General features: G+C 71.5%; 42 protein-coding genes (2 of these 42 cut by a window edge). 14 read left to right on the top strand and 28 right to left on the bottom strand.

The window, feature by feature from the left end:
- The 5 genes from ACGFJ7_RS08060 to ACGFJ7_RS08040 all read right to left on the bottom strand — a co-directional run.
- Nucleotides 1-1,501 carry the 5' portion of a glycosyltransferase family 2 protein gene (locus ACGFJ7_RS08060; protein ID WP_392641511.1) on the bottom strand. The gene continues 194 nt to the left of window position 1, outside the view, so 1,501 of the gene's 1,695 nt are visible here — the first part of the coding sequence; it begins with the start codon at nt 1,499-1,501; its stop codon lies beyond the left edge, outside the window.
- Between the two features lie 456 nt (nt 1,502-1,957).
- Nucleotides 1,958-2,998: a hypothetical protein gene (locus ACGFJ7_RS08055; protein WP_360244236.1), complete on the bottom strand. Its 1,041-nt coding sequence runs from the start codon at nt 2,996-2,998 to the stop codon at nt 1,958-1,960.
- 2 nt (nt 2,999-3,000) lie between these two features.
- Nucleotides 3,001-3,570: an RNA polymerase sigma factor gene (locus ACGFJ7_RS08050; protein WP_360244233.1), complete on the bottom strand. Its 570-nt coding sequence runs from the start codon at nt 3,568-3,570 to the stop codon at nt 3,001-3,003.
- Nucleotides 3,571-3,589: 19 nt separating this feature from the next.
- The gene (locus ACGFJ7_RS08045) at nt 3,590-3,859 is read right to left on the bottom strand and encodes a hypothetical protein (RefSeq protein WP_360244230.1); all 270 of its coding nucleotides are present in this window, start codon (nt 3,857-3,859) and stop codon (nt 3,590-3,592) included.
- 3 nt (nt 3,860-3,862) lie between these two features.
- Entirely contained in the window at nt 3,863-4,714 is an 852-nt protein-coding gene (locus ACGFJ7_RS08040; RefSeq protein ID WP_360244227.1) for a S1 family peptidase, read from the bottom strand.
- Nucleotides 4,715-4,801: 87 nt separating this feature from the next.
- On the opposite strand from ACGFJ7_RS08040, the gene ACGFJ7_RS08035 reads away from it, so the two are divergent.
- The 3 genes from ACGFJ7_RS08035 to ACGFJ7_RS08025 all read left to right on the top strand — a co-directional run bounded on the left by ACGFJ7_RS08035 (nt 4,802) and on the right by ACGFJ7_RS08025 (nt 9,972).
- Nucleotides 4,802-5,461 carry a response regulator transcription factor gene (locus ACGFJ7_RS08035; RefSeq protein ID WP_360244224.1) on the top strand — a complete coding sequence of 220 codons (660 nt, stop codon included), beginning with the start codon at nt 4,802-4,804 and terminating at the stop codon, nt 5,459-5,461.
- Nucleotides 5,458-6,522, top strand: a complete 1,065-nt coding sequence (locus ACGFJ7_RS08030) for an ATP-binding protein (RefSeq protein WP_360244221.1) — start codon at nt 5,458-5,460, stop codon at nt 6,520-6,522. The genes ACGFJ7_RS08035 and ACGFJ7_RS08030 overlap by 4 nt, the downstream gene beginning before the upstream one ends.
- A gap of 123 nt (nt 6,523-6,645) precedes the next feature.
- Nucleotides 6,646-9,972: a CARDB domain-containing protein gene (locus tag ACGFJ7_RS08025; protein ID WP_392641508.1), complete on the top strand. Its 3,327-nt coding sequence runs from the start codon at nt 6,646-6,648 to the stop codon at nt 9,970-9,972.
- A 42-nt stretch (nt 9,973-10,014) separates the two neighbouring features.
- Here ACGFJ7_RS08025 and ACGFJ7_RS08020 read toward each other — a convergent pair whose 3' ends face one another.
- Nucleotides 10,015-11,031, bottom strand: coding sequence for an alpha/beta fold hydrolase (locus tag ACGFJ7_RS08020; protein ID WP_392641506.1), 1,017 nt, complete (start codon nt 11,029-11,031; stop codon nt 10,015-10,017).
- Here ACGFJ7_RS08020 and ACGFJ7_RS08015 point away from each other — a divergent pair.
- The 3 genes from ACGFJ7_RS08015 (at nt 11,005) to ACGFJ7_RS08005 (ending at nt 13,711) form a co-directional block, all read left to right on the top strand.
- Nucleotides 11,005-11,967, top strand: a complete 963-nt coding sequence (locus ACGFJ7_RS08015) for a helix-turn-helix transcriptional regulator (RefSeq protein WP_392641504.1) — start codon at nt 11,005-11,007, stop codon at nt 11,965-11,967. The genes ACGFJ7_RS08020 and ACGFJ7_RS08015 overlap by 27 nt on opposite strands.
- A gap of 43 nt (nt 11,968-12,010) precedes the next feature.
- Nucleotides 12,011-12,553 (top strand): RICIN domain-containing protein, encoded by a 543-nt coding sequence (locus ACGFJ7_RS08010; protein ID WP_360244209.1) that lies wholly within the window; start codon nt 12,011-12,013, stop codon nt 12,551-12,553.
- An 87-nt stretch (nt 12,554-12,640) separates the two neighbouring features.
- Complete coding sequence (locus ACGFJ7_RS08005) at nt 12,641-13,711, top strand: CE1758 family FMN-dependent luciferase-like monooxygenase (protein WP_392641502.1); 1,071 nt, start codon at nt 12,641-12,643, stop codon at nt 13,709-13,711.
- On the opposite strand, the gene ACGFJ7_RS08000 is transcribed toward ACGFJ7_RS08005, so the two are convergent.
- Entirely contained in the window at nt 13,699-13,920 is a 222-nt protein-coding gene (locus tag ACGFJ7_RS08000; RefSeq protein WP_360244203.1) for a hypothetical protein, read from the bottom strand. The two genes, ACGFJ7_RS08005 and ACGFJ7_RS08000, sit on opposite strands and share 13 nt — an antisense overlap.
- A 121-nt stretch (nt 13,921-14,041) precedes the next feature.
- Here ACGFJ7_RS08000 and ACGFJ7_RS07995 point away from each other — a divergent pair, with 121 nt between their 5' ends.
- The gene (locus ACGFJ7_RS07995) at nt 14,042-14,929 is read left to right on the top strand and encodes an aldo/keto reductase (protein ID WP_392641500.1); all 888 of its coding nucleotides are present in this window, start codon (nt 14,042-14,044) and stop codon (nt 14,927-14,929) included.
- 47 nt (nt 14,930-14,976) lie between these two features.
- Here ACGFJ7_RS07995 and ACGFJ7_RS07990 read toward each other — a convergent pair whose 3' ends face one another.
- Nucleotides 14,977-18,150 carry a ThuA domain-containing protein gene (locus ACGFJ7_RS07990; protein WP_392641498.1) on the bottom strand — a complete coding sequence of 1,058 codons (3,174 nt, stop codon included), beginning with the start codon at nt 18,148-18,150 and terminating at the stop codon, nt 14,977-14,979.
- Nucleotides 18,147-19,232, bottom strand: coding sequence for a sugar phosphate isomerase/epimerase (locus ACGFJ7_RS07985; RefSeq protein ID WP_360244195.1), 1,086 nt, complete (start codon nt 19,230-19,232; stop codon nt 18,147-18,149). The genes ACGFJ7_RS07990 and ACGFJ7_RS07985 overlap by 4 nt, the downstream gene beginning before the upstream one ends.
- Nucleotides 19,233-19,484: 252 nt before the next feature.
- Here ACGFJ7_RS07985 and ACGFJ7_RS07980 point away from each other — a divergent pair, with 252 nt between their 5' ends.
- Nucleotides 19,485-20,351 (top strand): glycoside hydrolase family protein, encoded by an 867-nt coding sequence (locus ACGFJ7_RS07980; protein WP_392641496.1) that lies wholly within the window; start codon nt 19,485-19,487, stop codon nt 20,349-20,351.
- A gap of 4 nt (nt 20,352-20,355) precedes the next feature.
- Here ACGFJ7_RS07980 and ACGFJ7_RS07975 read toward each other — a convergent pair whose 3' ends face one another.
- From ACGFJ7_RS07975 to ACGFJ7_RS07955, 5 genes are all read right to left on the bottom strand, one after another.
- Nucleotides 20,356-21,648 (bottom strand): LuxR C-terminal-related transcriptional regulator, encoded by a 1,293-nt coding sequence (locus ACGFJ7_RS07975; RefSeq protein ID WP_392641494.1) that lies wholly within the window; start codon nt 21,646-21,648, stop codon nt 20,356-20,358.
- A gap of 10 nt (nt 21,649-21,658) precedes the next feature.
- Nucleotides 21,659-24,484: a stealth conserved region 3 domain-containing protein gene (locus ACGFJ7_RS07970; RefSeq protein ID WP_392641493.1), complete on the bottom strand. Its 2,826-nt coding sequence runs from the start codon at nt 24,482-24,484 to the stop codon at nt 21,659-21,661.
- Nucleotides 24,481-25,431 (bottom strand): hypothetical protein, encoded by a 951-nt coding sequence (locus tag ACGFJ7_RS07965; protein WP_360244183.1) that lies wholly within the window; start codon nt 25,429-25,431, stop codon nt 24,481-24,483. Before ACGFJ7_RS07965 ends, ACGFJ7_RS07970 begins: the two co-directional genes overlap by 4 nt.
- Complete coding sequence (locus tag ACGFJ7_RS07960; protein ID WP_392641491.1) at nt 25,424-27,379, bottom strand: PIG-L family deacetylase; 1,956 nt, start codon at nt 27,377-27,379, stop codon at nt 25,424-25,426. The genes ACGFJ7_RS07965 and ACGFJ7_RS07960 overlap by 8 nt, the downstream gene beginning before the upstream one ends.
- Nucleotides 27,380-27,475: 96 nt before the next feature.
- Nucleotides 27,476-29,260 carry a stealth family protein gene (locus tag ACGFJ7_RS07955; RefSeq protein WP_360244177.1) on the bottom strand — a complete coding sequence of 595 codons (1,785 nt, stop codon included), beginning with the start codon at nt 29,258-29,260 and terminating at the stop codon, nt 27,476-27,478.
- A gap of 178 nt (nt 29,261-29,438) precedes the next feature.
- On the opposite strand from ACGFJ7_RS07955, the gene ACGFJ7_RS07950 reads away from it, so the two are divergent.
- From ACGFJ7_RS07950 to ACGFJ7_RS07940, 3 genes are all read left to right on the top strand, one after another.
- The gene (locus ACGFJ7_RS07950; RefSeq protein WP_392641488.1) at nt 29,439-30,359 is read left to right on the top strand and encodes an endonuclease/exonuclease/phosphatase family protein; all 921 of its coding nucleotides are present in this window, start codon (nt 29,439-29,441) and stop codon (nt 30,357-30,359) included.
- Nucleotides 30,360-30,519: 160 nt separating this feature from the next.
- A complete protein-coding gene (locus tag ACGFJ7_RS07945) occupies nt 30,520-33,618 on the top strand; it encodes a YqgE/AlgH family protein (RefSeq protein WP_360244171.1) in 3,099 nt (1,032 codons plus the stop codon).
- A gap of 43 nt (nt 33,619-33,661) precedes the next feature.
- A complete protein-coding gene (locus tag ACGFJ7_RS07940) occupies nt 33,662-34,615 on the top strand; it encodes a beta-ketoacyl-ACP synthase 3 (protein WP_360244168.1) in 954 nt (317 codons plus the stop codon).
- Here the strand turns inward: ACGFJ7_RS07940 and ACGFJ7_RS07935 are convergent.
- Nucleotides 34,532-35,176, bottom strand: a complete 645-nt coding sequence (locus ACGFJ7_RS07935; protein ID WP_392641486.1) for a hypothetical protein — start codon at nt 35,174-35,176, stop codon at nt 34,532-34,534. The two genes, ACGFJ7_RS07940 and ACGFJ7_RS07935, sit on opposite strands and share 84 nt — an antisense overlap.
- Nucleotides 35,177-35,282: 106 nt before the next feature.
- Between ACGFJ7_RS07935 and ACGFJ7_RS07930 the strand changes: the two genes are divergently transcribed.
- Nucleotides 35,283-35,639: a DUF6086 family protein gene (locus ACGFJ7_RS07930; protein ID WP_392641484.1), complete on the top strand. Its 357-nt coding sequence runs from the start codon at nt 35,283-35,285 to the stop codon at nt 35,637-35,639.
- Between the two features lie 43 nt (nt 35,640-35,682).
- Here ACGFJ7_RS07930 and ACGFJ7_RS07925 read toward each other — a convergent pair whose 3' ends face one another.
- The 13 genes from ACGFJ7_RS07925 to ACGFJ7_RS07865 all read right to left on the bottom strand — a co-directional run bounded on the left by ACGFJ7_RS07925 (nt 35,683) and on the right by ACGFJ7_RS07865 (nt 56,816).
- Nucleotides 35,683-36,255, bottom strand: a complete 573-nt coding sequence (locus ACGFJ7_RS07925; RefSeq protein WP_360244159.1) for a thiamine pyrophosphate-dependent enzyme — start codon at nt 36,253-36,255, stop codon at nt 35,683-35,685.
- Nucleotides 36,252-36,764, bottom strand: a complete 513-nt coding sequence (locus ACGFJ7_RS07920) for a thiamine pyrophosphate-binding protein (protein WP_360244156.1) — start codon at nt 36,762-36,764, stop codon at nt 36,252-36,254. Before ACGFJ7_RS07920 ends, ACGFJ7_RS07925 begins: the two co-directional genes overlap by 4 nt.
- A 36-nt stretch (nt 36,765-36,800) precedes the next feature.
- Nucleotides 36,801-38,543 (bottom strand): amino acid adenylation domain-containing protein, encoded by a 1,743-nt coding sequence (locus ACGFJ7_RS07915; protein ID WP_392641481.1) that lies wholly within the window; start codon nt 38,541-38,543, stop codon nt 36,801-36,803.
- Nucleotides 38,543-39,589: a TauD/TfdA family dioxygenase gene (locus tag ACGFJ7_RS07910; RefSeq protein WP_392641479.1), complete on the bottom strand. Its 1,047-nt coding sequence runs from the start codon at nt 39,587-39,589 to the stop codon at nt 38,543-38,545. The genes ACGFJ7_RS07915 and ACGFJ7_RS07910 overlap by 1 nt, the downstream gene beginning before the upstream one ends.
- A gap of 10 nt (nt 39,590-39,599) precedes the next feature.
- Nucleotides 39,600-39,806, bottom strand: a complete 207-nt coding sequence (locus ACGFJ7_RS07905) for an MbtH family NRPS accessory protein (RefSeq protein ID WP_360244147.1) — start codon at nt 39,804-39,806, stop codon at nt 39,600-39,602.
- Nucleotides 39,799-41,454 (bottom strand): DUF885 family protein, encoded by a 1,656-nt coding sequence (locus ACGFJ7_RS07900; protein WP_360244144.1) that lies wholly within the window; start codon nt 41,452-41,454, stop codon nt 39,799-39,801. Before ACGFJ7_RS07900 ends, ACGFJ7_RS07905 begins: the two co-directional genes overlap by 8 nt.
- A gap of 7 nt (nt 41,455-41,461) precedes the next feature.
- A complete protein-coding gene (locus ACGFJ7_RS07895) occupies nt 41,462-47,677 on the bottom strand; it encodes an amino acid adenylation domain-containing protein (protein WP_392641476.1) in 6,216 nt (2,071 codons plus the stop codon).
- A gap of 22 nt (nt 47,678-47,699) precedes the next feature.
- A complete protein-coding gene (asnB, locus tag ACGFJ7_RS07890) occupies nt 47,700-49,532 on the bottom strand; it encodes an asparagine synthase (glutamine-hydrolyzing) (RefSeq protein WP_392641474.1) in 1,833 nt (610 codons plus the stop codon).
- A 24-nt stretch (nt 49,533-49,556) separates the two neighbouring features.
- The gene (locus tag ACGFJ7_RS07885; protein ID WP_360246494.1) at nt 49,557-50,462 is read right to left on the bottom strand and encodes an LLM class flavin-dependent oxidoreductase; all 906 of its coding nucleotides are present in this window, start codon (nt 50,460-50,462) and stop codon (nt 49,557-49,559) included.
- Nucleotides 50,447-51,580, bottom strand: a complete 1,134-nt coding sequence (locus ACGFJ7_RS07880; RefSeq protein ID WP_360244135.1) for a GNAT family N-acetyltransferase — start codon at nt 51,578-51,580, stop codon at nt 50,447-50,449. The genes ACGFJ7_RS07885 and ACGFJ7_RS07880 overlap by 16 nt, the downstream gene beginning before the upstream one ends.
- A 10-nt stretch (nt 51,581-51,590) precedes the next feature.
- The gene (locus tag ACGFJ7_RS07875) at nt 51,591-52,982 is read right to left on the bottom strand and encodes a DUF6002 family protein (RefSeq protein WP_392641472.1); all 1,392 of its coding nucleotides are present in this window, start codon (nt 52,980-52,982) and stop codon (nt 51,591-51,593) included.
- An 83-nt stretch (nt 52,983-53,065) separates the two neighbouring features.
- On the bottom strand, nt 53,066-55,906 hold the full coding sequence (locus tag ACGFJ7_RS07870; RefSeq protein ID WP_392641470.1) for a BTAD domain-containing putative transcriptional regulator: 2,841 nt from the start codon (nt 55,904-55,906) through the stop codon (nt 53,066-53,068).
- 163 nt (nt 55,907-56,069) lie between these two features.
- On the bottom strand, nt 56,070-56,816 hold the full coding sequence (locus ACGFJ7_RS07865; protein ID WP_360244126.1) for an alpha/beta fold hydrolase: 747 nt from the start codon (nt 56,814-56,816) through the stop codon (nt 56,070-56,072).
- Between the two features lie 162 nt (nt 56,817-56,978).
- Between ACGFJ7_RS07865 and ACGFJ7_RS07860 the strand changes: the two genes are divergently transcribed.
- Complete coding sequence (locus ACGFJ7_RS07860; protein ID WP_360244123.1) at nt 56,979-57,590, top strand: hypothetical protein; 612 nt, start codon at nt 56,979-56,981, stop codon at nt 57,588-57,590.
- Nucleotides 57,591-57,625: 35 nt separating this feature from the next.
- Nucleotides 57,626-57,671, top strand: the 5' end (the start) of a protein-coding gene (locus ACGFJ7_RS07855) for an amino acid adenylation domain-containing protein (protein ID WP_392641467.1). 2,354 nt of this gene lie beyond the right edge of the window; 46 of the gene's 2,400 nt are visible here — the first part of the coding sequence; it begins with the start codon at nt 57,626-57,628; the stop codon falls past the right edge of the window.

The raw sequence follows: 57,671 nt of genomic DNA, 5'->3' as shown, positions 1-57,671 counted from the left end.
TGGGAGTAACGACGAACCCGGCCCGGCGGCGCAGCACGGCGCCCACATACGAGCTCACATAGACCGGTGCGCACAGCGTCGACGCGATCATGCCGGTCAGCCCCGACGACCCGGCCACCTCGTGCGGCGAGACGTTGTGCCGCCGGTTGAAGACGTAAAGCCCCACCTGGAAGAGGGCGGCGTCCGCGTACAGCATCAGCCACACCTCGTGCGGCACCTGCACGCCCTTGGCCCCGAGAATCAGATAGCAGGTGGCGTTCACCGCGCCGAGCACCCAGGCCAGCGCGGTCAGCGGGTAGTACGACATCAGCAGCCCGTAGTGCACGCTGCGCTTGAACCCGAGCCGCCACACGAGCCGCCCGAACTTCGTCACCACCACTTCGTCGGTGCCGCGCGACCACCGGTGCTGCTGGCTGAAATAGTCGGTCCAGGACGACGGCCCCTCACCGACCGCCAGCACATCGGGCGTGTACACCGACCGCCACCGCTTGCCGGTCTTCTCATTCTTGGCGGCGTGCACGGCCAGACTGGTCGCCATGTCCTCGGTGATCGAGTCCTGCAGACCGCCGATTGCTTTCAGGGCCTTGATGCGTACGGCGTTGTTGGTGCCCACGAGCATCGCGATGCCGTGCTTGTTGCCGGCCCGCTGGAGCAGCGAATGGAAAAGGTACTGCTGCGACTCGGCCCAGCGGGTGACCACGTTGTCGTAGTTGCCGTAGATCTGCGGCCCGACGACGAAGGCCACATCCTCGTCGTGGAAGTAGCCGAGCAGCCGCTCACAGAAATTGGGCAGCGGCACATGGTCCGGATCGACCGAGACGAAGACGTCGTACGCGTCCCCGTGCCGATCCACCCAGGCGTTGTAGTTGCCGTGCTTGGTGCGCGCCTTGAACGGACCCGATTCGGTGTTGTACGCCGCGACGCCCTTCCGCGAGAAATGGCGCACCCCGATCCGCGCGCACATTCCCCGCACGTCGTCGTCATCGCCCTCGTCGAGCAGCCACACCTCGTACGGCCCCGGGTGCCGAACCTGCCGCGCCGCCCAGAGCGTCCGCTCGACCATCTCGATCGGTTCCTTGCCCGGCACGATCGTGGTCAGAAAGGCCACCTTGAGACCGGCCGGCGGCACCACCGGCTGCGGATCACGGGCCCATAACGTCGCCAAACACAGCGTGACCACATTGACCAGCCGAAACAGCTCGATCAGGGCGGTCGCCACGATCATCACAAGGGTGGCCCCGAACAGCCACGGCCGCATACCCCGATCAGGCAGCTCGATGGACGACACAAGCCAGAAGAAGAAAGTCGTCTCAAACGCGAACGCCAGCACGGTGATGGCCAGCGTCGTCAGCGGCCGCCGCCGGGCGAGCCGCCGCATCCGAATCCGCCCACCGGCCTCCGCCGCCGACACCGGCGCTCCCGCCAGCAGGCTGTACGCCGGATAGTCATACCGCCCGGCGAGCGTGACCGTCTCACCGGAGAGCGCGGGATGTACGGGCACCTTGACGCGACCCTGCAAAACCCACAGCCTCCCCCGAGCGCCCAACAACGTCCGGGGAGTCTTAGGGAGATTTCGGGCAGATCAGCACACAATTTGTCCGTTATAGCCAAACATCGACGTCTTGCACCAGAAACCGCAGTTCAGGCGCCCACCCACCCGCCGTCCGTCCCGTGGGTGGACCGGCACTCGAACACCGACCGCCACAGCACGATCGCCGGACGCCCGTCCGGCCGACAGTGCCGACGACGGCGATGCGTCGATGTCTTCCCATTGGCAGTTCGAGCGGGCCAGGGCCGTGCTGCGGCTCCGTGGAAGGCGTCCCGTGGACGGGGATGTCGCCGGTCGGCGGGTACCAGTTTCCGGGCTAGCCGAAGAACAGGGCCGGAGGCGACACCGCGGCGGCGACGATGTCGCCGCCGCGGCGATGCGCCCCCGGCCCTGGTCAGGGGTTGGGGATCAGGAGCAGCCGAGGCCCTGGTCGACCTCCTGCTCGGTCGGGGGGTCGCCGGCCACGGTGCGGTCGGCGTACTCCCAGACGGCCTCGGGGTAGTCGCCCTCGGCGTTCATGTCGTGGAGGGTCTTCCACTTGTGGCTGCCGCGCAGCGCGTCGGTGGCCTTCTTCTCGGCCGCCGTGTCGCCGGCCAGGCTGGCGCGTTTCCACTCGGCGATCCAGGCGCAGGTGATGTGGCCGGTCACCCTGGCGCCGAACTGGTAGCGGTCGTTGGCGCCGAAGCCGGCCAGCGTCGCCGTGTCGAAGCCGGGCGGGAGCGGGATGTCGGCCAGCATCGTCCTGGCCACCTCGTCCTCCTTGCCGGGCGTGACGATCTCGGGCGGGAGGGCCTTCAGCCAGGTTTCCACGTCGGCGCGCTTGATGGCGGCGACCACCTTGTTGAAGCCGGCCAGGTCCCAGTCGCCCTCGGCCGTGCCCAGTTCGACGAAGACGCCCGCGCGCGGTTCGAGCATGATGGCGAAGCGGTTCTTGCTGTACGTGAACCGGGCACCCTTCCAGCTGTCGACCACCGCCGGCACGGGCGGGCTGACGGCGAGCCGGTCTTTGTAGAAGCCGCTGTACTCCTCGGCGGGGTACCAGTTCATCTCGAACCCGCGGCCGTCGCCGTCCTTGAAGGCGATGGTGCCGTCCGGGCCGGCGAAGCCGTAGACGTTCGTGGCCCTCCAGCCGGGCTGGTCGATCAGCAGGCGGGGGAAGTTCTCGGCGGATGCCGCCTGGAACGGCACCGCGGCCGACTGGGTCACGGCGGGAGCGGCCTGTCCGCTCTCCGGCCGGTCGCGGATCACGGCGGATGCCACCAGGACACCCGTGACGGCGGCCGCGGTGGCCATCGCGGTGGCCAGGCCGCGCCAGCGTGGCGCCTTGCGGACGGGCTCGGACATGATCTCCTCCAGGAGCGCGTGCTCGGCCCCGTCGAAGGTGCCGGTCGTGTCGCGCCGGTACGGGTCGGCGTCGCGAACCAGCCGGTCGAGCTGTTCGTCGGACATTCTCAGGCCTCCTCGGGGGTCGATGCGGTCAGGACGTCGAGCACATGTCCGGCGGCGCGCCGGTCGTTACCGAGAAGGTCGCGCATTCTCGCCCGCGCCCTCGAGAGTCGCGTGCGGACGGTCTCGGGGCTCACCTGCAGCACGGTGGCCGCCTCGCGCGGCTGCAGCCCCTCCCAGATGGTCAGGGTCAGCACCTCACGGTCGAGCGTGCTGAGCCGGGCCAGGGCGGCCCGCACCGCGAGCCGTTCCGGCACCTCGGTGCCCGGGTCGGCCGCGGCGGCCGGGGTGAGCCGCTGCCGCAGCAGGTCGCCGAGGCGGGCTCGGCGGACGCCGCCCCGGTGGTGGTTGGACAGGACGCGGCGGGCCACGCCGTACAACCAAAGCCTCGTCTCTTCGCCGGTGGGCATCTCGTCCTGGCGGCGCCAGGCGACCAGGAAGGTCTCGGCGACCACGTCGGCGGCGTCCGACGGCTGCTCGACGCGCCGCACGGCGTACGCCAGGAGCGCCTCGAAGTTCGCGCTGTAGACGCGCCGGAAACGTTCCTCGTGTTCGATACCGGGGCTCACGCTCATCCCATGTCCGGGCGGGCCCTCATCGTGACATGAATTTTCGGCGCAGCCAGGACGGCGGAACCTCGGCGAAGGGCTTGCGGCCGACCAGCGGTTCGAGGAAGGCGTTGAGGTCGGTGACGGCCCGCCCCGCCGTCAGCTCGTCCTGGACGGTTCCCAGCGCCTCGGCGAGACCGTCGCCGTCCTCGTAGTGGGCGCGATAGCGATGGGTGCCGACGTGAAGGTCGACAACGCCGAGGCCGACGACCAGCTTGAGGTCGTCACCGGGACCGAGTGAGATGACGGGCTCCACAAGTCACGAACGTAGACGACGGCGCAAAGCCCAGAGGATGACGGCGCCGGCGGCGGCCAGGGCGCCCGCGATCGTCCAGCCGAGCGGGAAACCCGCCGGGTCCGTGGTGATCGTGGTGGTGATCCAGCTGGTGATGTTGTCGATGCGGGCGCTGTAGTCAGGGCCGTTGTGCGGGCAGCCGGGGCCGGAGCTGACGACCGCGACCAGTACGGGGTCCTCGCCCTTGCGTTCGCGGAAGTACGGGCCGCCGGAGTCGTGCGGGCACGGGCTCGTCTCGTCGTGCGGGGCGATCCCGGTCGTCTCGAGCAGGGAGTCGCCGACGTGGTCGACGCGGAAGCGGCCCGTCTGCAGGCGCGACACCGGCACGTACTCACCGTCTCGGGCCGTCAGGCCGAAACCGGTGAGGCGGACCGTCTCGCCCGCGGCCGGCGGTGTCGTCGCCAGGCGCAGCGGGGTGATGCCGGTGACCGGGGCGGCCAGCTCGGCCAGGGCCACGTCGTGGGTGCCGGACTGGCGGACCGCGACGACCTCGACCTCGTGGCCGCCGCGCCCGTTGACCTGGACGCGGCCGATCGTCGCGACGGTCTTCTCGGCGACCGGGCGGCCGACCCGCTTGCCGTCGGCGTCGTGGAAGCAGTGCCCGGCGGTGATCACCCAGCGTTCCGCGACGAGCGCGCCCGAGCAGGAGCTGTCCCGGCTGCCGCCGTCGGTGGTGGGCAGGCCCTTCATGGTCAGCAGCACCGCGAAGGGGTAGGCGCCGTCCCGCGCGTTTTCGCCGTACGCGATCGCCGCCGCCGGCGAAGCCGGACAGATGATCATCAAAGCGGCGAAGACCACGGAAAGAAATCTCAACACAGGAGACGATGGTGGTGACCGGGCGGTTCGGCGGGCGTCAGCAGCGCCCTTATGGATCCTTTATACGAGTTATGCGAGCGTGACGCGGTGCGAGTGCTGGTGGCGGAGGACGAACGGGTGTTGGCCGACACCGTGGCCGAGGGGTTGCGCCGGCTGGCGATGGCCGTCGACGTGGTCTACGACGGCGAGGCGGCGATCGAGCGGCTGGGCGTCAACCGCTACGACGTGGCCGTGCTCGACCGGGACATGCCGGGGCGTACGGGCGACGAGGTGTGCCGCTGGATCGGGCAGCAGGAGCAGCCGACCCGGGTTCTGCTGCTGACCGCCGCGGCCGGCATCCGCGACCGGGTCGAGGGGCTGGGCCTGGGCGCCGACGACTACCTGACCAAGCCGTTCGCGTTCGCCGAGCTGGTCGCTCGGCTGCAGGCGCTGTCGAGGCGTACGGGACCCGCCCTTCCGCCTGTCCTGGAACAGGACGGCGTGGTGCTGGACGTCGCCCGGCACACGGCCGGCCGCGACGGGCGGATCCTGTCGCTCTCGCCCAAGGAGTTCGCCGTGCTGCACGTCCTGCTGCGCGCCGGCGGGCGGGTGGTCAGCGCCGAGGACCTGCTGGAGCAGGCCTGGGACGAGCACGCCGACCCGTTCACCAACACCGTGCGGATGACCGTGATGACGCTGCGGCGCAAGCTGGGCGATCCGCCGGTGATCCACACCGTGCCGCGCGCGGGATACCGACTCGGTTCATGATCCGCCGTAGAGTGCTCGCGCTCTGCGCGCTCGTCCTCGTCGCCTCCCTGTTCACCCGCGCGCTGGCCGAGCAGCTGCTGCGGTTGTGGTACGACTTCGGGCCGTCCTGGTGTGTCGCGCCCAGCCCGGACAGCCCGTCGGAGGTCTGCCGGCAGCTGTTCCATCACCCCAGCGCCCCGCTGATTCTCAGCGAGGGCGTCGTGCTGGTCGCGCTTCTGGGTGCCTGCTTTCCGGTCGTACGGTGGTGTCTGGCCCCGCTCAAAGACCTCGTGCCCGTGATCGCGAACGTGGGCCCGCAGAACCTCGGCTACCGGCTGCGCCCCGAGGCGAAGGACGAGGTGGGCCGGCTCGGCCGGGCGATCGACGAGATGATGGACCGGATCGCCGTCGGCTACGAGGCGCAGCGGCGCTTCGCCGCGGACGCCTCCCATGAGCTGCGCACCCCGCTCGCCGTGCAGCGGACGCTGATCGAGGTCGGTATGGCCCGCACCCTCAGCGAGGACCAGTTGTCGCTGATCACGGCCCAGCTGCTGGAGACCAACGAGCGCAACGAGCGCCTGATCGAGGGCCTGCTGGTGCTCAGCGAGAGCGACCGGGGCCTGCTGGCCCGCACCCCACTGCGGCTCGACGAGATCACCGCCGAGGTGCTCGAATCCCACCGGTCGCGGGCGGCCGAGGCGGGCCTGACGATCACCAGCGAGCTGAGCCCGCGGGTGGTCGAGGGTGAGCGGGTTCTGCTGGAGCGCCTGATCACCAACCTCGTCCAGAACGCGATCAAGTACAACCGCGAGGGCGGGACGATTGACGTACGGGTGGGGGACGATCCCGCCCTGGTCGTCGCGAACACGGGCGACGACGTGCCGCCGAGCGAGGTCTCGGCGCTGTTCGAGCCGTTCCGCCGGCTGCACGGCGCCCGCATCGACCACAGCGGCGGCGCCGGGCTCGGGCTGTCCATCGCCCGCTCGATCACCCGCGCCCACGACGGCGTCATCGCCGCCTCCTCGACCGGCCACGACGGCCTCCGGGTTCAGGTGTCGTTCCCGCACCCGTTGACGAACTAGTCACATATCTGAAACCTTGAATGCCTGCTCACGAAAAAACTCGGCAGGCTCCACGAAATTTCCCCATGTTCGGCCGAATCTTCGGAGCAGACCCCCATCCCCCGGTCTGGAACAGAGGGCAGCATGAGACTGTTCGCCAGCATTGCGGTGGCCTGCCTGGTCGCCGCCGGACTCTCCCCTGGAACGGCCCACGCCGCCGGCGGGGCCAACCTGGCCGCCGGCAAGTCCGCGTCGGCCAGCGCGGTCAACGGGCCGTACGCGGCCTCGAACGTCAACGACGGCAACGCCGACACCTACTGGGAGGGGCCGAACAACGCCTTCCCGCACTGGGTGCAGGTCGACCTGGGCGCCGCCACCGCCATCGACCAGGTCAAGCTCAAGCTGCCACCGGCCGCGGCCTGGGCCACGCGCACGCAGACCCTCAGCGTGCAGGGCAGCGCCAACAGCGGCACCTGGTCCGATTTATCAGCCTCGACCGGCCGTACCTTCAACCCCGCTTCGGGCAATGCCGTCACCATCGACTTCACGGCGGCCACCGTCCGGTACGTCCGGGTCACCATCACCGCCAACACCGGCTGGCCCGCGGCCCAACTGTCCGAACTGGAGATCTACGGCGTCACGGGCACCACTCCGGATCCCGACCCGCCGGCCGGCGTCAACCTCGCCGCCGGCAAGGCCATGGAGGCCTCGAGCTCGGTGTTCTCGTTCACCGCGCCCAACGCCAACGACAACAACCTCGCCACGTACTGGGAGTCCAACGGCTTCCCGGCCACGCTGACCACGCGGCTCGGCGCCAACGCCGACGTCACCGGCGTCGTCGTGAAGCTCAACCCGGACTCGGCCTGGGGGCCGCGCACCCAGGGCATCCAGGTCCTCGGCCGCGCGCAGGGCGCCTCCGGCTACACGTCGCTCAAGGCCCGCGCCGACTACGCGTTCGCCAGCGGAAACACCGTGACCATCCCGGTCACCGGCCGCGTCGCCGACCTTCAGCTCCAGTTCTTCACCAACAGCGGCGCGCCCGGCGGCCAGGTCGCCGAGCTGCAGGTCCTCGGGTCCTGGGCGCCCAACCCGGACCTGACGGTCACCTCCGTGACCTGGTCGCCCGCGTCGCCGGACGAGGCCACCGCGGTCACCGTCTCGGCCACGGTCCGCAACGCGGGATCCGCGGCCTCGGGAGCGACCTCACTCGACGTACGGCTCAATGGAAATGTCGTGGGAAGCGCGACCGTGGGAGCGCTCGCGGCCGGCGCGACGGCGACCGTCCAGGTCGGCGCGGGACGCTGGGCCCAGGGCAGCTACCAGGTGTCGGCGGTCGTCGACCCGGCCGACACGGTGGCCGAGCTGAGCAACGACAACAACACCCTGACCGCGTCGGCGCCGCTCGTCGTGGCCCAGGCGCCGGGTCCCGACCTGCAGGTCACCGGCGTGACGCCGACACCGGCCAACCCCGCGGTGGGCGCGCCGGTGAGCTTCTCGGTCGCGGTCAACAACAGGGGTACGAGTTCGGCGGCGGCCTCCGTCACCCGCGTGGCGGTGGGCAGCACGACGCTGAACGTGAACACCGGCGCGATCGCGGCCGGGGCGACCGTCACGGTGACGGCCGGCCCGTGGACGGCGACCAGCGGCGGGGCCACGATCACGGCCACGGCCGACGCGACGAACGTGGTCGCCGAGACGAACGAGAACAACAACACGCGTACCCAATCGATTGTCGTGGGCCGCGGAGCGGCTGTGCCCTACGTCTCGTACGAGGCGGAAAGCGGAACCTACTCGGGAACGCTGGTCGAGGCGGACGCGAAGCGGACGTTCGGTCACACCAACTTCGGCACCGAATCGTCCGGGCGCAAATCGGTGCGGCTCACCGCGACCGGCCAGTACGTGCAGGTCACCTCGGCCATCCAGGCCAACTCGATAGTCGTGCGCAACTCCATTCCGGACGCGCCGGGCGGCGGCGGGCAGTCGGCGACGATCAGCCTCTACGCGAACGACCAGTTCGTGCAGAAACTGACCCTGTCGTCGCGCAACAGCTGGCTGTACGGCACGTCGGACGACACGGAATCGCTGTCGAACACGCCGTCGGCGGACGCGCGCCGGCTCTTCGACGAGTCGCACGCGCTGCTGTCGCAGTCGTACCCGGCCGGCACCCGCTTCAAATTGCAGCGCGACGCCGGTGACACGGCCGCGTTCTACGTGATCGACCTGATCGACCTCGAGCAGGTCGCGCCGGCCCTGTCCCAGCCCGCCGGCTGCACGTCGATCACCTCGTACGGCGCCGTGCCGAACGACGGGCTCGACGACACCGCGGCGATCCAGCGCGCGGTCACCGACGACGAGAACGGCGTCATCGGCTGCGTGTGGATCCCGGCCGGCCAGTGGCGCCAGGAGCAGAAGATCCTCTCGCCGGACCCGGCCCGTGGCCAGTGGAACCAGAAGGGCCTGCGCAACGTGGTCATCCGCGGGGCGGGCATGTGGCACACCCAGCTGTACACGAACACGGAACCGCAGAACGTGGTCGGCAACATCAACCACCCGCACGAGGGCAACGTCGGCTTCGACATCGACGACAACACGCAGATCTCCGACCTGGCCATCTTCGGCATGACCACGAACCGGGCCAACCGCGGCCACGGCATCAACGGCCGCCTCGGCAAGAACACGAAGATCAGCAACGTCTGGATCGAGCACACGAACGTCGGCGCCTGGGTGGGCCGCGACTACTCGGACACGCCGGCCTACTGGAACCCGGGCGACAACGTCGAATTCACCGGCATGCGCATCCGCGACACGTACGCCGACGGCATCAACTTCAGCAACGGCACCCGAAACTCGCGGGTCTACAACTCGTCGTTCCGCACCAACGGCGACGACGCGCTGGCCGTGTGGGCCAACCCGAGGGTCAAGGACACGTCGGTCGACGTGGCCTCGAACAACCACTTCGTGAACAACACGATCCAGTTGCCGTGGCGGGCGAACGGCGCCGCCATCTACGGCGGCTTCGGCAACTCCATCGAGAACAACATCATCGCCGACACGATGAACTACCCCGGCATCATGCTGGCCACCGACCACGACCCGCTGCCGTTCAGCGGCACCACGCTGATCGCCAACAACAGCCTGCAGCGCGCCGGCGGCGTCTTCTGGAACGAGGACCAGGAATTCGGCGCCATCACCCTGTTCCCGGCGTCGAAGGACATCCCCGGCGTCACCATCCGGGACACCGAGATCCTGGATTCCACGTACGACGGCATCCAGTTCAAGACAGGCGGCGGCAACATGCCGAACGTGGCCGTCACCAACGTCCGCATCGACAAGTCCAACAACGGCGCCGGCATCCTGGCCATGAGCGGCGCCCGGGGAAACGCCACCCTGACCAACGTGACCATCACCAATTCCGCCACCGGAGACGTGGTGATCCAGCCCGGCTCCCAGTTCACCATCACCCGCAACTGACGGCGCGGAACGCCCCGGGCGAAACCGCCCGGGGCGTTCCCGCTAGGCCAGCCACTTCAGGATGGCCTCGGTCGTTTCGCGCGGCTTCTCCTGCTGGATCCAATGGCCGCAGTCCAGGCTGACCACTTCCGCATTCGGCACGAGATCCGTCAGTCTTTCCGCCCTCGCTACCGTGTCGCGGTTGCCGTAGATCATGAGGGCGGGCTGTCTGATGATCGGGTCCACGTCCGCCAGCAGGCGCCAGTTGCGGTCCAGGTTCCGGTACCAGTTGATGCCGCCCGTGAATCCGGTCGACTCGAAGGCGGAGACGAAGACGGCCAGTTCGCTGTCACTCATGACGGGGTCACCGAGTGGGGTTTCCGCCCTGGCGAGGTTCACCAACGCAGTGCTCGGCGGCACGTTCGTCCGGTACAGGTTTCGAAGGAACCGGTACGTGTTCTCGCCGAACACGGCGTCCGCGACGCCCGGCTGCCGGTTGAAATGGACGAAGTAGAAGTCGGCGCCGAGCACCGCCTCCATGGCCTCGATCCAGGGCCTCTCCCCGCGCTCCTGGTAGGGCACGCTCAGCGCCACCACGCCGTTGACCCGTTTCGGGTGCAGCAGGGTCAGGCCCCAGACGACGAACGCACCCCAGTCATGGCCGACGAAGGTGGCCTCCTCGTAGCCGTAATGATCGAGGAGGGCGACGAGGTCACCCGACAGATGCTCGATGTCGTAGTCCGTCACCTCGGCCGGGCGGGACGAGTTTCCGTAGCCTCGCTGGTTCGGGACGATCACGTGGTAGCCCGCGGCGGCCAGAGCCGGCATCTGATAGCGCCAGGAGAAGGCGTGTTCCGGCCAGCCGTGACAGAGCACGATGGGGTTTCCCGCGTTCCGCCGGCCGGCTTCGAAGACCTCGAGTTCCACACCGTTCACCGAAACGCGGGTGGGCTCGGGAAAATCAAAAGTCATGCCGGCATCCTGCGGACCGAAACCGGTCATCTCCTGACCTGTTTCGGTGGAAGCGTGGCCCGGGTGCGAGCCGACCGTTTGATGGCCATCGTCCTGCTGCTGCAACATCGCGGGCAGGTGACCGCGGCCGAGGTCGCCCGCGAGCTGGAGATCTCCGAGCGCACCGCCCGCCGCGACCTCGACGCCCTGGGCACGGCCGGCGTGCCGGTGTACTCGGTGCAGGGCCGGGGCGGCGGGTGGCGCCTCGTGGGTGGCGCCCGCACCGACCTGTCCGGGTTGACCGCGGGCGAGGCGCGCGCCCTGTTCCTGGCCGCCGGCCCGGCCTCGTCCGCCACGCCGGCCCTGAAAGCGGCGCTGCGCAAGCTCGTCCACGCCCTGCCGGAACCGTTCCGGGCGCAGGCCGAAGCGGCGGCGTCGTCGCTCGTCATGGACCCGCGACTATGGGGGTCGAGCCGGGTCGAGGCCCGGCCGCCACGCTTCCTCGACGAGCTGCAGGACGCGGCGATCCGCGGGGTCCAGGTCCGGCTCGGCTACGTCGACCGCGAAGGCACGGAAACCGAGCGGACCGTCCACCCGCTGGGCATCGTCGCCAAAGGCCCGTCGTGGTACCTCGTCGCCACCACCGAGACGGGCCGGCGGACCTTCCGGATCGACCGCGTGTCGTCCGCCGACCCGACGGCCGATCCGGTGCACCGGCCCGGCGACTTCGACCTCGCCGAGAGCTGGCGCGCGATCGCCGACGAGGTCGAACGCCGGCGAACACCCCTCGAGGCCCGGGCGATGTGCACGCCCCACGGGATAGACGTGCTCCGCATCGGGTTCGGCGCCCGGCTCGAAGTGGGAGGTTCCACGGCCGACGGCCGCATCGAGGTCGTGATCCGCGGCCACGACGAACACAAACTCGCTGGTGAACTGGCTGGGCTGGTCGACTACCTGGAGGTGACCGGCCCTCCGCGTGTACGGGACCACCTGGCCTCGATCGGCAACGCGCTCACCGCGCGATACAAGCCTGGCGCCGCCAGTTCCATGGAAGAGCATGAATAAGTAGGGTGGGCGGCATATGATCAACGCCGAACGGAGACCCCTGTTGTTCCGACGCAAGTCCGTCCTCGCCGCCCTGACCGCTCTCGCTCTCGCTTTGACGGTGATCCCCGGCGGTGCCGCCCAGGCCGCCGGCACGGGTGACGGCTGGTACCGCATCAAGCCCCGCTCCAACAGCCTTCTCGCCCTCTGGCCCAGTGGCCTGGGCAACGGCAACGCCGTCCGCTTCAGCTACGCGGGCACCAGCTACCAGCAGATTCAGCAATGGAGCAAGACGATCGACGCTGACGGGTACGCCCGGTTCCGCAGCGCCGCGACGTCCAGCCAGTACGCGCTGACCGTGGACAGCGAAGTCGTCAACAACGTGTTCCAGGGCCTGATGGTCTACACCAACAATCCGTCGAGCACCTCCCAGAAGTGGTCGGTGCGTCTGGCCGCCACCGTCGGCAGCGTCAGCTTCTACCGCATCGAGAACATCGGTACCCACAAGTGCCTGACGGCTCTCGACGGCTCGGATCTGGGCGACCAGGCTTGGGTCATGTCCCCGTGCAACACGTCCACCCTGCAGCAGTGGCAGTTCGAGGACTGACCGCCCGCCGCAGGTGACGCACATCGCTGTGATTGACGTGTCAATTAGATGCATGATTGACACGTCAATTAGATGTGAGGTGGAGTCATGCAGTTCGGGATCTTCGGGGTGGGCGATCTGGCGCGCGATCCGGTGTCCGGCCGGACGCCCAGTGAGCACGAGCGCCTTCGGCGCATCACCGAGTACGCCGTGCACGCCGAGGAGGTCGGGCTCGACGTGTTCGCGTTCGGGGAGCACCACAACCCGCCGTTCGTGGCGTCGTCGCCCACGACGCTGCTCGGGTATGTCGCGGCCCGGACCAGCCGGATCATCCTGTCCACGTCGACGACGCTCATCACCACCAACGACCCGGTGAAGATCGCCGAGGATTACGCCATGCTCCAGCACCTGGCCGACGGCCGGGTCGACCTCATGCTCGGGCGGGGCAACACCGGACCCGTCTACCCCTGGTTCGGCAAGGACATCCGGGCCGGCATTCCGCTCACCGTCGAGAACTACGCGCTGATCCGGCGCCTGTGGCGGGAGGAGAGCGTCGACTGGGAGGGCAAGTTCCGTACGCCGCTGCAGGCCTTCACCTCGACGCCTCGGCCGCTCGACGGTGTGCCGCCGTTCGTCTGGCACGGCTCCATCCGCAGCACCGAGATCGCCGAACAGGCCGCCTACTACGGCGACGGCTTCTTCCACAACAACATCTTCTGGCCGTCGTCGCACACCGGCCGGATGATCCGCCTCTACCGCGAGCGCTTCGAACACTACGGCCACGGCCCGGCCGACACCGCGATCGTCGGCCTGGGCGGCCAGTTCTACGTCAAGGACAACTCACAGGACGCGCTCCGTGAGTTCCGGCCTTATTTCGACCATTCCCCGGTGTACGGCGGTGGGCCGTCCCTGGAGGAGATGATCCGCCAGACCCCCTTGTCGGTCGGCAGCCCGCAGCAGGTGATCGACCAGATCCTCGGCTTCCGCGACTACGCCGGCCACTACCAGCGCCAGCTGTTCGTCCTCGACGGCATGGGCATCCCGCACACCGAGGTCCTTCACCAACTCGACCGCCTCGGCGAGATCGTCCCCGTGCTGCGCAAGGAGTTCGCCGTGGGCCGCCCCGCCCACATCCCGGACGCACCGACCCACGACTGGCTCAAAGCTCAGACCCGCTGAGTCTCCGTCGTCGACGAGTGCAGCTCGGCCGTGGTCCCGGTGACGAAGCGGCCGGTCTTCGCGCTGCGGTGCACCTCGTGGTCGCCGTCGCTCTTGTCGCCGCCGACGTGCTCCGTGGTCGTCGTGTCGGGCTGCCGTTCGGCGGTGCTCTCCTTCACGAACCGGCCGGAGCGGGTGCTGCGGTTGACGTCGTGCTCGTTGCCTGCCATGTGGGGGGCCTCCTCGTACGTCAATGTGTTGATCGTGAGGTGCCCACTTCACCATTGCCGAAAACAAGGGGGTTATGACGTTACCCCTCTGAGCGGCCCGGCCCGGCCTACCGTCGGAGGCATGGTTCAGGAACTCGTACTCAACAACGGTGTGACGATGCCCGCGCTCGGGCTCGGTGTCTTCCAGAGCCCGCCCGAGGAGACCGCGGCCGCGGTCGAGACGGCGCTGAAGGCCGGCTACCGGCATGTCGACACGGCCGCCGCGTACCGCAACGAGCGCCAGGTCGGCGAGGGCCTGCGCCGCTCGGGGCTGCCGCGCGACGAGGTGTTCATCGAGACGAAGGTGTGGGTGAGCGACTACGGCTACGACGAGACGCTGCACGCGTTCGACAAGGCCACCCGCAAACTCGGCGTCGACCGGCTGGACCTGCTGATCCTGCACCAGCCGGCCACCGACCGCTTCGAGCGCACGATCGCCGCGTACAAGGCCTTGGAGAAACTGCTGTCCGACGGCCGCGTACGGGCCATCGGCGTCAGTAACTTCATGCGCGCCCACCTCGACGAGCTGCTGGCCCGCACCGACATCGTCCCCGCGGTCAACCAGATCGAGCTGCACCCGTACTTCGCCCAGCCCGACGTCCAGAAGGCCGACGCCGAACACGGCATCCTCACCCAGGCCTGGTCCCCGATCGGCGGCATCACGTTCTACCCCGGCTGGGGCGAGGAACGCCGCAACGTCCTCCAGGACCCGACGATCGCCACCATCGCCACCGCCCACGGCAAGACGCCGGCCCAGGTGATGCTCCGCTGGCAGCTGCAACACGGCCGCTCAGCCATCCCCAAGTCGACGAATCCGGGCCGCATCGCCGAGAATTTCGACGTCTTCGACTTCGAGCTGACCACCGACCAGATGGCTCAGATCGACGCCCTGGACACCGGTGTACGAAACGGCCCCGACCCCGACGTCCCGCGCCCCGCGATGTTCGACATGGTGATCCCCGAAGACTGAGTGGATGGGCAGGGACCGGTTCGGCGGACGGTCCCTGCCCTCCACGACTATGAGGCGGCGAACTCGATCCAGTTCAGGTTGAAGAGGTTCGTGGTGGGGCCGCCGGTTATGGACTTGGTGACGAAGTAGAGCTCCTGCTGGCCGGCCGCCCCCGAGAGCGGGAACGTCTGGCTCGACCAGTAGGCGTTGCCCGCCGTGGCGTTCACCGGCAGGGTGGCCAGCAACTCACCGGTGGGGGAGCCGCTTCTGACCTCCACCGACGCCCGGAGCTGGCCGGCCGTGGCCGCTGAGCCGCCGGCCGTTCGGAGCGTCACCGAGGTGACGCCGGCCAGGTCGATCGGGCGGAAGGCGATGTAGTCGTTGTTGTCCAGGGCCGTCACGTGCTCACTGCCGTCGGTGTCGTTCGTGGCGGCGATCGCCACCGCGCTCTTCACCTGGGCGTTCTCGGCCTGCTGGCGCCATGTCTGCACGGTCGCCTGCCCGGTGGCCGCGAGGCCGCCCGCGTCGGTGTAGGACGCGCTCACGCCGAGGAACAGGTAGCCGCCCGCGTGGTCGGCGCCGTCGGCCGGGCTGGGCAGGGTGCCCGTACAGCCGGTCGTCGAATTGATGCCGTGTCCGTGTTCGTCGTGGCCGATGACCAGGTTCACCTCGACCTTGGAGCAGTCGACCGGGCCGTCCTCGGGGTCGGTGACCCGCACCTCGAACGGCACGTCGTCGCCCCAGTTGAAGAACGATCCGGTGGCCGGGGTGACCACCTCGACGATCGGCGCCGTGTTGCCCACCGTGATGGTTCGGGTGGCCACCGCCGTACGGCCGGTGCTGTCGGCGACCGTCAAGCGCGCGCTGTAGGTGCCGTTCGCCTGGTACGTCCACGACGGCGAGGCGGCCGTGGAGTCCGTCGTGCCGTCGCCGTCGAAGTCCCAGGCCAGGGTGATCGTGTCACCCGGGTCGGGGTCGGCGGTGCCCTCGCTCGAGAACTGCACCGTGAGCGGTGACCGGCCCGACACCGGGGTGGCCGTGATCCGGGCGACCGGCGAGCGGCCGTCCTTCACGTAGCGCACCGTCGACAGCTGGGCCTCCGGGTTGGCCCGGAAGAACCCGTTGCCGTACTCCAGAACGTACAGCTGCCCATCCGGGCCGAACTCGATGTCCATCGGGTTGGCCCAGGTGAAGCCGGTCAGCATGGGTTCGATGCCCAGCAGCTTGTCCCGGCCGTCGGTGCGCAGCGCGAACAGCTTGTTGCGGGTGAACTCGCCGAAGACCACGGTGTCGTCGTAGTACTCGGGGAACTTCAGGTTGTTGGCGAGCTTGCGGTTGTACGAGTACTGCGGCCCGCCCATCGGCCCGACCCCGCCGGTGCCCAGCGCCGGCCAGTCGTTGCCGCACGCCACCGGCGGATCCCGCAGGTACGCCGACGGGCACGGGGTGACCGCGTTGAAGGTGTAGGCCAGCGTCGGCGGCCGAACCGGCGGCAGATCGCGCAGGCCCGTGTTGCGCGGCGACTCGTTCACCGGCGTCTTGCAGTTGAAGGCCGCCCCCGACGTCCGGGTGACGAAGTCGAAGTCGATGTAGGGCAGGTCCGGCGAGTAGCAGTAGGGCCAGCCGTAGTTGCCGGCCTTGTTCGTGGCGATCCACCGGCCGGTGCCTTCCGGCCCGCGGGCCGCGCTCGGCACCTTGGAGTCGGGGGAGTAGTCACCCACGTACACATAACCGCTCTTGCTCACGTCGAAGCGGAACGGATTGCGCACGCCCATCAGGAAGATCTCCGGACGGGTCTTGTCCCGCGGAGAAGAAGCCGGCGGGAAGAGGTTCCCCGAGGGGATGGTGTACGAGCCGTCGCCGCGGACCTTGATGCGCAGCACCTTGCCGCGCAGGTCGTTGGTGTTGGCCGCCGAGCGCTGGGCGTCGTAGGCCGGCCCCTGCGTGGGCGACTCGTTGATCGGCGTGAAGCCGTCGGAGCCGCCGGCGTTGGTGTCGTCGCCGGTGACCAGGTAGAGCAGGCCCTTGCCGTCGAACTTCACCTCGCCGCCGACGTGGCAGCAGTTGCCCCGGTCGACCGGCACCCGCATGATCTGCTGTTCGGTGCTGAGGTCGAGGTGCGGCGCCGGCGTCTCGACCAGCTTGACCCGGGAGAGCTGGTTGTAGCCCTTGAACTTGTCCCAGACCGTCGGGTCGGTGCTGGTCACCGGTGCGTCACCCTCGTTGACAGTGGGCGTGGCCGGGTTGTCGACCGGCGTGTCCAGCTTGGGCGCGTAGTAGATGTAGACCCAGCGGTTCCGGGCGAAGTCCGCGTCGACGGCGACCGACTGGAGGCCGTCCTCGTCGTGGAGGTAGACCGGGATCTCGGCGATGACCGGGCTCAGGCCGGACGCCGGGTCGTACAGGCGTACCTCGCCGCCGCGCGTGTTGTGCAGCACGCGCCCGTCGGGCAGAACCGCGAGAGTCATCGGTTCGCCCGGCTCGTCGTTGAGGGTGACCTTCTCGTAGTTGCTCCGCACGGTGGCGCCGCAGTCGCCGGACACCTGACCCGACGCCCACTGGATGCCGCCGAGCAGGTGTTTCTGGAAGGAGCGGTTGCCGTACGTCTGTGCCGAGTGCCCGAGTCCCGTGTACCAGGACCGGCCGCCCCGGAAGTCCTTGCACCAGGAGAGCGGCTTGTCGGTGCTCGCCAGCACGTGCGACACCCCGGTCACGTCCTTGTCGAACGTGTACCACTGTTCGTCGTAGCTGCCCGTGCGCGGGATCGAGGCCGTCGACGGGTGGACCCGGTCGGCCACCGTCACGGTCTTCTGAGCGGTGGAAGCCCCCGTCGCGGCGGCGCCGAGCAGGTCCTGGTAGAACGTCCAGCTCGGCTCGGTCTCGGCGGCGCTGTGCACGCCGACAAAACCTTTACCGCTTCGGATGTACGTCTCGAAGGCGCTCTTCTGGGCCGCGTCCAGCACCTCGCCGGTGGTGTTGAGGAAGACAACAGCCTCGTACTTCGCCAGTCCGGCGGCCGTGAAGACCGACGAGTCGGCCTTGACCGTCACGCTGAAGCGGTGCTGCCGGCCCAGGTCCTTGATCGTGCGGACGCCCTTGTCGATCGAGTCGCGCCGGACGCCGGCGGTCTCGGTGAACACGAGCACGTCGGGCTGCTGCTTCCCCGGATGCGCGTGGGCCACCGTGGCCGGGCCGATCGTGATGACCGCGGCCGAGACGGCGGCCAGCCATCGCCGCCTCATCGGCGGTAGATGGTCAGCTCGGACAGGTTGCGGTAGCTCACCTCGGCGAAGTTCAGCGACTGGCCGGGGTTCGCGGCGCCGCCCGGAGCGGTGTCCTGCTCCCAGTTGGCGTGGTGGTAGTCCTGCTTGCCGATCTCCTCGAAGAACTGCTGGAAGTTGATGTCACCGTCGCCCAGCGGCGTCATCACGTACCCGTTGGCCTGGGTGGGCTGCTTGTCGCCGTCCTTGGCGTGGAACAGCGGGAACCGGTCGGTGCGCGGCACCACGGTGAGGATCGGGTCGAACAGGTCGCTCTTGGCGCGGCCCCAGGCGTCGGTGTACGTGTGGTGCTTGAACCGGGCCACGTACGCCCAGTAGATGTCCATTTCGAAGAAGACGTACCGCGGGTCGGTCCTGGTGAAGAAGTACTCGAGCTTGCGGGTGCCGGTGGAGCGGGTGGGTTTGCCGTTGGCGTCCAGCGGGCCGGCGTCGAGCAGGAAGCCGTACGCGGCGTCGTGGTTGTGGGTGTAGAGCTTCAGGCCGCGCTTGCGGGCCGTACGGCCGAGCTCGTTCCACAGGTCGGCGGCGGCGTCCCAGTCGGCGCGGTACGCGCTGTTGGCCGGGTCGGAGCCGGTGCCGATGTGTTTCATGCCCAGCGTCTGCGCGATGTCGAGCTGCTGCTCGAAGGTAGCCGCGTTGATCTGGGTGTGCGTCCCGCTGGCCACCAGGCCGTTGTCGTCCAGGATCTTCCGGATCTCGGCGGGGGTGATCTGCCGGCCCAGGATCGAGGTGTGCTGGTTGTAACCGGCGAACTCGATCTCCTTGTATCCGATCTCGGCGAGCCGGGCGAGAACCCGCTCGAAGCCGTACGGAACGCCGGAGTCGTCGGGCGCCGCGGAGATGCGGTCGCGGACGCTGTACAGGATGATGCCGCGGTTGCGGGCCGGGACGAGCGGTTCGGCGCGCAGCTTGCCGTGGCTGATCGCGGGGCTGCCGGTCGACAGGATCGGGAGTCCGGCGGCGCCTAGCGCCGCGGCGGCGCCGGCGGAGGCGGTGAGGAGACGGCGGCGGGTGAGGGCCTTCTTGGACTGCGGCTCGGTCATGACTTCTCCACTTGGGCACGACAAAACGACAGTGAGGTGCGGGGGAAGGAAGAAAGCCGGCGTTGCCGAAGCGCCGGCGCGAAGCGCGTGTGTGGCGTGTGTTACGCCTTGATTGCGAACAGTATCTCGCGTCTCGTACGAAAGATAGTCCAAGTTAGAACCAACTTTTGCCTGGTCGGACGAAAGTTAGCCGGTGCGCCTCCCAGTAATCTGGGATGTCGCGCGGGCGGGCGGCTCCCCAATCATCGACCTATGCGAATTCGTAAACTGCTTGGAGCGGCGACGCTGATGCTGGCCTTCGCCGTGGTGCCGGTGACGAGCGGGAGCACGCCCGCGTACGCCTCGGGATGTGACGGCGGCGGATCGGTGCCCGGCAATCCCGGCGGCGTACCCGACGAGCCCGAGGAGCAGGACGGGCCGCAGATGACGCCGGAGGAGATGCGGGCCTTCGTCGCCCGGCACGAGAGCCCGTACGGCCTTCAGGGCAACCCGCACGTCTACAACGACACCAAGGGCATCCCGACGGTCGGCGTCGGCTTCAACCTCAACCGGTCCGACGCCCGCGAGAAGATCGCCGCCGTCGGTGCGAATTACGACGCCGTACGGGCGGGCACGCAGAACCTGACCCAGCAGCAGATCACGACCCTGTTCGAAGCCGACTACCTCGGCGCGGTGAAGACGGTGCAGCGCCACATCCGGACGTTCGCCACGCTCAGCTCGACCCGGCAGGCCGTACTCGTCGACATGGCGTTCAACCTCGGCCCGGCCGGCTTCGCCGCGTTCAAAAACCTGATCAACGCGGTGAACACCGGCAACTGGGAGGCCGCGGCCCGGGCCATGACCAGCTCACTCTGGTACCAGCAGGTGAAGACGCGCGGCGTGCAGGACGTCAAACTCATGCGGCAGGGCGCCGTCTGCGAGCCGGTCGACATGCCGCCGGCGCCGACCACGACCGGCGGCAACCCGGTGAACTACCCCCACGACGTGCCGGTCTGGCCGGGCGAGGACGAGACCACGGTCGGCGGCAACACCAACAACCCGATCGCGTGCTCGATCCGCAGCTTCAGCGTCTACTACGAGAACCACTGGGTCGACGTCATCGAGATCACCTGCGGCTGAGCCGTCACCGATGGCGGGCGCCGGTCGCGCCCGCCATCAGCAGCGCGGCGAACTCGCGGCGGCTGCGAACCCCGGCCTTGTCGAACACGGCCTTGAGATGGTCCTGCACAGTCCAGGGCGACACCGCGAGCGCCTCGGCGATCCCCGCGGTGCTGAGCCCCCGAACGGCCAGCGTCGCCACTTGCGCTTCCCGCCCGGTCAGCCCGAACGCCGCGAACACCACCGGCATGAGATCACCCACCCCCGCCGGCGCGGCCACGACAGCCACCGCCGCCCGCCCGCTCGAGCCCGCTCCACCGTTCGCGCGTCCGGTTCTTTCCCCGCCCCTCTCGCCGTCCGCGAGTCCGGCCTCTCCCCGGCCCGCTCTGCCATCCGCGGCACCGGGCGGGCCATCGTCGGCGGCGCCGAGTACGGACGCGTGCAGCACGTGCCAGGTGCCGTCGGCGGACCGGGCACGCAACGGCAGCGCCGGCACCGGCATCCCACCGGCCGCGGCGCGGGCGTGTTCGGCCGCCATGACGAACGGCAGCGGCACGCCGAAGACCGCCCCTGTCTCCGCGGCCAGTTCACCGGCCAGCGCGCGCCCTCGCTCATCGGCCTGCACCAGGCGGTTGTCCGGCCCGATCACAAGCACAGCCGGCGCCGAATCCGCCGTCGCCGCCCCAGCCGTCCGCGCCAGAGCCGCCGCCGCTCCTGATCCGCGCGCCAGAACCGCCGCCGCTCCTGATCCGCGCGCCGGATGTGCCGCCGCTTCCGGGTCGCGGGCCGGGGTTTCAGCCGCGGCGGCGAGGCGCAGGGCCGCACCGATCAGGGGAGCGGCCGCCGACGCCAGCGCCAGTTCGCCGGGCCGGTAGTGGCCGCGGTCCGGGGCGCGCATGAAGGCCGCGCAACCCCACAGCCCCCCGCGATGGTCGAACACCGCGCGCAGCTCGTCGCCGTACCCGGCCGGCTGGATCAGCTCACGCCACCGGCGGCTGCGGGCCGGCCGTCCCCGCGTCGCGTTGCTCAGGCTCTCCGCCGTCCGGCCCCCGACCCGGATCGCCGGGAAAGTGGCTATGCCGTCGCCCCACACCTCCAGCTCGACCGCCGCGCGGAAGTCGGCCATCCGCAAGTCTCGCGTGTGGACGGACGTCACCAGCCCGGTCGCCGGATCGCTGTCGTGCCAGCAGACCCCGTCGTACCCCAGCGCCGGCCGCAACAGCGCGTCGCTGCGCTCGTACACCTCACTCGCGCTCAGCGGCCGCCGGCCGAGACGCGCCAGCTCCGCCAGAATCCACCGATGTCCCCCGCGCGGCATGCCCGGCATGCTATCGCCGGTTGCGTTCGCTGCCCTTCTCGAACTGGCTGGGGATCGGGAAGTAGGCGGCCAGGAACGCCTGGATGATGCGGGCCTGATCCTCGGCCGGCACGTCGCTGTCGTGGAAGTCGTTGAGGCAGAACACGTCCTGGTTGCGCTTCTGGAGCAGCGCCTTGAGCCTCGGGTGCTGCTCCTCCAGGCCCACGTTGACGAAGCCGCTGCGGATCTCGCCGTTCACCGCGCGGCCGGTGATCAGGCCGTAGTGGTGGGCCAGTGAGGACAGCGGGGAGACGTCGGTGGCCGACCGGACGCGGTTGCCGGCGGTGCGCCGCATCGCCTCGGCGAACTCGACCTCGATGGCGGCCAGCGTGCTCCGCCGGTGTGCGTGCGGCGTGTGCAGGAAGCCGTGCGTGAGGGTGCGACCGTACGCCTGCTCCAGCAGCGCCCGGTTGTTCTTCGCGGCCACCGCGAACGCCTCGTCGGACGGGCTGATCGGGGTCAGCGGGATCTGCGTACGGCTGGCGAACGCCTTCGGCAGGCCGCCCGGGTTGAAGAACATCTGCGGGCCGACGAGCCGGCCGAAGAACACGTCGTCGTTGAGGTAGAGGAACTGCTCGGACAGGTCGTCGATGTGGTGCAGCTGGGTCTCGATGGCGTGCGAGTTGAACGTCGGCAGGTCGCCCGGCTCGGTGAAGATGTCGCGGTGGTCGACGATCCGGATCCGCGGGTGGTCGAGGTCGAGCCAGTCCGGCACCTGCCGGTCGGTGACGATGAAGATGCGCCGCACCCACGGGGCGAACAGGTCGATGGAGCGCAGCGAGTAGCGCAGCTCGTCGCGGTCGCGGAACCGGGCGGTGCTCAGGTCGGCGCTGGGGGCGGCGGGCGGCAGGCCGAGCGCGGCCGACTTCCTGTCCAGCCACGCCGGGTCCTGGCCGTCGACCCAGGTGTAGACGACGTCGACCGGGAAGGTCAGGTCGCTGACCAGGTGGCGGGTGAACGGGTCGACGGTGCGGTAGTCCCGCTCGCCGATCCGGATCGAGGCCGGGGTCAGGGAGGCCACCGCCAGGGGGTTGCCGGCCAGGGTGGGGGCCGGGCCGGCCAGCTCGGTGCCGTCCTCGGACGGCGTCCAGAACTCCATCTCGCAGCCGTAGATGGCGCCCAGCCGCATCGTGTGCCCCGAAGTGATGACGGGTTCGAAGACGCGGATCGACGCGGCCGCGCGCAGCTGCTCGACGTTGTCGCTGACCGCGGCCGGCCAGTTGCCGAGGGTGCGGTGCCGTACGTCGAAGCCCTCGGCGTAGGCCGGGCGTTCGTGGGTGGCCCCGGCGAGCGCGGTCAGCGCGGCCAGCCGGTCGGCCTGGCGGACGGCGACCCGGTAGGTCGGGGTGGTCTGCCGGACGAGGAAGTAGTCGACGCCGCCGGCGTCGAGGGCGGCGACGACCAGGTCGAGATTGGCCTTGGCCGCCTCGTGCGGGGCCACGTCGTCACGGACCTGGGTGAGCTGGCCCCGGCTCCAGATCAGGTTGGGGTGCCGGGCCTGGGTGGCGGTGTTGAAGGCGTCGATGTCGGGCGCGGTGAGGTCGGTGACCGGCGCCTGCTTCTCGACCACCCCGGCGTCGGTGCTCTGCGCCTGGTGCAGGGCGAGCGCGAAGGTGCGGCGCTCGGCCCAGTCCGGGTTGTCACGGCCGGCCAGCAGCTCGGTGTACAGCTGCTCCCAGTGCGCCATCACGACGTCGGGCGCGAAGGCGCCGACGGCGACCGCGGCCGCCTCGCCCATGGCGTGCCGCAGATCCTCGTCCTCGATCATCTGGCGGAACCCGGCGGCCAGGGCGTCGATGTCGTTCGGCGGGATGAGCAGCCCGGTCTTGTCGGGCTCGATGATCTCGCGAGGACCATTGGGGCAGTCGTACGCGACCACCGGCACCGCCGCCGCCATGGCCTCGACGATGGTGAGCCCGAACGATTCGACCCGGGAGGTCACCGCCACGACCGAGGCCTTGGCCCACTCGTTCTCGATGGTGGTGGTCGAGCCGAGCAGCTGCACCTGCTCGCCCAGCCCGAGGGAGGCGATCTGGTCCTCGAGCGGACGGCGGTTGCCGTCGCCGAAGATGCGCAGCGACCAGTCCGGATGGTCCGCCGCCACCTGGGCGAAGGCGCTGATCGCGTGGCCGAACTGCTTCTCGCCAGTCAGCCGCCCGGCCATCACGATGCTCGGGTTGGTGCGGCTGGACCGCGGCCGGTACCCGTCGTCGATGGAGTTCGGGATGATCGCCAGGCGGGGCGCGGCGTCGCCGAAGAGCGAGGCGAACCAGGCCCGGGTGGGCTCGGAGAGCAGCACCACCGCGTCGAGCCGGGCCGAGAACCGCTTGAGCGGATCGCCCGAGGAACCGCGGAGCTCGGCCACCCGGTGTTCCTGATGGACGGTGACGACGCGGCGCGGCACCAGCTCGGTCATCACGGCCATCAGGGCCGGGGTGGTCGAGACCACGATGTCGGCCGTGGTCTCCCGCAGGACCCGCTCCAGCTCCAGGTCGGCCAGGCGGGTGAAGGCCTGCTCCCACTGCGGGCGGACGAGCGCGCTCGGGGTCGCCGACAGCACCCGGCAGACCTCGTCGCTCAGCTCCCGGCCGACCGGGCGGTGCAGGGACTCGCGGGTGTCCACCAGATAGGTCATCCGCACCCGGGGGTCCACCTCGAAGGCGGGGGCGTCGGCCGTACGGAAGACGCTCAGCACCTCGACGTCGTGCCGGCCCGCCAGCCAGTTCGCCTGGCGCAGCACCGCGCGTTCGGTGCCGCCGATGGCGTCGCCCCAGGTCAGCAGAAACGTGATTTTCATGGTTGGCCGTTCGCGGAGGAGGGAGAGCCGATCGGGCGGCAGGCGAGTGTCAGGCTGCCGGCCGGGGTGTAGTAGGGGCGCAGGTTGACCGAGAGGCCGGGCGCGGCCCAGACGATGCCGTGCGGAGGGACGAGCACGGGCTTGGGATTGCCGACGTCGTGCAGGAAACGGCCGACCCGGAGCCGATGCCCGGCGGTACGCAGGTGCACGTCGAAGAAGGTCTCGGTGACCTTGCTGAGCGCCGCCAGGTCGTACACCGGAACCTCGCAGCGCAGAACGTCGCCCACCGGCACGGCCGCGGCCCGGACCCGGCCCTCGCCGGTCCGCGCGGTCAGTTCGAAACCGGTGACCGGCTCGGCGCAGCCGAGCAGCCGCACGTCGAAGCGGGCCCGCAGCCAGTCGACGGTGACCGAGGTGACCTCGGCCGTCGGGGCCGGGGCGACGACCGCGACGCCCAGCCGGCCGCTGCGCGTCGTGCGCAGCTCGTACCGGCGGCCGGTGGCCGGATCGGCCGGGGCCAGAACCGTCGGGCCGTCGCGCCGGGCGTCCTCGGGGCCGCGCAGGACGGCGTACGAGGTGGTGCCGGCCCGCGTGTGCAGCACGGCCTCCAGCAGCCACGGCGATCCGGGCGCCAGACCGAGCCCGCGCGCGTGCCCGCTGAGCAGGGCCGTGGCCGCCAGCGCGGAACCACCGGCGTCGGCCCGCACCCGGGCCGCGACGGTGTGCCGGACCCGGCCCCGGGAGAGTCGCAGCTCGGCGCCGGTGATGTCGGCGGCCGCGACACCCGGCACCGGGATGTCGAGGTTGACCGTCCGCCCGTCCAGCACCTCGGCGAAGCGGGTGGTCAGCGCCGGGCCGCGCCGCATGGCGGTGCTCAGGGCGCGGGCCGGGGCGTCGAGCCGGACCACCACCTGCCGCAGGATCCGCCGGGAAGTCGTGTCAGCCACGGGAGCCTCCGATCGGGGGCAGGGCGGCCCACTCGCCGAAGCCGGCGTCGCCGGTTCCGGTCTGCCGGGCGACCCGCAGGGTCCCGTCGGCGCCCAGGACGGCGACGGCGAGGGCGCCGGTGGCGTCGGCCGCGATCGACGGCGAGCGGAGGAACATCCCACCGGCCGGTGACCACGAAGCGGACGTACCGGCGCCGGTCGGCTGCCGGGACAGGCTCAGGGTGCCCTGGTCGTTGCGCTGGGCCAGCAGGGTGATGCCGTCCTTGACCGGGGTGGAGAAGGCGGCCACCGGCCCGAACCCGCCGTCGCCACCGATCGCCGCCGGCTGGGACGGCCACGCGCCCTCGCGGGTCTGCCGTGACACCGTCACCTCGCCGTGCGGGCCGGTCCGGAAGACCAGCAGCAGGCGGCCGTTGTGCTCCCGGGTCACCGTGACCGGACCGGTCGGCTCGCGGCGCAGCATGGCCACGGGCGCCGCGAAGGCGCCGTCCTCCTGCTGGTCCCAGCGCAGCACGGTCTGGTTGGTGCCGGCGAACAGGCTCAGCCGCCCGTCCCGGTTGGCGGCGAGCGCCAGACCTTCCTGGACGACCGAGCCGCCCAGGTCGGACCACCCCTCCCAGACGTCGGCCTTGAGCTGGACGCGGGAGCTCACCCCGCGCCCGAAGTTCCGGACGAAGACCTGGAGCCCGCCGTCGGGGCGCACGCCCAGGACCGGCATGCCCATCTCCCGCATCCGCAGCGTCGCGTCGGCGCCGCCGTCGGCCGGGTTGCCGAGTTCGGCCCAGTCGCCGAAGGGCCCGTTCGGCGTGGCCTGCGAGGCCACCACGAGGATCCGGCGCTGCCCGCGGGGCGAGGGGGTCAGCGGCTGGCGGACCGCGGCCAGGTGCAGGCAGCCGTCCGGCCCGGCGGCGACGTCGAGGTGCGGCGTGAGGTCGCCCGGGCCGGCCAGGCGCTGTGGTTCGTCCCAGGTTCCGCGGCCGGGCTGGCTCTCGCGCCAGACGTACGCGTGCCCGTCGAGCACGGCGAAGGCGGCCAGCCGGCCGTCGGCCTGCAGGCGCAGCCAGGAGGTCGAGCCCGGATAGCGCTGGGTGGTGCTCTGCCCGTACCCGGTGGTGTGCGCCTGGTCGCCGACCAGGTAGTCGCCGCAGCCGACGGCGCCGCTCCGGTCGCCGTGCGTTCCGCCGTACGTGTCGAGGATCGACCGTTTGACGGCGAAGGCGGCCTCGGTGAGGTTGGTCGGCCAGTGCCGGTTGTAGTAGCCGCGGTAGCTCTCCACCGGTGGCGTGGCCCGGCCCTGGCGGCGCTGCCACCGCCGTACCGCGTGCAGGGCGAACTGGGCCGCGGCGGTGTGGCTGGCATGGTCGGAGTACCGGATGGCGCCGCCACGCTCGTACGTCGTGTGGTCCGGGTCGGGGTCCATCACCCGTACCACCGAAGGCTTGCTCTCGGCGAGGATCTCCTCCAGGAGATCGAGCAGGTCGTCGCGGGTCAGCGCCTGACCGGCGGGCAACGCGCTACCGGTCGGCACGAGCACCGCCAGCCACGGGATGTCGCCGCTCCAGAGCGCGTCGATGGCGCGCGGCGGATCGCCGGCCCGGGCCGCCTCCTGCCCCTCCAGGCTGACGAAGACCAGCCGGACGTGCGGGGCCGCGGTCAGCACGGCGACGTCGACCGTCGCGGTCCCGTACCGGACCGGAGCCGTCGTCCACGGGCTGTTCCGATCGCCGGTCACCATTTCGGCGTACGCGGACCGAATGCCGTTGTACCGCGCGGCCGCATAGCCGGCGTGGTCCACCGGGTGGGAGGAACGGTCCGGGACGCCGTACGGCACGTTGCGGCCGTCCGCCTCGCCCGCCGTCAGGTAGACCGTGGTGGTCGGCGCGCCCGCGGCCAGGGCCTGGTGCACCGCCGGATTCATGAAGTACAGGTCGTCGTCGCAGTGCGCCACGATCTGCACCTGCGTACCGGCCGGCCACGCCGCCCCGAAGTCTCTGATGCGGCGTTCACGCCGGAGAAATGACAATGTCCCGTTTCCTAGCGCACGTCAGGCCGGCAGATGGTCGGTCGCGGTGGCCCGGCCGGCCTGCCGCGGCACCGGCGGGCGCGCCGCCCGGGCCAGCGCGGTCGCGCTGAACGCGGCCCGCTCGGCGGTCACCTCGTCGGGCAGCTCGAACGGCGAGCGGAACGGGAAGTACTGCGGCAGGAAGTCGGCCATCATCGCCGCCTGCTCGCTGAGCGCGACCGTCGCCGAGTCGGTGTCGTTGAGGCAGAACACGTCGCAGTGCCGGCGCGACAGCAGGAACGCCAGCTGGACCGGGGTGGACGGGTGGGCCAGGTCCGCGTACGTGTACTTGATCGAACCGGGCACGGCCCGGCGCGTCGCGTACGCCCAATAATGCTGAAGCGACGACGGGATGGACAGGTCGCCGGGGTGCCGGAACGAATGCTCGGCGGTCCGCAGCACCTCCTGCGGCAGGTGACGCTCGATCTCCTGCAGGACGCTCTTCTGCAGCGGGTACGGCACGTGCTGCATCTTCTGCGTGATCGAGCGGCCGAACTGCTCGAGGATGTGCCGCCGGTTGTTCTTGCCGGCGGCGGTCACCGGCGCGTCGTACACGGTCGCCGGTCCCGCCTCCAGCTGCGCCTTGGACTGGAAGAACTTGGCGATGCCGTTGGCGTGGAAGAACGCGCTGGGCGGCACCGGCCGGCCCAGGAACATGTCGTCGTTGAAGTAGATGAAGTGCTCGGCCAGGCCCGGGATCAGGTGCAGGCGCGACTCGATGGCGTGCGAGTTGAAGGTCGGCAGCACGCCGGTGCCGCCGAACAGCTCGCGGTGGCTGATCACGGTGAGGCGGGGATCCGAGTCGTCCAGCCACGGCGGGATCTGGTCGTCGGTGACCAGGAAGATGCGGCGCACCCAGGGCGCGTACGTGACGATCGAGCGCAGCGAGTACTTCAGCTCGTCCCGGCTGACGAACCGGGACGCGTTGGTGGCGATCGTGTTGATCTGCTCCTGGCCGATCGCCGCCAGGGCCGCGTTCTTGCGCTGCATCCAGTCCGGGTCGCTGCCGTCGACCCACGTGTAGACGACGTCGATCGGGAAGCGGACGTCCTCGACCGGCACGGCGCTGAACTCGGACCGCGACCGGTAGCGGGGCCGGCTGTCGGACAGCGGCATCATCGAGCTGAGCGCCACCGGCGGCACCTGGTGGTACTCGGCGGCCGCGGGCAGCGCCTCGGCGACCCGGTTACGGCGCGGGGCGGCGATCATGTCGGGCGCGCCGCCGGAGCCCTTGACCGTACGCCAGAACTCGACCTCACAGGCGGAGCCGCTGCCCAGCACCGTGGTGCCGTAGGGGTCGGTGGCGGGGAAGTAGACCTGCACGCCGCTCTTGCCCGACTTGCTGACCCGGAAGCCCTGCTCGCCGACCTCGCCCGGGCGCACGACCGCGCTCCGAAGCTCGGGGGCCGACCGCAGAGCCTCGAGGGTGCGGTCGCGGTCGCGGCGGTTCACGGCCACCGAGCTGTGCAGCTCGATGGCTGGGCGCACGCAGAAGTAGTCGATGCCGGCCCGGTCCAGCACAGCGGTCACGGCGTCGAGGTTGCGCCGCCACGCGTCGGCCGGCGTCATGGAGGGCGCGACCGTCGCGTGCACGGTCCGGCCGGCGTCGCGGGCCTTGACGACCTGCCCGGGCTGGGCCGCCTTGGGCAGTTTGCTCTGCCGGGTGAGCCGGCGGACCAGCCAGAGCTGCCGGTGGGGCGGCAGCACTTCGAGGATCCGCAGGCGGTACGCCTTCGGAAACACGCGGTAGACGCGCAGGGCGATCACCGGCAACCGCCGCGGCGAGACAAACTTTCGATAGTCACAAGTGGCTCCCCCGTTGTCCGCTATGGGCGCAGCCGGACCACACAGCGGAAGGGAGGTTAACTACAAGCAAACTGCGAGTCAATCTCATGTACAAAAGGTGCGCGGTTGCCGTAAGCACCCAGCGGGTATGACGTGACCGATGCGCAGGCAAACGCGCCGGTGGGCGGCCCGATTCGCGGTTCTCGCCTGCGCGGCCGCCGGTGTGATCGCCATGACACCGGAAAGGGACGGCGCCGAGGTCGCTCAGCCGCCCGGGCTGCGCTTCCTGGCCTACAACATCTGCGGTTCCGGCGGCAGCCGGGCGTTCCTGTGCACCGACGACATGACGAACGCCTCCCGCGGCGAAGTGCCGGCGCGCGCCGGTGAGGTGGAACGGCAGGTGGCCGAATGGAACCCCGACGCCGTCTTTCTGAACGAGGTCTGCCGCAACCAGTACGACGCCATGGACGAAAAACTCGAAACGTCCGGCTATACCGGTCTGTTCGTCCGGACCGCGACGACAGCCAACTGCCGGGTTGACGGCGGCGCCGGCTCGGCCGACGCGGGCCTGGCGCTGTTCGCCCGCAACCTGAGCCCGCTGCCCGCCCGGCGACTCGACCCGCCCGGCGCCGTGGGGGAGCAGTACTACCTGCTGTGCGGCGACACCACCGCCCAGGGCACGACGATCCGGGTCTGCTCCACCCACTGGACCGCCTCCGACCCGGCGGCCAACCGCTACCAGGCGGACCAGGTCGAGAAGATCGTGAACCCGTGGCTCGACGCCGGCATCCCGGTCGTCCTCGGCGGCGACCTCAACGTGGAACCCGGCGACGAGACCCTCGACCACCTCTACACCCGCTTCGCCGAGGTCGGCGCGCCCTGCGCCGACTGCCGAAGCGGCGAGGCGACGTACGACCAGTGGAAGCCACCCGCCGACCGCCCCGACACCAAGCTGGACTACATCTTCCTCAGCCGCGACCACTTCACCGGCCTGTCCGGCGACGCCGTCGACGCCGACCCCACAGTCACCGACCACCAGGCCCTGCGCGGCGCCGCCCGACTCCGCCGCGCCCTGCCGTAGCTCACCTCCGCGCCCAGCCTCTTCGCGGAGGCGCGCATGCCGCTTCGGGGGATGGGGGCGTGCCGCGGCCCTGATTAGCGTCAATATCAGGTGGCAGGCGTGGTGAGGAGCGGCATTGGCACAGAGGCCCCGGGGCGATCGGCGCTCCCGATTCGGGATCGTGCTGACCGCTGCGATCTCCGCATCGGTCCTCGCCTACTTCGGGCCGCTCGCCGACTGGAATGCCCAAAATCCCCTCCTGCCCGGACAGAGATGGATGCGCAGCAATCTGTTCGTCGGCGTCGTGCTGTTCGTGGTGGTGTCGGTCCTGCTGGCGCTGATCACCGCGCGGGGAAAGTCGGCCGACACAGCCGAGCAGGGAGACCCGGAGCTGGTGGAACGCAGCTTCAGCAACCGGGACCGCAGCCTGACAGATCTCCGGAAGAGAGTCCGAGGCATCTGGGTCAACCAGGTTCTGGCCAACTCCCTCGAGAAGCGTGTGCCTTTGCGTCTTGGTTTCGCCACGGCACCGGGTGCCCTGAACGGCGAGGTCGAGGTCCGGGAGAAGGAATCGAGAGTGCTCTCGGTCTCGTCACTGGAGTTCGTCTTCGACCGGGACGAGGCCGAACGCCGGTTGCTGATCGTGGGACGTCCGGGGGCGGGTAAGACGACCCAACTGCTGCACCTTCTCGAAGCATTGCTCGATGCGGCGGATGCCGATGAATCGGCTCCGGTTCCTGTTCTGCTACCGCTTTCGGAGGCGAACTGGGCTCGCATCGGGACATCGGTGCACAGCGTGCTGGACTGGTTGGGATCCGAGATCTTGAAGCGTTACCGGGTCCTGGACGAGCAGTGGCTGACCGCGAACAACTCGCCACTGGTCCTTCTGCTCGACGGGCTGGACGAGATACCCGACTCCGGTGCTCGGGACACGTGTGTGCAGATGTTGAGCCGACTCAATCGCTACACCTTCGGCATGGTGGTGGCCAGCCGGAAGGCCGAGTACTTCCAGCTACGATCTCGCCTGCACTTCGATCTGGCTGTGGAGATCCTCCCCCTGACAAGCGGACAGATCGGCCGTTGTCTGGCTGATGCCGGGCCGGAGGCCGAGGGGCTGCGCGCGGCCTGTCTGAAGGATCGCACCCTGCTCAAGCTCTTCCAGGACCCTCTGGCGCTCGTCGTCGCGATTCTGGCCTACCGGGGTCGAACCCCGGGCCCGGAGCTTCTGAAAGGGTCCGCGAGCCAGCGGCTCGACCAGCTGTGGGAGCAGTACGTCACGCAGATGCTCGACCGCCGTCGTTTCGCGAAACTCGAGCGCTTCGGCGACCGGCGTTTTCCGCCGGCCCGTACCGAACTGTGGCTCAGGCTGATGGCCCGGGTCATGAGCGCACACGGACGTGTCGAGTTCGACAAGCGGGACCTCGGCCCGGAATGGCTCCCGAATTCGCAAGTCATGGGCATGGTGACCGTCATGGCGACGGCTTGGAGCCTGCTGGTCGTCGCCGGCGGCGTGATGCTTCTGCGCCATCTGGACGCCGGTATCGCCGGAACGACAGTCACTGCGGTGTCGATCCTCCTGTGCTTGGTGGCCGGGTGGAGCGGCATCGGCCGCAGGCGCACGGTGCGGTTCCCCATCTGGTACACCCTGCTGCCAACCATCTATCTCTTCATCGCTGGACTGTTCGTCGGCTTCGGTGTCGGTGTCTTCTACGGGCAGCCCGGATTGGCCGCCGGCCTCATCCCACTCAATCTCTTCGGGCCGGTGGGAATCCTGATCGCTCTGGTGCTTGGCCGCTACTCTGACCCGGCCCGCGACGCGGATGCCTTCCGCCCGAACACCGGCCTGGACGACGTTCTGAAGGACGCCGGCGCGATCATCGTCCTGGCCGTCATCCCTTGGGTGTCGCTCGTGGTGGCCCACGGGCCATTGGCGTCATCCCACGTCGCCCAGCAAGTTCTGGCCATCTCCATCGGACCGGGCGTCATCGCACTTTGGGCGTCCGCGTCCAGCATTCTGGTGTCCATGGCCGGTCGCCGCGTGGCCGTGATGTGGGGGTACCTCTCGGGCCAGTTCCCCCGGCCGCTCGGCGCCTTCTTGGCCCACGTCGACGAGCGTATTCTCATGAGCCCGTCCTCCAGCGGTTACCAATTTCTGCACGTCACCCTGCTCGATCACCTCGCCGGAGCGGCGGCCGGCGTACGACAGCCTGAGGACGACGACCCGGGTTGGTTGCCGGCATCGGGACCCACCGTTCTCGACCAGGTCGCCACCCTGGCGGCGCAGGAGGCGACCACCTCCGGTGTCAAGCCGGCCGGAACCGAGCACCTGCTCCTCGGAGCCTTCCGGCAGGCCGGTCGGTCCGACCCCGACGTGTGGGCCTTGCTGGGCATCACGGGGGAGCGTTTGCGGCGCGAACTCGACAGTCTGCCCGGATCGGAGACGCCCGCGTTGCCGGTGTCGCCGATGACCGAACAGGCGGAGAGGTCGCTGCATCGAGCGGAGATGGAGGCGGCGGCCCGCGGCGATCGGCAGGTCGGCGTCGAACATCTGGTGCTGAGCCTCCTCGCGGACCGCGAGTGCCACGCAGCTCATCTGCTGCGACGTCTCGGTGTCAGCAGCGACCGGCTGGTGAACGCGTTGACCTACGTCCGTTCCGGTGTCTCCGCCTATGGGCTGCGCGGGGCCCTCCTCATCTCCGCTCCGGACATGTCACACCGGCGGGACGCCACCTCTGTGATCATGGTGTTCCGTCATCGGCCCGACGGCGCCTACGGCGTGGTGCTCAACGCCCCGACGTCGATGCTGACCGGAGACGGGCTTCCCGGGTCGCAGGACCTGGCCGTCGATCCGAAACGCATCTTTTCCGGTGGTGACCAGTCGCCCGATCGATGGATCTGCCTGGGCTGGCTGCGAGCCGACCGGGATCACCCGCCGTGGTCTTATCACGTGACGGGCAACGTCTACACCCTCGAGGTCGGCGCGGAACAGTTCGAGACGGTCGGAGAATGGTTCACCAAGATCCGGATCTTCGCGGGACACGTGGCCTGGCCATCCGGCCAGCTCGAGCGAGACCTGTTCAGCGGGGCGACGTGGCTCGTCGGAGTCGCCCGGAACGAGCCGTTCAGCCGCATGCCGGACGACCTGTACGCGAAGCTCGCTCGCCGGTCCAACGTCGCATATGCCTGGCTGGACATCTCAGCGCGTGTGGGAAACCCGCATGCCGTCGCTGCGCTGCGGCGCCTGAGCTCGCCGGAAAGCTTGGTTACCGGCGAGGAATAAGAGAACCAAAGGGCGCCCAGCCAGGCATGCTTGTATACCTGCCATGGGCCAACCCTTGCAGCGCCGCGCCGGTCACCCCGGGTCGCGCATCCTCAGCGTCGCCACCTACCGCCCGCGGACCGAGGTGGGCAACGAGACGATCGCCGCCCTGATCGACTCGAGCGACGAGTGGATCCGCCGCCGCTGCGGCATCGAGTCGCGCCGGCGCGCCGCACCCGACGAGGATCTGGTCATGATGGCCGCGGCGGCCGCCTCCAAGGCGCTGGCCGGCGCCGGCGTCGATCCGCGCGACGTCTCGGCCGTCCTGGTGGCGACGATGTCCCACCGCGGCCGCGCCACCACCACGGCCCCGCTGGTGGCCGGCGCGCTCGGCGCCACCGCGGCCGCCGCGATGGATCTGGGAGCGGCGTGCGCCGGATTCCCGTACGCGCTGGCGACCGCCGACGCGCTCGTCCGCGCCGGCGCGGCCGGCTACGTGGTGCTGGTCGGCGCCGAACGCATGACCGACATCATCGACGAGCGCGACCGCGGCACAGCGTTCCTCTTCGGCGACGGTGCCGGCGCGGTGGTCGTCGGCCCGGCCGAGACCTGCGGCATCGGCCCGGTGGTGTGGGGCGCCGACGGTTCGAAGAGCGAGGTTCTGCGGTACGACGAGACCGGCATCCTGCGGATGGCCGGCCCCGAGGTCTTCCGCTGGGCCACCTCGGTCATTCCCGACCTGGCCCGGCGCGCACTGGACGCCGCCGGCGTCTCGGTGGCCGACCTGGCGGCCTTCATCCCCCACCAGGCCAACCTGCGCATCACCTCGGCCGCCGCCAAGGCCCTGGACCTCGGCCCGCACGTCGCGGTGGCCACCGACATCGTCACCAACGGCAACACCGGCGCGGCCTCCATCCCGCAGGCGATGGCCGCCCTACCCGACACGACCGGCCCCGCCCTGCTCGTCGGCTTCGGCGCCGGTCTCTCGTACGCCGCTCAGGTCGTCACCTTGCCCTGACCCGCGCGCGTTCCTTCGGAAGTACGCGTCGGCGGCTGGCACCGTCTGGCACACCAGGGCGGCGATCAGCAACACCGAGACCGACACCATGAGGACGACGTCGAGCGTGCCCAGCCACGACGGCCAGGCTTCCTCGAGACGGCGGGCCAGCTCGGCCCGCGCCGGGTCCGGCTCGGCCATGTCGCCGACGACCGAGACCACCGGAAAGTTGAGGAGCGCGAGAACGCCGTACCAGAGCAGGATCGGAAGCCCGAAAACCCAGCTGACGACCCGCGCCCACGACAGGCCGAAGAAGGCGAGGACGGCCAGAACCGCCAGCGCGAGCCCGACGAAGACACCCACCACTGTCATGGTCCAGTGAATGGTGACGCCGGCCGCCGCCCACGCCGTGTCGTTCTCGATGACGCCGTCGTGCGCGGCCTGCTCGTAAGTGCGCATATCCGTGAAGTACTTGTCACCGGACAGCTTCACCTCGGCCGCGAACAACACTCCACCGGCCGCCAACATGCCGCAGGCCAGCCCGACGATTCCCGGCCGCCGCACCCGGCCTGTCGTATCCATCCGCACCCGTTCCTGAAGGGAAAACCGCCACCGTGCGGATGCACGCCGAGTCCGTGGTCAGCCTAAGATCGCGACAGGCACCAGGTGATGCGGGGTCGGTCCAACCGTGACCTACATTTTCGAATTCGAGCACCAGACCATCTGGTCGCCGGCGAACCGGGTGGCGGCCCTCTACCTCGACATGCTCGAAGCCACCGCCGACATGCTGAAGAAGCCGACCGGCCTCACCGAGAGCATGGGAAGCGGCGACTCGTACGCCATCGACCCGGTGGCCTTTCCGGAGTTCGTCGCCGCGATGCTGCGGTACTTCGTTGACCACCGGCATCCGCAGATGCGGCTTCTGCTGGGCAGCGTGCTGGCCGTGTCCATCGGCGTTCTCGACCGGGCGGAGATCGTGATCGAACCGCGCGACGAAGGGGAGCGCGAGGCGCTCGACGAACTACGCGCATTCATGCGCGGGTGACTGGCGGCCCAGGGCCGCACAGCCCGGAGGCTGTGCGGCCCTCTCAGCGTGCGGCCACTCGTTCCAGATGGCCGGCGAAGCGCTCCCGGTGGCGGGGCAGGTCCGGCACGATGCGCGGCGGTGGCTTGCCTATCCGGGCGTCGGACAGCACGCAGTGCAGCAGTTGCGGACTGGTCGCCCCCAGACCCTCGCGCAGGGCGCCGGTGAGCCCGGCCACGTCGTCCACCCGGTGGGCCCGGCCGTAGCCGGCGGCCAGGGAGAGGCCGACGAAGTCAGTCCGCCCGGTCGGCGCCGCCTGGCCGCCGGTGGACTCGTACCGGCGGTCGTCCAGGACGAGGTGCAGCAGCTTGGCCCCCGGGAAGGCGCCTGCGCTCAGCAGGCAGCCGGGGTTCATCGCCAGGCTTCCGTCGCCGTCGACGACGACGACCGTGGAGTGCGTGGACAGGGCGATGCCGAGCCCGATGTTGGCCGCCAGCCCCATGCTGCCGGTCATGTAGAAGTGACTGGAGCGGTCGGCGACGCTGCTCGCGATCCGGGACGCGTAGCCGGTGGTGAAGATGATCGGCTCGTCGACGGTCGTACGGATCACCGCGGTGATGGCCTCGGTCTTGTTCATGGCCGCCACCCGAACAGGCCCGGGGCGACGAGCAGCGCGGCGGGCACCCGCCGCTCCACGACCAGGGAGCGGGCCCAGGCCACCTGCTCGTCGACGTCGCCGGCGTCCAGCCAGGACACCGGGATGCCGGCGCCGGCCAGCACGCTCTCGGTGATCCGGCCCATCACCACGTTCTCACTGGTGTCGTCGGGCGGCACGCCGCGCATGCTGACGATCAGCAGCATGGGTACGCCGTACGGCACCACGAGTGAGGCGAGGGCGTTCACCGACTGCCCCAGCCCGGAGTTCTGCATCATCACGACGGGGGAGTGCCCGGCCATGGAGGCACCGGCGGCGATGCCCACCGCGTTGTCCTCCCGGGCGATCGGCACCAGCTGGGAGCGGTCCTCCAGGCGCTGGAACAGGGGCGCCAGGATGCCGCAGGGCGTGCCGAAGAACGGTGCGAAACCTTGGTGGCTGAGGGAGTCGGAGAGCGCCGACGCGCAGTCCCTGCTTACCGTTACGGTCATGGTCTTCCAATCGGGGATCGGTGGCGTTCCGGCCGGTCAGCAGGCCCGCAGTGAGCTGGCGAAGTCCGCCAGGTCGCGCAGGCGGGGGTGGCGGTAGACGTCCTGCAGGGTCAGCGGCCGCCGCAGGTCCTGGCGCACCCGGGCCACCAGGTTGATCGCCAGCAGCGAGTGGCCGCCGAGGGCGTAGAAGTCGTCGTCCCGGCTGACCGAGTCGAGCCCGAGGACCCGGGACCAGACGTCGGCGATCAGTTCCTCGACCGGGCCGGTGGGTGAGGTCGCGGTGACCGTGCTGGCCGGCTCGGGCAGCGCCGACAGGTCGAGCTTGCCGCTGCTGTTGGTCGGCAGCCGGTCGAGCGCGACGAAGGCGCTCGGCACCATGTAGTGGGGCAGCCGCTGGGCCGCCCAGCCGACGAGATCCGCCGGCGCCGGCTCGCCCGCCGGCCGGTAGTAGGCGACCAGCGAGGGATCGCCGTCGCGGGGCAGCACCACGGTGGCGATCTCCGCGACGCCGTCGTGCTCGCCCAGCACCGCGTCGATCTCGCCCAGCTCGATGCGGTAGCCGCGGAGCTTGATCTGCCGGTCCTGGCGCCCGTGGTATTCGAGTCCGCCGTCGGCGCGGCGGCGGGCGTAGTCGCCGGTGCGGTACATCCGCGTTCCTCCGGCGGAGAACGGCTCCGGCACGAACCGCTCGGCCGTGAGCTCGCGCCGATGGCGGTAGCCGCGCGCGACCCTGGCGCCGGCCAGGACGATCTCCCCGATGTCGCCGTCGGCCACCGGGTGGCCCTCGTCGTCCAGCAGCATGAGACGCAGGCCGGGCAGCGCCTCACCCAGGTGCGGCCGCCGGTCGGCGGTGATCCAGCACATGGTGGCGTCGACGGTGCATTCGGTCGGGCCGTAGAGGTTCACCGCGCGCAGGACGCCGGCCTCGGCGCGGTCGGCGAGCGCCTGCCACAGGCGCGCCCCGATCGGTTCCCCGCCGACCAGCAGCTGGAACGGCCGGGGCCCGGGCGGGAGCGCCCGCTCGCCGAGCGCCTCCAGGAGCGGCCCGGCGTGCGACGGGGTGATGTCGAGATCGGTGAGCGCCTTGTCCACGATGGCGTCGGCGAGCAGCGCCGGGTCGGTACGGGTGGTCTCGTCCAGCATCACCACGGTGTCACCGCGGCACAGGCGGATCCACTGTTGCACGGAGGCGTCGAACGAGGGCGACGCGTTCCATCCGACCCGGGCGCCGTCCAGCCCGGCGATGCCCACCTCCTCGAGGGCCGTCAGCAGCCGCGCCACCGAGCCCCGGCTCACCTCGACGCCCTTGGGCGCGCCGGTGGAGCCCGAGGTGTAGATGACGTAGGCCAGGGTGTCGGGGTGCACGGGCACCGGCGCGAACGGCCGGTCCTCGCCGGCGGACAGCTCGGCGAAGGTGAAGTCCTCGGCGAGGCTGTCGCCGAAGTCGCCGGCGCTGACGAGGACGTCGGCGCCCGCGTCCTCGACCAGGTAGCGGCGCCGGGACGCCGGCAGTTGCGGATCCACCGGCAGGTAGGCCGCCCCGGCGGCCAGCGTGGCCAGCAGGGTGACGGTCAGCTCGGGACCGCGCGGCAGGCAGACGGCGACGACGCTCTCCGGCCCGACGCCCGCCCGGGTCAGGGACCACGCCACCCGGCCCGCCTCGTCACGGAGCCGGCCGAAGGTGAGCGTGCGGCCCCCGGCGTCCAGGGCCGGCCGGTCGGCCGGAACCTCGGCCAGCCGGGTGAGCAGGTCGGCGGCGGTGCCGGTGTCGGAGGTCATCACTGCTCCGATCGGTGCGGGCCGGTGGCGGGCGGCGGCACCGGGCGGCAGTCGGCGAGCTGCACCGGGTCGCCCATGCCGACCAGGATCTTGCGCGCGCCCTGGAACGCCTCGCGCCCGTGCGCGCACCTGATGTTGTCGACCAGGAGCAGGTCGCCCGGCTGCCAGGACTCCCGCATGGTGACCGCGTCGTACGCGGCGTTGAGGGCCTGGGTGTCCGCCGGGCTCAGCGCGTCGCCGTCGCCGTAGTAGGTGTCGAAGGGCAACCGGTCGGGCCCGTACGTGTCGGTCAGCACCTCGCGGATCGTGTCCTCGAGGCTCCACCGGCTCCAGAAGGCGATGTGGTTGAACCAGACCTGGTCGCCGGTGACCGGGTGGGTGACGATGGCGGCCCGGCGCTGCTGGGTGCGCAGCGTGCCGTCGTCCAGCCAGTCGGCGCCGATCACGTTGTCCCGGCAGTACGCCTCCACCTCGGCCGGCTGGTCGGTGCCGAAGCTGGTCTGCCAGGGCAGCCCGGCGAGCTCCGAGTAGTGCCGGACGAGCAGCCATCCGTGTCGCGCGAACCGTTCCCGGATGTCACCGGGCACCAGCCGCAGCGCCTCCCGCATGTCACCGACGGTTGTCGCGCCGCCCTGCTCGGGCGCGACCAGGCAGCCGAACAGCAGGGCGCCCGGGAAGTCCAGGGTGTAGCTGTTCTCGTTGTGCAGCCGGATGGGCTGGCTGGCCGGCAGGTCGGTGGAGGAGAAGACCCCCTCGCCGAAGTCCGTCCGGGGCGTCGCCTTCTCCTTGTAGGCCGCCCGCCGGGGCAGGAGGACGTCGCGCAGTTGCGCGAAGTCGGCGGCGCTGGTCATCGGCAGGCCGCGGATCATCGTGCAGCCGGACCGCAGCAGCTCCGCGCGCAGCGGTTCCCGCGCGTCCGAGAGCCACCGTACGGCGTCGTCCAGGGCGCCGAGGGGCGGTGCCGTGACGACGGGGGGCCGTCCGTCCGCCCGCCGGATGTCGATCTCGTTGATGGTGCCGGCGTTCAGCCGTTGAGTCGGTGCCATTGCTGCTCCTTCACTCGACGTGGGTGCCGGCCATGGCGGCGCGCAGGCTCGCGGGCCGCATGTCGGTCCAGACTTGTCCGATGTAGGCGAGGCAGTCCGCCTTGCTGCCCCGGTGTCCGGCCTCGCGCCAGCCGGCGGGCACCGGCAGGTCGGTGGGCCAGATGGAGTACTGCTCCTCGTCGTTGACGACCGCGTCGTAGGTCTGTTCGTCAGTCATGGTTCTCAGCCTCGGCGGCGGCGCTATCGTTCGCTTTTCCTCCGGCCATCACGGGCGTACCGATCCGGTCGAGCTCGTCGCGCGAGCCGAGCAACTCCCACCTCAGCAGGGCGATCGGCACGTTGCCGTTGCGCCACAGCCACGTGTGCACCTCGGCGGGGGAGTGGCCGCGCTCGCGGGCGGCGGCGATCAGCCGCTCGATCTGCGTCTTGCCGATCTGGTAGGACAGCCCCTGCCCGGGCGTCGCGGCGAAGAACGCCGCCTCCTGCCGGGCCGTCGCGTCGTCGAGCGGCACCCCGGCGGCGAGCGCGCCGGCCGCGTCCTCGATCGTCATGCGCCCCAGTGCCAGCCCGACGTCCACCTCGACGCGCAGGGCGCGGAGCCGCATGAAGGTCCACACGGCCCGCCGGGCGTCCGGGTTGTCGTCGAGCAGACCGCTGCGCAGCAGCAGTTCCTCGTTGTAGAAGGCGATGCCCTCGTTGGGGGCGGAGTCGTAGTACCGGCGGCGCAGTGGCCGGGGGTTGGTCCAGGACAGCGCCAGCTGCTGGGCGTGCGCGCCCTCGTGCAGGACGCCGAGCCGGGCGTCGCGGACGTTGGCCAGGTCGAAGAAGCCGCGTTCGTGTCCGACCGGCGGCACGTAGGTGACGGCGTCGCCGGGGCGCTCGCAGCCGCCGAGGTCGTCGGTGACGGCCAGCCAGCACAGCGGCATCAGATAGCCCGGCATCGGCAGCGCGCGGTAGCCGCGCAGCGATCCGGGCAGGTCGAGCAGGCCCGCGTCGCGGTAGTGGGCGAGCACGGCCCGTTCGGCGTGGTCGTGCCGCGCGATCTGCTCGGCCGTCGTCGCGGGAGCCGGCCGCCCCGCCGCGACGGCCGTGGCGGCCTCCTCCTCGTTCCGTACCGCCCGGGCGAAGGCCGCGCGCCCCGTCTCGATCATCTCGTCGGGGTCGTACGGCAGCAGCGCCACCCGATGCCGGAAGAACGCGAAGCCCTCCGCGCCCAGCGGCCCCGGAAAGTCACCCGGGCGCAGCGTGCTCAGGCTTCGGCGGTAGTCGCCGAGAGCGGCGGCGGCGCGGGTGCCGGCGTCCGTCAGCTCCGCCCGCGAGCCGGGCGGAAAGTGCTCCCGCAGCTCCCCGATCGTGGCGGTGACCTGATCCTCCACCTGGTCCAGCTCCCGGCCGGCCGCGGCCGCGAACTCGGGCACCACGTGCCCGTCCAGGTTGGCCAGCCCTTCCCGCAGCATGCCGGGAACGGCCCGCAGCCCGCGGAGCACCGCGGCGCGGCGCGCGGATGGCCACTCCGGCCGGGGGAGCAGGGCGTCATAGACCACGCCGATCGACTGGTCGACGTAGAAGCCCGGCTGGCGTTGCCAGGCCCGCACCACGTCGAGCTCGAAGCGGACTCGCGCCGTGGCCGACCCGAGCAGGGCGAGGTCGACCACGTCGGCCACTGTGGACGTTGAAGGTAAGGCCGCGATCGCCTGTTCGAAGGCGGCCAGTTCGCGCCGGTGCCGCCGGACGGTGGGACCGCGCCAGTCGGGTAGCCAGCCCGGCGGGCGAGTGATGCGGGGCAGGTCGTCGCGGGACCGCGGCTGCTGGACGGCCCGCCACCGCCAGAACCGCCGGCCGAGGCTGTCGATGCCGGTCGTCATGGCGTCCTCACAGTCGCCCGGCGGCGAGCCGGGGGTCGCGCCCGATGGTCCGCAGGATCCGCTGGTACTGCGCGGCGATCCGGGCCGCGGCCGCCGCGGAGAACCGGGCGGTGTCGTATTCCAGCTCGCCGTGCAGCGAGCCGTCGGATCGCCTCTCGGCCCGCAGGTCGAGCGCGAAGGAGGCGTCGGTCCCCGGCACCGGCACCGGCGTGACCGCCAGGCCCGGCAGTGACAGCCGGGACTCCTCGGTCATGCTGATCATGGCGTCGAAGAGCGGGTTGTGCGCGGCCTCGCGTCGCGGCGCGACGTGGCGTACCACCAGATCGAAGGGCACGTGCTGGCGCTGGTACATCTCGGTCGCGGCGCGCCGGGTCCGGTCCAGCAGGTCGGCGTACGGCTCGGCCGGGCGCAGCCGCGTGCGCAGCACCACGGTGTTGACGAAGCAGCCGACCAGGTCGGCGACCCCCGGAACGTCACGCCCGGCCACCGGGACGCCGACCGTCACGTCGTCGGTTCCGGCACGCTTGCCCAGCACCAGGGCGAAGGCGGAGGCGAGGACCATGAACAGGGTGGCCTGCCGGTCGGCGGCCAGCTCGTCGAGCGCGGTGGTGTCCGCCGGATCGAGGCGGAACGTCTCGACCCCGGCCGCGCCGGGCGGGCCGGCGGACCGGCGGTCTCCCAGCGACAGGGGGCGCACACCGGCGAGGGCCGTCCGCCAGTAGTCCAGATCGGGCGCGAGCGAGCGGGGCGTCCGCCGTTGCTGTTCCCAGGCCGCGTAGTCGCCGTACTGCACCGGCAGTGGTGTCTCGGCCGCCGGACGCCCGGTGACGGCCTCCTCGTAGCCGGCCGCCAGCTCGCGGTCGACGACGGCCAGGGACCATCCGTCGGCCGCGATGTGGTGCGCCACGCCCACCAGGACGTGTTCCGCCGGACCGGTACGCAGCAGCGCCGCCCGGAACACCCGGCCGGCGGCGAGGTCGAACGGGCGGGCGCACTCGCGCCGGATCGCCTCGTCCAGCCCCGCCGCGCCGGTCACCGGGTACGTCGGCAGCTCGACCGGCGCCGGCGGCAGCACCTCCTGCGCGGGCAGTCCACCGGCGGCGGGGTAGCCCGTGCGGAGGATCTCGTGGCGTTCGACGATGCGGCCCAGGGCCCGGCGCAGGGCCGTCACGTCGAGGGGGCCGCGGAGCCGCAGCGCCCAGCCGAGGTGGTAGTCGGTGGCGCCCGGATGCAGCTGGTCGAGGAACCACAGCCGCTGCTGGGCGTAGGACAACGGCAGGGCCGTGTCCCGGGGCACCGGCCGTGGCGCGTCCTCGACCGCCTGCCCCACGGCCGGGCCGGCCGTCGCCCGCCGGGCCAGCTCGGCCACCGTGGGCGCCTCGAAGATGTCGCGGATCGACACTGCCCCGATCCGCTCCCGGAGCCGGGCCGCCAGCCGGGCGGCCAGCAGCGAATGGCCGCCGATGGCGAAGAAGTTGTCGTGCACACCGACCGTGGGCACCTGGAGGGCGTCCGCCCAGATCTCGGCGACACGGCGTTCCGCGTCGGTGCGCGGCGCGACCGGTTCGGCCGCCCGGGTGTGCCACGGGAACGGCGGGAGGGCCGCCCGGTCCAGCTTGCCGCTGACCGTGGTGGGCAACGCGGTCACGGCGAGATAGCCGGAGGGGATCATGTACCGGGGCAGCGTGCGGGCCAGCCAGCCGTCGAGGCCGGCCGGGTCGACACTGTCGTCACCGGCCGGGACGACGTAGGCGGCGAGCCGCCGGTCGCCCGGCCCGGCCTCGGACGCCACGACCGCGGCCGCCCGTACCCGGGGATGAGTGACCAGGGCGGCCTCCACCTCGGCGGGCTCCACGCGTACGCCCCGGATCTTGATCTGCCGGTCGGCCCGGCCGAGGAAGTGCAGGAGGCCGTCGCGGTCGCGCCGGGCCACGTCGCCGGTGCGGTACATGCGACCGCCGGGCCGGTCGGTGAAGGGGTCGGGGAGGAAGCGCTCGGCGGTGAGCCCGGGGCGGGCGAAGTAGCCGCGGGCGATGCCCTCGCCGCCGATGAAGATCTCGCCGGGGAGGCCCGGGGGCACCGGTCGCAGGAGGCGGTCGAGCAGGTAGATCCGCTTTCCCGGTACGGCCCGGCCGATCGGCGGTGACATGGCCTCGCGCAGGCTGGAGCAGCGGTGGGCGGTCACGCAATGCGTCTCCGCGGGTCCGTACTGGTTGTGCACGGTCACGTCCGCCGTGCCCAGCACCCCGATCACAGTGGCGGTCGGCGCGAACTGCTCGCCGGCCACCGTCACCTCGGCCAGCCGGGGCGGCGTGCCGGCCGGCTGCTCCCGCCAGGAGCGGCAGAGCTGCTCCAGCATGGTCGGTGTGGTGATGAGCTGGGCGACGCCGGCGGCGGCGAGCCACGCGGCGATCCGATCCGGCTCGCCGCGTATCGCGGCCGGCGCCATCACCACCGTGCCGCCGCTGGCCAGCGGAATGAAGATCTCCTGGAAACTGACGTCGAAGCTGATCGCCGCGAGCTGGGCGGTGCGGACACCGGCCAGCTGCTGCCGGATGTGCCAGTCGATCAGATCGACGAGCGCGAGGTGCGGCATGGCCACGCCCTTGGGGGCGCCGGTGGAGCCGGAGGTGTAGAGCACGTACGCCAGGTCGTCCGGCCGGCAATCGGTCGCCGGCTCGGTGTCGGGCTCGTCGCCCGGGCCGGGCTCGGCGGCCGGCAGCACGACGAGATCGGGTCCGGCGCCGGCGGGCGGTGGCGCGCCGACCAGGAACCGGCATCCGGCGTCCTCGATCATCGTCCGGCGCCGTTCGGCCGGTTGGGCCGGATCGAGCGGCAGGTACGCCCCACCCGCCTTGAGCACGGCCAGCATCGCGACGACCAGGTCGGCGCCGGGCGTCAGATGCGTGCCGACGACCGCGCCGGCCGGCATGCCGTGGCCGCGGAGCCGATGGGCCAGCCGGTTCGCGCGACGGTCCAGCTCGGCGTAGGTCACGTCGGCGCCGTCGGCCGAGACCGCCACCGCGTCCGGGGTCCGCGACACCCAGGCCCGGACGAGGTCGTGCACGCGCCGCCCGGCCGAACGGCGCGGCGGCGGGGCGTGATGGGGCCGCAGGCCGGCCTCGTCCTCGGCGGTCAGCATCGGCAGCGCGTCGAGCGGGTCCTCCGGCGCGGCCGCGGCCAGCGCGGTCAGCAGGCGCAGGTAGTGGTCCGCGAAGCGGTCGACGGTCGCGCGGTCGAACAGGTCGGTGGCGTACTCGAACTCGACCCGGGCGGGCACGCCGCCGGCGGTGCGCACGGTGACCGCCAGGTCGAACCGGGCGGCGCCCGGGTCGACCGGCTCCTCGGTCAGCCGCAGGCCGGGCAGGCCGGGGCCGTCGAGGTCGGCGGCGTCGTGGTTGAAGAGCACCTGGAACAGCGGATGGTACGCGCCGGAGCGCTCCGGCCGGACCGTCTCCACCAGACGGTCGAACGGCATGCTCGCGTGGCCGAAAGCGCCGATCGCGGTCCGGCGTACCCCGGCCAGGTAGTCCCGCACGGAGGCCGCGCCGTCGGCCTCGAGCCTCAGCACCAGGGTGTTGAGGAAGAACCCGATCAGCGGCTGGAGGTCGGCGTGGTCCCGGTCCGTGACCGGCGATCCGACGACGACGTCGTGGCTGCCGCAGTAGCGGGACAGGGTGACGCCGAACCCGGCCAGCAGGGCCATGTACGGGGTGAGCCGGTGCCGGGCCGCCGTCGCGGTCAGGCCGGTGACCAGTTCCGCCGGCAGCTCCCGCCACAGGCGGGCGCCGGCGCCGGTGGGCGTGGCCGGCCGGGGCCGGTCGGGCGGCAGGGTGGTGAGGGCGGGCAGCCCGGACAGCCGTCCTCGCCAGTACTCCTCGACGCCGGCATCGGCGGGCTCGGCGGCGCACAGCCACGCGGACGCGTCGGCGTGCTGCAGCGGCAGCGGCGCGCGACGCTCCGGGTTCCCGGCCGTCACGGCCGTGTACGCGGCGGCGAGCTCGGCCCGGAAGAGCTCGGTGGACACGCCGTCGAAGACGAGGTGGTGCCACTGGATCTGCAGCAGGTGCTCGTCCGGGCCGCACACCGCGACGTCGACACGCATGAGCGGTCCGTGGGCCGGGTCGAAGGGCGCGCGCAGGGCGGCGTCGAGCGGATCCGCCGAGTGCTCGTCCCGGCTCACGCGGAAGGTGAACCCGGCGGCGGGGTCGTCCAGGATCCGCTGATGGGGCCGGCCGTCCGGCCCGGCCGGGAACGCCGTGCGCAGGATCTCGTGCCGGTCCGCCACCCGTTCGAGGGCCTGCCGCAGGGCCGGCAGGTCGAGGGTGCCGCGCACCCGCCACCGGATCTCGGTGTGGTCGGTGGCCTGCGTGTCGCGCAGCTGCGCCGCGAACCACAGCCGCTGCTGCGCGGGGGACAGCGGGATCGGGCGGCTCCGGTCGGCCCGGGGGATCGCGGCGCCGCCGGCCGGCGCGTGCCCCGGCTCGGCGAGGATCCGGGTGATGGCCGCCGCCTGCTCGCGCAGGGTGACGTGCTCGAGCAGCAGCGCCATCGGAACCTCGGCGTCCAGCCGTTCCCGCAGTGCGCCCAGCATCCGCGCGGCGGCCAGGGAGGTGCCGCCCAGCTCCAGGAAGTCGTCGTCGAGGCCGGCGCCGGCGTGGCCCAGCACCTCCGACCACACCGCGGCGACGGCCCGCTCGACCGGGCTCCGCGGCGGGGCGTACGGCCGGCCGGCCGGAGCGGCCGGAAGGTCGGCCAGGGCCTTCCTGTCGATCTTGCCGTTGCCGGTGAGCGGGAAGGCCGCGACCGTGGTGTAGCGGGCCGGCAGCATGTACGCCGGTAGCTTCGCCGCCAGCCACGCGGTCAGCTCGGCGGGGTCCGGCGGGGTTCCGGTGGGTATGACGTACGCGGCGAGGAGCTTCCCGCCGGCGGCCCCTGTGACGGGGTGGACCACGGCCTGGCCGACGCCGGCGTGTGCGGCGAGCGCGGTCTCGATCTCGCCCAGTTCGACCCGGTAGCCCCGGATCTTGACCTGGTTGTCGATCCGGTCGATGATCTCGACGCTGCCGTCCCGGCGCCGCCGGGCCAGGTCGCCGGTGCGGTAGAGCCGCCCGCCGGGCCGGTCCGCGTACGGGTCGGGCCGGAACTTGTCGGCGGTCAGATCGGGCCGGTCGACGTACCCGTCGGCGAGCCCGTCGCCGCCGATGCACAGCTCCCCGGCCTCGCCGCCGGCCACCGGGGCCAGCTTCTCGTCGAGGATCCGGATGTCGGTGTTGAGCAGCGGCGCCCAGTGCGCCACGCGGCCGCCCGGGCCGAGACGGGCCGCGGTCGACCAGATCGTCGTCTCGGTGGGGCCGTACAGGTCCCAGGCCTGGCCGCCGGGGAACGACGTCAGCCACGCGCCGAGGTCGGCCGGAAGGCGTTCGCCGCCGCAGAGCAGCAGGAAGCCCTCCGGCGCCCGCCATCCGATCGAGCGCAGCATCTGCCAGGTCGCCGGGGTCGCCTGCATGGCGGTGGCGCCGTGGCGTTCCATCAGCGCGGCCAGCGCGACCGGGTCGGTGGCCTCCGCGGCCCGGGCGATCACGACGCGGGCGCCGCAGAGCAACGGCAGGAACAGCTCGAGCGCGGCGATGTCGAACGACACCGTCGTCACGGCGGCCATCGTGGAGCCTTCGCCGAGCGGCAGGCTCTCCTGCATGGACCGCATGAAGTTGGCGAGGGCCCGATGCGAGATGACCACGCCCTTGGGCCGCCCGGTGGATCCGGAGGTGTAGATGGTGTAGGCCGGATGGGCCCCGGTGACCGGGCCGTCGGCCGCCGGCTCGGCGGTCGCGTCGGGCGACAGTGTGCGGACCCCGTCGGGCAGCCACGAGGGCACACCGCGGGCCACGATCAGTGAGGCGCCGGAGTCCTCGACGGTGCCGGCCAGCCGCTCGGCCGGGTGCTCGGGGTCCAGGGGCAGGTACGCGGCGCCGGCCCGCAGAATGCCCAGGAGCGTCACCAGGAGCTCGATGTCCCGGTCGAGGCACACCGCGACGCGCTGGCCGGGCCGGGCCCCGGCCCGGCGCAGCCGGGTGGCCGTGATCCCGGCGCGGTGCCACAGTTCGGCGTAGCTGAGCCGGCGGTCGCCGCAGACGACAGCGGTCGCCTGCGGTGTGGTGTCGACCCGCGCGTGGATCAGCTCGGGCAGCATGGTCACGTCGGGCCGGGTTTGGACAGTCATGTGATTCCTCCTCGCCGGGCCGTCAGCCGACCAGTTCGACGTTGTACCTGGTCATCCATGCGTTGACCTCCAGCAGCGGGGTGAGCAGATGCTCGGCGCTGGCGAAGGTGAGGGTCCGCCCGCCCCGGCCGGCGAGCGCGCGGACCCGGTCGGCGTCGAGCAGATCCCGCAGCGGCGCCGCCGGGTCGTCGAGCAGCGCCGTCAGCTGGTCGTTCACCGCCGCGGCGTAGGCCGGCGCGAACGTCGCCGGATAGCCGCTCTTGCGCCGCTCGAGGGTCTGCGCGGGCAGCAGGTCGCCGGCCGCGGCGCGCAGCAGCGTCTTCTCCCGCCCGTCCGACACCTTCATGTCCCAGGGGACGTTCCACAGGTACTCGACGAGCCGGTGGTCGCAGAACGGCACCCGGACCTCCAGCCCGACCGCCATGCTCATCCGGTCCTTGCGGTCGAGCAGGTAGGTCAGCGGTCCCTGCATGCTCAGGAAGAGCACCTCGCGCATGCGGGCCCGCAGGCCGGTCTCGCCGGCCAGCCGGGGCACGCGCGCCAGCATCGTCCGGTACCGGTCCCGTTCGGCGTCCTCGGGCCGGATGCGCCGGCGGACGCCGTCGTTCAGGCAGTCGGTCAGCCGGGGTGCGTTGCCCAGCCACGGGAAGGTGTCGGCGGAGACGGTCTCCGGCCGCATGAACCACGGATAGCCGCCGAAGATCTCGTCGGCGGCCTCGCCCGACAGCACCGCCGTCGACTGTTCGCGCACCGCGCCGAAGAACTGGTAGAGCGACTGGTCGAACTGGCCCAGCGCCGGCAGGTCGCGGGCCAGCAGGGTCTGCTCGTGCACGCCGGGGAACGACGCCGGGTCCAGCACCACCTCGGTGTACGGCACCGAGAGGTGACGGGCGGCCAGCCGGGCGTACGGGGTGTCCCGCTCGGGGCGCAGCGGGGTCGACCGGAAGTCGTCCTCCGCCCCGGTGAAGTCGACGGCGAAGGCGCGGACGTCGCCCTGGTCGGACTGCCGCCTCAGGCGCGCCGCCAGCGCGGTGATCACGCTGGAGTCGAGGCCGCCGGAGAGCAGCGTGCCGATCGGCACGTCGGCCACCAGCTGCCGGCTGACGACGTCCTCGAGCAGTTCCCGGACCGTCTTCACGGTCGTGGCCTCGTCGTCCGGGTGCTCGTGCGAGACGAGCTCCCAGTACTGGTGTTTGTGGACACCGGACCGGTCGAACCGCAGCACCTGCCCCGGATGCACCTGGTGCAGGCCGATCAGCGGTGTCTCGTCGGGCATGGCCAGGCGGGAGTTGAACAGGACCGGCAGCATGTCCTCGCGGGTCCGGGCGCGGAAGCGGGGGTTGGCCAGGATCCCCTTGGGTTCCGAGGCGAACAGCATCCCGTCGTCGTACGCGTGGTAGTAGAGCGGTTTGACGCCGAGCCGGTCGCGGATCAGCACCATCTCCTCGCGGTCGCCGTCCCACACCGCGAAGGCGAAGATGCCGTTGAGCCGGTCCGCGCACTCGCCTCCCCACTGCAGGTACGCCCGGAGCACGACCTCGGTGTCGGAGCGGGTGCGGAAGACGTGCCCGCGGCCGCGCAATTCGGCGCGGAGCTCCTCGTGGTTGTAGATCTCGCCGCTGTACGCGAGGACCACCGGCTTTCCCTCGCCGGATCGGTGCGCGACCATCGGCTGCGCACCGCCACCGGGATCGACGATCGCGAGGCGCCGGTGACCGAGCGCGGCGTGCCGGCCCAGCCAGGTGCCCTCGTCGTCCGGGCCCCGGTTGCTCATGGTGGCGGTCATCGCGGCGACGACCCGCCCGTGCCGGAACAAGTCCTCGCCGAAGTCCACCCATCCGACCAGACCGCACATGTGCGTCTCCTTCCGAGCTTGTGGTCAGGCCGCGCTCGTCGCGGTCTGGAGTGCGGGCAGCACCTCGGCCGCGACCCGTTCGAGTACGGCGGTGCTGCCGGCGAAGGGCGGTTCCGCCCGGGGATAGGGCACCACCAGGTCGGTGATGCCGGCCGCGGCGTACCGCTGGACGGTCTCGGCGAAAGCGTCGACCGACACGAACGGCGAGCGGTCCCGGTCGGCCAGGTTCAGCAGCCGGCGGACGCCGTCCGGGTCGCGGCCCCGGCGGGCGCAGGCGTCCCGCAGCTGCCGAACCTGACCGGCCACGACCTCGGGTGTGGTGACGGGCGGCTCCAGCCCGGGCCGGGCCACCGTGCCGTTGGTTATCCAGATGTCGGCGACGGCCGCGGCGAGCCGGATGCCGCGCGGTCCGCCGGCGGCCACCGCGATCGGCATCCGCGGCCGCCGGCGGCAGCCGGGAAGCATGTGCACCTCGTCGGCCTGGTAGTGCCGGCCTCGGTACGAGGTGACGGGCTGGCGGAGCAACAGGTCCAGCAGCTCGACGAACTCCTCGAAGCGGTCCTGCCGGGCCCGGGGCAGCGGTACGGCGTTGCCGAGGACCCGGGCGTCCGCGCCGCCGCCGCCGGCGCCCACGCCGAGGACGAAGCGGCCGCCGGAGATGTCGTCGAGCGTCATGGCCTCCTTGGCCAGCACGACGGGATGCCGGAAGTTCGGAGTGGCGACGAGCGTGCCCAGCGGCAGGGTGCTGGTGGCGGCCGCCGCGGCGGCCAGGGTGGGCGTCGCCGCGAACCACGGCCGGTCGGGCATGTCCCGCCAGACGACGTGGTCGTAGGTCCAGGCGTGGGCGAAGCCGAGCTCCTCGGCCCGGCGCCACTGCGCCCGGGCGGTGTCCCACGAGGTGGCCGGCAAAATCATCAGTCCGACGCGGATGGCTCTGCCCTCCCCGGTGCGGTCGTGGCCATCGGCGGGGCGCCGGAGGCCAGGAATTCGTCGAGATCGACCAGGACGCCGTCGTCCAGGCCGGGCGTCTGCCAGCGCAGATCGAGCCGCGGCGGCCGCGACCGGTCGTGGAAGTACACCGCCCGCATCCGCTGCCGGCGGTCGATCACCATCGGGGGATTGGCCACCAGGAAGTCCCGGACGGCCGGGCCGTCGCGCTCGACCCGCAGCCAGAGCCGCTTGCGGCCGAAGTGGGTGGCCGGGACGGTCACGGTCGGGTGCAGCTTCCGTTTGAACTGGAAGATGCCCTTGCTGAGGAAGGGCTCGCAGCCGGAGAGGTCGGCGGTGGCCAGGCCCTGCCGTGCGGCCCACTGCAGGATCAGGACGTGCAGCGCCATGTAGACCCCGGACCGGTAGTGCTCGGCGGCGCCGTCCTGGACCCCGGCCAGCCGCGAGACGACACGGCGTCCCCGCTGGTCGACCACGCACAGCATCCCGGCGACGCGCCGGCCCCGCGCGGTGAGGAAGAACAGCCGTCCCCGGCGGAAGAGGCATTCGTACGCCTCGTCCACGGGCGCGGACCGGGTCCGCTCGCCGTGCCGCACCCGCATCGTCGGCAGGTGGAACCGGTGGTAGAACTCGGTGAAGTCGGCGACGGTGGTGCCCTCCTCCAGCCGCCAGCCGAAGCGGTCGCAGCCGCGGGCGTGCTGCTGGCGGTCCTTGCGGGAGACCCGCCGTACGACGTCGCCGGGGTCGGCCGGCAGCGGCACCACGAGGTGCACCCGCATCGGCAGGACCAGCGACCGGTCCGCCGGCAGGGCGAACGCCTGTGCCTCTCCGCAGCCGAGGGCGACCAGGTCGGCGCCGGCCGGCTCGTCACCGAGCCGCTGGGCGGGCGCCGTCCGGCGGCTCTCAAGGAAGGGCAGCACGTGCACCAGGCCGTCGGCCAGGCCGCCGTACGCGAGCGTGGGCCCGTCGCCGCCGGCGCTGGCCACGAGCGGCGACGGCGTCCGGGCCAGGTCGATGAGGTGGTGGCCGGTGGCCAGGGCGGGGTGGGTGCTGTGGTGCCAGCGGTGGCGGGCTCGTACGGCCCAGCGGGAGAGAGTCACGCCGCGCCGCCTAGCTCGCGGCGGTGCGCATGACGGCCGCCAGTTCGGTGGCCCGGCTGAGCCGCCGGACGTGCTCCTCGGGCAGAGGCGGCAGCAGCGCGTCGGTGTAGAAGCCCGACCCGTGCACGACGACGTCGGTGCCCTCGGCGATGAAGCCGCGTTCGATGCCGACGAGGATTCCGGTGAGCGCCTTGACGATGGACCACTCGCGGATGTCGGCCGGGTCGGACGGCAGCCGTACGCCCGCCTCGGCGCAGAGCTGCCGTACGCAGTCGTACCGGTCCAGGCATTCGCGGCGTGAGACCACGACGCCGCCTCCGCCGTGCCGGGCGACGATCTGGTCGATCTGCGAACAGGTCGGCGGGTTCGTCGTGTAGAACGTGCGGTCCAGCACCTCGTGCGGGTCGTCGGTGACGGCCGGGAACGCCGGATCGGCGCTCTGCCGCCAGTGGTCGCCGTCGCGCCGGTACTCCGGGATGCGCGAGTGCGACGTGTCGCCGTACCGCAGGCTCAGCACCATGTCCGGGGTGGCCAGCTGCTGCACCAGGAAGAATCCGGGGTGCGACGCCGGCGTGGCCAGGTCGGCGTACGCGCCGGAGGAGAGCAGCCGCCAGCCGAGGTGGTAACCCAGCAGGCCGTACGCGCTGGAGACCGCGTGCGCGTGCAGGCGGGGGCGGCTGGCCCGGGTGAGCGGCATCGTCTCGGCCTCGACGAAGGCGCGGACGGAGTCGGCGATGCGGTAGTTGTCGATGTCGAGCGAGTACCACGTGCGGAAGCCGGTGCCGGCCAGGATCTCGGCGGCGCACATGTCGACCGCTTCCCGGGCGAGCTGCTTGACGTTCGCGGGGTGGTCCACGTCGGCGAGCACGAACGGGTTCGCCGCCCGCAGGTGGGCGTCGGCCGACAGGTCGCCGGCCCGTAGCTTGGCCGCCGAGGTGGCGGGGGCGACGGCGACGATGCGCAGCTGCTCCGGCGTGGCCAGCCCGGTGCGGTAGGCGCGGCCGACGGCGGCGCGCAGGGCGGTGGCCTTGTTCGCCGAGGACGGCGTGACGATCAGGACGCCCTCGCCGGTCCGGTCGATGTGATGCGCGGCCCGGGCGACCATGACCAGTGAGGCCAGGGTCTTGGTGGTACGGGTCTCGGGGTCGCCCATCAGGTTCAGCATCCAGAGCGACCGGCCGCGCTCCGCTCCGATCGGGGCGAGCGTGACGCCCGGCTGATCGAAGTAGCGCCGCAGGCGCTCGTCGAGCGGGGGGAGGTCGAAACTCACCGTCGGGGACGGCGCCCCGTCGCGTTCCCGGACGACCTGCCGGGCGGCGGCGCGTACGCCTTGGTAGTACCTGATGAGTGGGGAAGTGAAGCCGACTTCCGTCGGTGCCGAGCTCGCCAAGGTGGGCTGCATGTCCACCAACTCCCTTCCAGCGATCGGTGGTGCTTATCGCTTTCAGGGAACCGGGCGGTCCCATCGCCCGGCTATCGGCGCACCTATTTGCGGGAGGCGGCCATCCGGCCGGGCGAGGGCCGCGACACGGTTTCCAGTGTGGAGTTGATGCGGGCCTCGATGCGCCGGGTACCCCGCGGCCCGGCCAGCGTGCTGGCCCGCCGCAACAGCGTCTCCGCCGCGTGGCGGTGGTCCCGGCGCAGCTCGTTCAGGCCCAGGCCGTACAGGGCGTACGCCTCGCCGTTCTGGTCGCCGTCCCCGCGCACCGTGGTCAGCACGTCCTCGAACGCGCGGTCGGCGTCGTCCAGCCGGCCCTGCCGCCGGCACAGCTCGCCGTACCGGTACATCACCTGGGCGTGCACCCGGGTGCTGTCCAGACCTCGGATGGCGCCGAGGGCGGCCTTGATCAGTTGCTCGGCCTCGGCGTTCTGGCTGACGTCGATGTTCAGTTGCGCCATGTTGGTGAGCACATCGGCCTCGGCCGCCCGGTCGCCGGCGACGCGGAGCGCGGTCAGCGCGCTCTCGTTGTGCCGCATCGCGGACCCGCGGTCGCCGGCCATCCGGTCCAGGAGGGCCAGGTTGCGCAGGGCCAGCGCCCGGCCGTGGTCGTCGCCGAGTTGCTTGAACCGGCGTACGGCGTCAATGATCTTGCTGTGGGCCTCGGCCCGGCGGTCCTGGCGTAGGTAGAGCGCGCCGATGGAGTGCGTGAGCATGGCCTCGCCGCGCTGATTGCCGGCCGCCCGCACGGCGTCCAGGGAGATGTCGTGGGTGAGCTGCCAGTCGTCGAAGAAGCCGCCCCACTCGAACAGCGTGGCGGCGGTGACGGCGAGATCCCAGCAGAGCTCGTCCAGGCCCTCGGCCTGTGCCCAGCGCACCGCGGCCACCAGCAGGTGCCGCTCGTCCTGCAACCAGCGCATCGGCTGGTCGAGAAGCCGGTCGACGAGCGGAGCCGGCAGCGTCCGGCGTTTCGCCGTGCCGTGGATCAGGCTGAGGTCGCCGTACTGCCGGCGGTGTGCCTCCTGTCCGAGGAACATCGTGGCGGAGAGCAGCCGGCGCATCGAGGCGCTGCGCTCGGCGGCGCCGTCCTCCACGTGGGCCAGCTCCCGGGCGTAATCGGCGGTCAGCCCGTGCAACCGGTACCGCACCAGCGAGGTGGGCGTGGCGTGGGTACCGACCAGTTGCGCGTCCACCAGCGCCTCGACGGCGTCCTCGGCGTCGAGGGGATCGAGGCCCAGCAGGGGCGCCGCCGACCAGCTGGCGATCTCGGTCATCCGCACGCCGCTCAGCAGCCGGAACGCGTGTCGCGCGGGCTCGGCGAGAAGCTCGTAGCTCGACTCCAGGCCGCTGCGCACCGCCAGGCCGCCGTGGGCGAGCTCGTCGAGCCGGCGGTCGTCGTTCGCCATCCGGGAGACCAGGTCGGCGGCCGGCCAGTGCGGCCGGGCGGCCAGCCGGGCGCCGGCGATGCGCAGCGCCAGGGGCAGGCCGTCGCAGAGCTCGACCAGCCGCGTCAGGTCGGCCGGCCGATCCCGGCCGGGTTCCCGGCCGGCCACCTTCCGCAGCAGCTCGAGACCGGCCGCCGGGTCCAGTGGTGCCAGGTCGAGCTGCGCCGCGCCGCCCAGCAGGGTCAGCCGGGACCGGCTGGTCACCACGGTGGCGGAGTGCGGGCCGGTGGAGATCAGCGGCTGGACCTGCTCCTCGTTGCCGGCGTCGTCCAGGACGACCAGGATCCGCCGGTCGGCGGTGCGGCTGCGGTACATCGCCGCGCGCGCGTCGGTGCCGCTCGGGATCTCGGGGCCGGGGACGCCGAGGGCCTGCAGGAAGCGGTCCAGGACGGTGGCCGCCGAGGCGGGATGGGCGCTGGAACCGTCCAGTGTGGCGTAAAGCTGCCCGTCCGGGTAGGCGTCCGCCAGGTCGTGGGCCGCCCGGACCGCGAGTGCGCTCTTCCCCACGCCGGCCCGCCCGGAGATGACCGCGACCCGGGGCGTGCCGGCGGAGGAGAGCAGCGCGCACAGCCGCTCGAGCTCGGGCCGCCGGCCGGAGAAGTGCGGGTCGTCGAGGGGCAGCTGCCGAGGCGTCGCCGGCTCCTCGGTCACGGTCAGGACCGCGGGGGCGGCGGGCCGATCCTCCTGACTGCCCTCCAGGATGTTGCGGTGCAGGTGCTGTAGTTCCGGTCCCGGTTCCAGGCCCAGCTCGTCGACCGACAGCCGGTGGCCGCAGCGGTAGACCTCCAGTGCCTCGGCCGGGCGGCCGGAGCCGGCCAGGGCGCGCATGAGCTGACCGCGGAAACGCTCACGCAGCGGGTGGACGGCGACCAGCCCGGTCAGCTCGCCGACCAGCTCCCGGTGCTCACCGGCGGCCAGCCTGATGTCGATCAGCTTCTCGGTCGCGCCCAGCTGCTGCTCGGCGAGGTGCGCGGCCGCCGACTCGAGGACGGCGCCGGTCAGGCCGTCCAGCGGAACGCCCCGGAACAGGGCCAGACCGCGCTGGAGCAGCGTGGCGGCGAGCGCCGGATCCTGGCCCGCGACCGCCTCGTCGGCGGCGTGGCACAACCGCTCGAACACCCGGACGTCCAGGTGGTCGTCGGACACGTCAGCGATGTATCCCGAGGAGTGCGTCTTGATCGCGCCGGGCAGCCCCGCCTCCTCCAGCACCCGCCGCAGCGCCGAGATGCAGATCTGCACCTGGGCCTTGGCCGTGGCCGGCGGCGCCTCGCTCCAGACGGCGTCGATGAGCCGGTCCACCGGCACGACGTAACGGGCCCGGAGCAGCAACATCGCCAGGATCGCCCGCCGGCGGGGCGCGACGACGGGCACGGGACCGGCCGGCCCGGTGACCTCCAGCGGTCCCAGCAGACGCAGACGGATGTCGCTGTCGGCTCCTGTCACGGTGACGAACCCCCGATGATGATCACTGAATGAAGTCGACCGGTCACTCACTATCCAGAGTGGAGATCGACAAACACGGATCTCACTAATCGGTCGGAGACCGCGGCGGATAAGGCATCGATAGAGCGACGATGGCCCCGCGGTGTCGAGTGGGCCATGTAGTTCAGCGCAGCGACGCCGTGGAGGGAGTTCGATGTCCGTCATCACCTGGTACTGAGCCGGCGTCCGAGATCAGGCGGAGCAGCGCGGCGGGATCGTTCACCAGATCCATGTGACCGCCGGGCAGCTCGGCCGAGGTGAACGGCCCACTGGTCCACTCGGCCCACCGGGCCGTCTCGGTCCGCTCCACCATCGGGTCGTCGGCTCCCCGTACGGCCAGAACCGGCGCCGACAGGCGGCGCCCGCCATCCGGGCGATGGCGCTCGTGCAACTCGGCGTCGGCCCGCAGCACCGGCAACATCAGCTCGCGGAAATCCGGATCGTCGAGCGCCGCCGGCCAGTAGCCGGCGTACCGCCGCAGCCCGTCGAGGAATTCGTCGTCCGGCAAGCCCGTGACGGTGTGCCGCCGAGACGTGCCGGGCGCGTGCGACGCGCTGACGACGAGCAGCGACACCGTCATCCCGGGCAGGGCGGCGAGCCGGCACGCGACCTCGTACGCCAGGAGAGCACCCATGCTGTGGCCGAACAGGGCGACGGCCCGGTGGTCGCCCAGCCGGCGGCGAATCCCCGGCAGCAGCCCGTCGGCCGCTCGGCCGGCGTCGCGGTACGGCTCCTCGTCGATGAGCTCCTCCCGGCCCGGCAACTGCACCGGAACGATTTCCAGACCCGGGCCGCAGAAGGCGCTCCAGCCACGGAAGGCGGACGCGCCGGCGCCGGCGTACGGCAGACAGAGCAAGGGAAGGGATGTCATGAATCCTCCAGCTTTCGCGAGAGTTCCCGCCGATCGTGGCGATTCGGCGTCACCTCGCCAGTGTGCCCACGGCGGACGGGCCGGTCCGCCGGCGCCGCCGAGGGTGGCGGGAGTCCGTCACCACCGCGCCGGCCCCCGAGCCGGCTGTCCGGCGGTGACCGCGTGACCGGGCGGCCGGCGCTGGTGGTGCTCGACCCCGACCCGCTCGTGTCGGGGCACATCGTCCAGGCCGGCGCCGCGGCCGGCTATCGCGCCGGCGTCTCGCTCGACGCCGTGGCCGACGGCGTCAGCGATCTGGTCGTCGTTCTGGCCGTGGCCGCCGAGGAACACCTGACGCTGCTGGAGCGGGTGCGCGCGGCCCACGGCACGGCGACCGTCGTGGTGCTCGTGCCGGCCCACCGCCCGGGCTGGGCCCGGCTGGCCAGCGTCCACGGCGTCCGCGCCTTCGTCGACCGGCGGGCCGCGCCGGCCGAGGTGCTTTTCGCCGTACGGATGGCGCGGCACGGACACGCCCTCGTCCCCGCGACCTGGTGGTCGCAGCTCGTCGGCCCGACCGCGCCCGGGCCGGCCATCGATCTCGACGACGAGCTGCTGCACCTGCTGCAGGAGCTCGCGCAGGGCGCCACGGTGCAGCGCATGGCGCGCACCCGGCACCAGGGTGTCCGCACCGTCGAGCGCCGGCTCCGGCAGCTCTACCTGCGCATCGGCGCCACCGACCGGATCCAGGCGGTCGCCAAGGCCGTACAGCTCGGCCTGGTCGAGGTGGCGCCGTGACGCTCCCACCGTCCCGTCCCGAATGGAGACCCGCCATGCTCGACACCCCCGACCTGACGCACCCGTCCACCGGCGCCGAGC

This window comes from Actinoplanes sp. NPDC048988, assembly GCF_043197815.1.
Taxonomy (GTDB): domain Bacteria; phylum Actinomycetota; class Actinomycetes; order Mycobacteriales; family Micromonosporaceae; genus Actinoplanes.
This window is presented reverse-complemented; position numbering and strand designations above follow the sequence as displayed.

Excerpts from the sequence above, each read along its gene's own strand:
- ACGFJ7_RS08020 (WP_392641506.1), bottom strand. The coding sequence starts at position 11,031 with ATGTTGCAGCAGCAGGACGATGGCCATCAAACGGTCGGCTCGCACCCG.
- ACGFJ7_RS07980 (WP_392641496.1), top strand. The coding sequence starts at position 19,485 with ATGCGAATTCGTAAACTGCTTGGAGCGGCGACGCTGATGCTGGCCTTC.
- ACGFJ7_RS07905 (WP_360244147.1), bottom strand. The coding sequence starts at position 39,806 with ATGACTGACGAACAGACCTACGACGCGGTCGTCAACGACGAGGAGCAG.
- ACGFJ7_RS08050 (WP_360244233.1), bottom strand. The coding sequence starts at position 3,570 with ATGAGCGTGAGCCCCGGTATCGAACACGAGGAACGTTTCCGGCGCGTC.
- ACGFJ7_RS08055 (WP_360244236.1), bottom strand. The coding sequence starts at position 2,998 with ATGTCCGACGAACAGCTCGACCGGCTGGTTCGCGACGCCGACCCGTAC.
- ACGFJ7_RS07900 (WP_360244144.1), bottom strand. The coding sequence starts at position 41,454 with ATGACGACCGGCATCGACAGCCTCGGCCGGCGGTTCTGGCGGTGGCGG.
- ACGFJ7_RS08025 (WP_392641508.1), top strand. The coding sequence starts at position 6,646 with ATGAGACTGTTCGCCAGCATTGCGGTGGCCTGCCTGGTCGCCGCCGGA.
- ACGFJ7_RS07940 (WP_360244168.1), top strand. The coding sequence starts at position 33,662 with ATGGGCCAACCCTTGCAGCGCCGCGCCGGTCACCCCGGGTCGCGCATC.
- ACGFJ7_RS07990 (WP_392641498.1), bottom strand. The coding sequence starts at position 18,150 with ATGAGGCGGCGATGGCTGGCCGCCGTCTCGGCCGCGGTCATCACGATC.
- ACGFJ7_RS07985 (WP_360244195.1), bottom strand. The coding sequence starts at position 19,232 with ATGACCGAGCCGCAGTCCAAGAAGGCCCTCACCCGCCGCCGTCTCCTC.
- ACGFJ7_RS07995 (WP_392641500.1), top strand. The coding sequence starts at position 14,042 with ATGGTTCAGGAACTCGTACTCAACAACGGTGTGACGATGCCCGCGCTC.
- ACGFJ7_RS07925 (WP_360244159.1), bottom strand. The coding sequence starts at position 36,255 with ATGAACAAGACCGAGGCCATCACCGCGGTGATCCGTACGACCGTCGAC.
- ACGFJ7_RS07895 (WP_392641476.1), bottom strand. The coding sequence starts at position 47,677 with ATGACTGTCCAAACCCGGCCCGACGTGACCATGCTGCCCGAGCTGATC.
- ACGFJ7_RS07975 (WP_392641494.1), bottom strand. The coding sequence starts at position 21,648 with ATGCCGCGCGGGGGACATCGGTGGATTCTGGCGGAGCTGGCGCGTCTC.
- ACGFJ7_RS07915 (WP_392641481.1), bottom strand. The coding sequence starts at position 38,543 with ATGACCTCCGACACCGGCACCGCCGCCGACCTGCTCACCCGGCTGGCC.
- ACGFJ7_RS07970 (WP_392641493.1), bottom strand. The coding sequence starts at position 24,484 with ATGAAAATCACGTTTCTGCTGACCTGGGGCGACGCCATCGGCGGCACC.
- ACGFJ7_RS08005 (WP_392641502.1), top strand. The coding sequence starts at position 12,641 with ATGCAGTTCGGGATCTTCGGGGTGGGCGATCTGGCGCGCGATCCGGTG.
- ACGFJ7_RS08030 (WP_360244221.1), top strand. The coding sequence starts at position 5,458 with ATGATCCGCCGTAGAGTGCTCGCGCTCTGCGCGCTCGTCCTCGTCGCC.
- ACGFJ7_RS07920 (WP_360244156.1), bottom strand. The coding sequence starts at position 36,764 with ATGACCGTAACGGTAAGCAGGGACTGCGCGTCGGCGCTCTCCGACTCC.
- ACGFJ7_RS07875 (WP_392641472.1), bottom strand. The coding sequence starts at position 52,982 with ATGCAGCCCACCTTGGCGAGCTCGGCACCGACGGAAGTCGGCTTCACT.
- ACGFJ7_RS07950 (WP_392641488.1), top strand. The coding sequence starts at position 29,439 with ATGCGCAGGCAAACGCGCCGGTGGGCGGCCCGATTCGCGGTTCTCGCC.
- ACGFJ7_RS08015 (WP_392641504.1), top strand. The coding sequence starts at position 11,005 with ATGGCCATCGTCCTGCTGCTGCAACATCGCGGGCAGGTGACCGCGGCC.
- ACGFJ7_RS07910 (WP_392641479.1), bottom strand. The coding sequence starts at position 39,589 with ATGGCACCGACTCAACGGCTGAACGCCGGCACCATCAACGAGATCGAC.
- ACGFJ7_RS08000 (WP_360244203.1), bottom strand. The coding sequence starts at position 13,920 with ATGGCAGGCAACGAGCACGACGTCAACCGCAGCACCCGCTCCGGCCGG.
- ACGFJ7_RS07935 (WP_392641486.1), bottom strand. The coding sequence starts at position 35,176 with ATGGATACGACAGGCCGGGTGCGGCGGCCGGGAATCGTCGGGCTGGCC.
- asnB (WP_392641474.1), bottom strand. The coding sequence starts at position 49,532 with ATGTGCGGTCTGGTCGGATGGGTGGACTTCGGCGAGGACTTGTTCCGG.
- ACGFJ7_RS07865 (WP_360244126.1), bottom strand. The coding sequence starts at position 56,816 with ATGACATCCCTTCCCTTGCTCTGTCTGCCGTACGCCGGCGCCGGCGCG.